The 57,317-nt window shown below is 60.3% G+C and carries 60 protein-coding genes (1 of these 60 only partly in view); 30 read left to right on the top strand and 30 right to left on the bottom strand.

Translation table 11 applies throughout. The annotated features are described in order from the left end of the window. Positions 1–471, bottom strand: the 5' portion of a protein-coding gene (locus HY067_19995) for a metalloregulator ArsR/SmtB family transcription factor (protein ID MBI3530236.1). The gene continues 183 nt to the left of window position 1, outside the view; the window shows 471 of its 654 coding nt (coding positions 1–471); its start codon is at positions 469–471; its stop codon lies off the left edge, out of view. A gap of 173 nt (positions 472–644) precedes the next feature. Between HY067_19995 and HY067_19990 the strand changes: the two genes are divergently transcribed. Further along, the gene (locus tag HY067_19990) at positions 645–1,103 is read left to right on the top strand and encodes a hypothetical protein (GenBank protein MBI3530235.1); all 459 of its coding nucleotides are present in this window, start codon (positions 645–647) and stop codon (positions 1,101–1,103) included. Between the two features lie 101 nt (positions 1,104–1,204). On the opposite strand, the gene HY067_19985 is transcribed toward HY067_19990, so the two are convergent. From HY067_19985 to HY067_19965, 5 genes are all read right to left on the bottom strand, one after another. Continuing rightward, the gene (locus HY067_19985) at positions 1,205–1,333 is read right to left on the bottom strand and encodes a 6-carboxytetrahydropterin synthase (GenBank protein ID MBI3530234.1); all 129 of its coding nucleotides are present in this window, start codon (positions 1,331–1,333) and stop codon (positions 1,205–1,207) included. A 37-nt stretch (positions 1,334–1,370) separates the two neighbouring features. Beyond that, a complete protein-coding gene (queE, locus tag HY067_19980; GenBank protein ID MBI3530233.1) occupies positions 1,371–2,006 on the bottom strand; it encodes a 7-carboxy-7-deazaguanine synthase in 636 nt (211 codons plus the stop codon). Then, on the bottom strand, positions 2,003–2,722 hold the full coding sequence (gene queC, locus HY067_19975) for a 7-cyano-7-deazaguanine synthase QueC (GenBank protein MBI3530232.1): 720 nt from the start codon (positions 2,720–2,722) through the stop codon (positions 2,003–2,005). Before queC ends, queE begins: the two co-directional genes overlap by 4 nt. Positions 2,723–3,147: 425 nt before the next feature. Continuing rightward, the gene (locus HY067_19970; protein MBI3530231.1) at positions 3,148–3,420 is read right to left on the bottom strand and encodes a cation transporter; all 273 of its coding nucleotides are present in this window, start codon (positions 3,418–3,420) and stop codon (positions 3,148–3,150) included. Between the two features lie 27 nt (positions 3,421–3,447). Further along, positions 3,448–3,798, bottom strand: coding sequence for a mercury transporter MerT (locus HY067_19965; GenBank protein ID MBI3530230.1), 351 nt, complete (start codon positions 3,796–3,798; stop codon positions 3,448–3,450). Positions 3,799–3,869: 71 nt separating this feature from the next. On the opposite strand from HY067_19965, the gene merR reads away from it, so the two are divergent. From merR to HY067_19890, 15 genes are all read left to right on the top strand, one after another. Further along, positions 3,870–4,280, top strand: a complete 411-nt coding sequence (gene merR, locus HY067_19960; GenBank protein ID MBI3530229.1) for an Hg(II)-responsive transcriptional regulator — start codon at positions 3,870–3,872, stop codon at positions 4,278–4,280. Between the two features lie 162 nt (positions 4,281–4,442). After that, positions 4,443–5,441, top strand: a complete 999-nt coding sequence (locus HY067_19955) for an EamA family transporter (GenBank protein MBI3530228.1) — start codon at positions 4,443–4,445, stop codon at positions 5,439–5,441. 203 nt (positions 5,442–5,644) lie between these two features. Beyond that, complete coding sequence (locus tag HY067_19950) at positions 5,645–6,790, top strand: porin (protein MBI3530227.1); 1,146 nt, start codon at positions 5,645–5,647, stop codon at positions 6,788–6,790. 50 nt (positions 6,791–6,840) lie between these two features. Continuing rightward, the gene (locus HY067_19945; protein ID MBI3530226.1) at positions 6,841–7,110 is read left to right on the top strand and encodes a DUF2282 domain-containing protein; all 270 of its coding nucleotides are present in this window, start codon (positions 6,841–6,843) and stop codon (positions 7,108–7,110) included. A 641-nt stretch (positions 7,111–7,751) separates the two neighbouring features. Beyond that, the gene (locus HY067_19940) at positions 7,752–7,964 is read left to right on the top strand and encodes a hypothetical protein (GenBank protein MBI3530225.1); all 213 of its coding nucleotides are present in this window, start codon (positions 7,752–7,754) and stop codon (positions 7,962–7,964) included. 273 nt (positions 7,965–8,237) lie between these two features. Next, positions 8,238–8,453 carry a hypothetical protein gene (locus tag HY067_19935; GenBank protein ID MBI3530224.1) on the top strand — a complete coding sequence of 72 codons (216 nt, stop codon included), beginning with the start codon at positions 8,238–8,240 and terminating at the stop codon, positions 8,451–8,453. Positions 8,454–8,739: 286 nt separating this feature from the next. Beyond that, on the top strand, positions 8,740–9,114 hold the full coding sequence (locus HY067_19930) for a hypothetical protein (GenBank protein ID MBI3530223.1): 375 nt from the start codon (positions 8,740–8,742) through the stop codon (positions 9,112–9,114). 61 nt (positions 9,115–9,175) lie between these two features. After that, positions 9,176–10,588 (top strand): TolC family protein, encoded by a 1,413-nt coding sequence (locus HY067_19925; GenBank protein ID MBI3530222.1) that lies wholly within the window; start codon positions 9,176–9,178, stop codon positions 10,586–10,588. Continuing rightward, positions 10,585–12,186 carry an efflux RND transporter periplasmic adaptor subunit gene (locus HY067_19920; GenBank protein ID MBI3530221.1) on the top strand — a complete coding sequence of 534 codons (1,602 nt, stop codon included), beginning with the start codon at positions 10,585–10,587 and terminating at the stop codon, positions 12,184–12,186. The genes HY067_19925 and HY067_19920 overlap by 4 nt, the downstream gene beginning before the upstream one ends. Further along, a complete protein-coding gene (locus HY067_19915; GenBank protein MBI3530220.1) occupies positions 12,183–15,386 on the top strand; it encodes an efflux RND transporter permease subunit in 3,204 nt (1,067 codons plus the stop codon). The genes HY067_19920 and HY067_19915 overlap by 4 nt, the downstream gene beginning before the upstream one ends. 136 nt (positions 15,387–15,522) lie before the next feature. Next, positions 15,523–15,777, top strand: coding sequence for a hypothetical protein (locus tag HY067_19910; GenBank protein ID MBI3530219.1), 255 nt, complete (start codon positions 15,523–15,525; stop codon positions 15,775–15,777). 107 nt (positions 15,778–15,884) lie between these two features. Continuing rightward, positions 15,885–16,595 (top strand): cytochrome c family protein, encoded by a 711-nt coding sequence (locus tag HY067_19905; GenBank protein ID MBI3530218.1) that lies wholly within the window; start codon positions 15,885–15,887, stop codon positions 16,593–16,595. Between the two features lie 149 nt (positions 16,596–16,744). Further along, the gene (locus HY067_19900; protein MBI3530217.1) at positions 16,745–17,158 is read left to right on the top strand and encodes a heavy metal-responsive transcriptional regulator; all 414 of its coding nucleotides are present in this window, start codon (positions 16,745–16,747) and stop codon (positions 17,156–17,158) included. Positions 17,159–17,162: 4 nt separating this feature from the next. Beyond that, positions 17,163–17,909: a MerC domain-containing protein gene (locus tag HY067_19895; protein MBI3530216.1), complete on the top strand. Its 747-nt coding sequence runs from the start codon at positions 17,163–17,165 to the stop codon at positions 17,907–17,909. Between the two features lie 13 nt (positions 17,910–17,922). Next, positions 17,923–18,186 (top strand): thioredoxin family protein, encoded by a 264-nt coding sequence (locus HY067_19890; protein ID MBI3530215.1) that lies wholly within the window; start codon positions 17,923–17,925, stop codon positions 18,184–18,186. A gap of 93 nt (positions 18,187–18,279) precedes the next feature. Here the strand turns inward: HY067_19890 and HY067_19885 are convergent, their stop codons facing one another. Together HY067_19885 and HY067_19880 are read right to left on the bottom strand one after the other, a co-directional pair. Beyond that, entirely contained in the window at positions 18,280–19,767 is a 1,488-nt protein-coding gene (locus tag HY067_19885; GenBank protein ID MBI3530214.1) for a heavy metal sensor histidine kinase, read from the bottom strand. Then, positions 19,760–20,440: a heavy metal response regulator transcription factor gene (locus HY067_19880; GenBank protein ID MBI3530213.1), complete on the bottom strand. Its 681-nt coding sequence runs from the start codon at positions 20,438–20,440 to the stop codon at positions 19,760–19,762. The genes HY067_19885 and HY067_19880 overlap by 8 nt, the downstream gene beginning before the upstream one ends. A 590-nt stretch (positions 20,441–21,030) precedes the next feature. Here HY067_19880 and HY067_19875 point away from each other — a divergent pair. From HY067_19875 to HY067_19830, 10 genes are all read left to right on the top strand, one after another. Further along, complete coding sequence (locus HY067_19875) at positions 21,031–22,194, top strand: porin (GenBank protein ID MBI3530212.1); 1,164 nt, start codon at positions 21,031–21,033, stop codon at positions 22,192–22,194. Between the two features lie 198 nt (positions 22,195–22,392). Continuing rightward, the gene (locus HY067_19870; GenBank protein ID MBI3530211.1) at positions 22,393–23,910 is read left to right on the top strand and encodes a sigma 54-interacting transcriptional regulator; all 1,518 of its coding nucleotides are present in this window, start codon (positions 22,393–22,395) and stop codon (positions 23,908–23,910) included. A gap of 69 nt (positions 23,911–23,979) precedes the next feature. Then, a complete protein-coding gene (locus HY067_19865) occupies positions 23,980–24,147 on the top strand; it encodes a hypothetical protein (GenBank protein MBI3530210.1) in 168 nt (55 codons plus the stop codon). A gap of 213 nt (positions 24,148–24,360) precedes the next feature. After that, positions 24,361–24,723: a hypothetical protein gene (locus tag HY067_19860; protein MBI3530209.1), complete on the top strand. Its 363-nt coding sequence runs from the start codon at positions 24,361–24,363 to the stop codon at positions 24,721–24,723. A gap of 80 nt (positions 24,724–24,803) precedes the next feature. Then, complete coding sequence (locus HY067_19855) at positions 24,804–26,120, top strand: TolC family protein (protein ID MBI3530208.1); 1,317 nt, start codon at positions 24,804–24,806, stop codon at positions 26,118–26,120. A gap of 54 nt (positions 26,121–26,174) precedes the next feature. Next, a complete protein-coding gene (locus HY067_19850) occupies positions 26,175–27,413 on the top strand; it encodes an efflux RND transporter periplasmic adaptor subunit (protein MBI3530207.1) in 1,239 nt (412 codons plus the stop codon). Positions 27,414–27,424: 11 nt separating this feature from the next. After that, a complete protein-coding gene (locus HY067_19845) occupies positions 27,425–30,541 on the top strand; it encodes an efflux RND transporter permease subunit (protein ID MBI3530206.1) in 3,117 nt (1,038 codons plus the stop codon). Between the two features lie 18 nt (positions 30,542–30,559). Further along, positions 30,560–30,901 (top strand): P-II family nitrogen regulator, encoded by a 342-nt coding sequence (locus HY067_19840; GenBank protein MBI3530205.1) that lies wholly within the window; start codon positions 30,560–30,562, stop codon positions 30,899–30,901. A gap of 79 nt (positions 30,902–30,980) precedes the next feature. Then, positions 30,981–31,889 (top strand): cation transporter, encoded by a 909-nt coding sequence (locus HY067_19835; GenBank protein ID MBI3530204.1) that lies wholly within the window; start codon positions 30,981–30,983, stop codon positions 31,887–31,889. Between the two features lie 123 nt (positions 31,890–32,012). Then, positions 32,013–32,645 (top strand): cation transporter, encoded by a 633-nt coding sequence (locus HY067_19830; protein MBI3530203.1) that lies wholly within the window; start codon positions 32,013–32,015, stop codon positions 32,643–32,645. 223 nt (positions 32,646–32,868) lie between these two features. Here the strand turns inward: HY067_19830 and dmeF are convergent, their stop codons facing one another. The 3 genes from dmeF to HY067_19815 form a co-directional block, all read right to left on the bottom strand. Beyond that, on the bottom strand, positions 32,869–33,816 hold the full coding sequence (gene dmeF / locus HY067_19825) for a CDF family Co(II)/Ni(II) efflux transporter DmeF (protein ID MBI3530202.1): 948 nt from the start codon (positions 33,814–33,816) through the stop codon (positions 32,869–32,871). A gap of 14 nt (positions 33,817–33,830) precedes the next feature. Beyond that, positions 33,831–34,841 (bottom strand): sodium:calcium antiporter, encoded by a 1,011-nt coding sequence (locus tag HY067_19820; GenBank protein ID MBI3530201.1) that lies wholly within the window; start codon positions 34,839–34,841, stop codon positions 33,831–33,833. A 432-nt stretch (positions 34,842–35,273) separates the two neighbouring features. After that, complete coding sequence (locus HY067_19815; GenBank protein ID MBI3530200.1) at positions 35,274–36,497, bottom strand: acetylornithine transaminase; 1,224 nt, start codon at positions 36,495–36,497, stop codon at positions 35,274–35,276. Positions 36,498–37,043: 546 nt separating this feature from the next. Here HY067_19815 and HY067_19810 point away from each other — a divergent pair. From HY067_19810 to HY067_19800, 3 genes are all read left to right on the top strand, one after another. Further along, positions 37,044–37,733: a YafY family transcriptional regulator gene (locus HY067_19810; GenBank protein ID MBI3530199.1), complete on the top strand. Its 690-nt coding sequence runs from the start codon at positions 37,044–37,046 to the stop codon at positions 37,731–37,733. 91 nt (positions 37,734–37,824) lie between these two features. Beyond that, positions 37,825–38,196 carry a VOC family protein gene (locus HY067_19805; GenBank protein ID MBI3530198.1) on the top strand — a complete coding sequence of 124 codons (372 nt, stop codon included), beginning with the start codon at positions 37,825–37,827 and terminating at the stop codon, positions 38,194–38,196. After that, on the top strand, positions 38,193–38,654 hold the full coding sequence (locus tag HY067_19800; GenBank protein MBI3530197.1) for an EVE domain-containing protein: 462 nt from the start codon (positions 38,193–38,195) through the stop codon (positions 38,652–38,654). The genes HY067_19805 and HY067_19800 overlap by 4 nt, the downstream gene beginning before the upstream one ends. A 266-nt stretch (positions 38,655–38,920) precedes the next feature. Here HY067_19800 and HY067_19795 read toward each other — a convergent pair whose 3' ends face one another. The 15 genes from HY067_19795 to HY067_19725 all read right to left on the bottom strand — a co-directional run bounded on the left by HY067_19795 (position 38,921) and on the right by HY067_19725 (position 52,525). Then, on the bottom strand, positions 38,921–39,337 hold the full coding sequence (locus HY067_19795; GenBank protein ID MBI3530196.1) for a hypothetical protein: 417 nt from the start codon (positions 39,335–39,337) through the stop codon (positions 38,921–38,923). 11 nt (positions 39,338–39,348) lie between these two features. Beyond that, complete coding sequence (locus HY067_19790; GenBank protein ID MBI3530195.1) at positions 39,349–39,642, bottom strand: hypothetical protein; 294 nt, start codon at positions 39,640–39,642, stop codon at positions 39,349–39,351. A 620-nt stretch (positions 39,643–40,262) separates the two neighbouring features. Further along, positions 40,263–40,724 (bottom strand): RidA family protein, encoded by a 462-nt coding sequence (locus HY067_19785; protein ID MBI3530194.1) that lies wholly within the window; start codon positions 40,722–40,724, stop codon positions 40,263–40,265. A 249-nt stretch (positions 40,725–40,973) separates the two neighbouring features. Then, positions 40,974–41,657, bottom strand: a complete 684-nt coding sequence (gene can, locus HY067_19780; protein MBI3530193.1) for a carbonate dehydratase — start codon at positions 41,655–41,657, stop codon at positions 40,974–40,976. 229 nt (positions 41,658–41,886) lie between these two features. Continuing rightward, positions 41,887–42,339 carry a YaiI/YqxD family protein gene (locus tag HY067_19775; GenBank protein MBI3530192.1) on the bottom strand — a complete coding sequence of 151 codons (453 nt, stop codon included), beginning with the start codon at positions 42,337–42,339 and terminating at the stop codon, positions 41,887–41,889. A gap of 15 nt (positions 42,340–42,354) precedes the next feature. Further along, positions 42,355–42,522, bottom strand: coding sequence for a hypothetical protein (locus HY067_19770; GenBank protein ID MBI3530191.1), 168 nt, complete (start codon positions 42,520–42,522; stop codon positions 42,355–42,357). A 110-nt stretch (positions 42,523–42,632) separates the two neighbouring features. Beyond that, positions 42,633–43,379, bottom strand: coding sequence for an SDR family oxidoreductase (locus tag HY067_19765; GenBank protein ID MBI3530190.1), 747 nt, complete (start codon positions 43,377–43,379; stop codon positions 42,633–42,635). A gap of 36 nt (positions 43,380–43,415) precedes the next feature. Then, entirely contained in the window at positions 43,416–44,726 is a 1,311-nt protein-coding gene (locus tag HY067_19760; protein MBI3530189.1) for an oxidoreductase, read from the bottom strand. Between the two features lie 12 nt (positions 44,727–44,738). Next, positions 44,739–45,785: a Gfo/Idh/MocA family oxidoreductase gene (locus HY067_19755; GenBank protein ID MBI3530188.1), complete on the bottom strand. Its 1,047-nt coding sequence runs from the start codon at positions 45,783–45,785 to the stop codon at positions 44,739–44,741. A 19-nt stretch (positions 45,786–45,804) separates the two neighbouring features. Then, complete coding sequence (locus HY067_19750; GenBank protein MBI3530187.1) at positions 45,805–46,800, bottom strand: hydroxyacid dehydrogenase; 996 nt, start codon at positions 46,798–46,800, stop codon at positions 45,805–45,807. Between the two features lie 89 nt (positions 46,801–46,889). Continuing rightward, entirely contained in the window at positions 46,890–47,780 is an 891-nt protein-coding gene (locus HY067_19745) for an NAD(P)-dependent oxidoreductase (GenBank protein MBI3530186.1), read from the bottom strand. Positions 47,781–47,850: 70 nt separating this feature from the next. Then, a complete protein-coding gene (locus tag HY067_19740) occupies positions 47,851–48,837 on the bottom strand; it encodes a substrate-binding domain-containing protein (protein ID MBI3530185.1) in 987 nt (328 codons plus the stop codon). 129 nt (positions 48,838–48,966) lie between these two features. Beyond that, the gene (locus HY067_19735; GenBank protein MBI3530184.1) at positions 48,967–49,962 is read right to left on the bottom strand and encodes an ABC transporter permease; all 996 of its coding nucleotides are present in this window, start codon (positions 49,960–49,962) and stop codon (positions 48,967–48,969) included. Next, on the bottom strand, positions 49,962–50,744 hold the full coding sequence (locus HY067_19730; GenBank protein MBI3530183.1) for a sugar ABC transporter ATP-binding protein: 783 nt from the start codon (positions 50,742–50,744) through the stop codon (positions 49,962–49,964). The genes HY067_19735 and HY067_19730 overlap by 1 nt, the downstream gene beginning before the upstream one ends. Before the next feature lie 146 nt (positions 50,745–50,890). Beyond that, positions 50,891–52,525, bottom strand: a complete 1,635-nt coding sequence (locus tag HY067_19725) for an OFA family MFS transporter (protein ID MBI3530182.1) — start codon at positions 52,523–52,525, stop codon at positions 50,891–50,893. Between the two features lie 292 nt (positions 52,526–52,817). On the opposite strand from HY067_19725, the gene mobA reads away from it, so the two are divergent. Further along, a complete protein-coding gene (mobA, locus tag HY067_19720) occupies positions 52,818–53,375 on the top strand; it encodes a molybdenum cofactor guanylyltransferase (protein MBI3530181.1) in 558 nt (185 codons plus the stop codon). A 10-nt stretch (positions 53,376–53,385) separates the two neighbouring features. On the opposite strand, the gene HY067_19715 is transcribed toward mobA, so the two are convergent. The 4 genes from HY067_19715 to HY067_19700 form a co-directional block, all read right to left on the bottom strand. Beyond that, positions 53,386–54,687, bottom strand: coding sequence for an MFS transporter (locus HY067_19715; protein ID MBI3530180.1), 1,302 nt, complete (start codon positions 54,685–54,687; stop codon positions 53,386–53,388). After that, complete coding sequence (gene ilvD / locus HY067_19710; GenBank protein ID MBI3530179.1) at positions 54,687–56,363, bottom strand: dihydroxy-acid dehydratase; 1,677 nt, start codon at positions 56,361–56,363, stop codon at positions 54,687–54,689. Before ilvD ends, HY067_19715 begins: the two co-directional genes overlap by 1 nt. Positions 56,364–56,543: 180 nt before the next feature. Beyond that, positions 56,544–57,062: a hypothetical protein gene (locus HY067_19705; protein ID MBI3530178.1), complete on the bottom strand. Its 519-nt coding sequence runs from the start codon at positions 57,060–57,062 to the stop codon at positions 56,544–56,546. A 3-nt stretch (positions 57,063–57,065) separates the two neighbouring features. Continuing rightward, the gene (locus tag HY067_19700; protein MBI3530177.1) at positions 57,066–57,299 is read right to left on the bottom strand and encodes a hypothetical protein; all 234 of its coding nucleotides are present in this window, start codon (positions 57,297–57,299) and stop codon (positions 57,066–57,068) included. Positions 57,300–57,317: the final 18 nt, after the last annotated feature.

Below are 57,317 nucleotides of genomic sequence, written 5' to 3'. Positions count from 1 at the left end.
GGTGAGCGGCAGTGACCGCGCGTAGGGAAGGTGTCCAGCCGCGAATTCGTCCTCGGGGCGCACGTCGATAACCACGATCTCACCGCTCTTTGTGCGTTTGAGGATCGTTTCCCGGTCTACACCCCGCAGATCATTGCCATGGGTGACAAGCGAGTTAAGCCCCATCCGCAGATCGACCAAGCGCTCTTCGGCCAAACCCCGGAGGCTCACCCAAAGGCCGGCGACCCCATGGTCCGCCAGCCGATAGAGCACGTACTTGCCTTCCTTCCGTGTTTCCACCAGCCGGGCACTACGCAGTTCCTTAAGATGGGCGCTAGCCAGCTTGACGCTGATATCCGCCTGCCGCGACAGCATTTCTACTGGTTTCTCGCCTTGGCACAGCAACTCGATGAGTTCCAGGCGCTTGGGGCTCGCCAGTGCCTTGCCGATTCGGCTAACCTGCTCGTACAGAAGATTCTTCAGTTCCCGCATACGATTTAACGATCTAACGATCGTTAGAATGTAATCCCGATCCTCCACATCTGTCAATCGGGGTTTAGGATCGTGAGACGGAAACCCGCCGGTAAGCAGGGACAGATTAAATTGTCCGGATAGCACGGCTGTTGCCCGAGAGGCCAGGGAATCTGCACTGAACCGACCACCAGATGAAATTTCAAGGATTGCTGAAAATACCCGAACTGAACGTGGTGATCTTCTCCTTCCTGCTCAACCTGGGGTGGGAGGTCTGGCAGGTGCCGTTCTTCCGGGGGATGGCCGATCAGCCGCACTGGCTGGGCGTGAAGGCCTGTACGCAGGCGACTTTCGGTGATGCGGGAATCGCGCTGGCCGCGTTCTGGGTCACAGCTTTCTTTGCCAGGACCAGAAGCTGGATCATACAACCGAGCAGACCGGATATCGCAATCTTTATCGGCGTCGGACTTGTAGCAACAATTATCTTTGAAACACTGGCCACCGGGGTACTCGAGCGCTGGGTCTACAGCGACGCGATGCCGCGCCTGCCGATCTTGGGGACTGGGCTTCTGCCTTTGATTCAGTGGCTCGTAATGCCACCACTCGTGGTTTGGTTCGTACGTCGCCAGATTGGCACAAGATTTACCGGGTGACTTAATCGGCTTGGGCGGTACTTGAGCGGACTTGGAAATGGCAGATTTCTGCTTGCCCGGATCTTGAAGGTGTAAAAGTCGCGACTTCTACAGCGAGGGGTCTAGATGACGTAACCATCCACGACCGGCCCCTCAAACCATACCTCAACCTTGTAGGAGTGGCCATGGAGTTCCGGCATGTCCGGAAGCCGATGCGCTGCATCGATGGTAAAGCGTTTGAAAACCTTCACATTGCCACCTTCCAATGTCTGTTCTATGGGACTGATGCTATGGAATGCCGATGAATTTGTGCGTCTGCGGGCTTAGCCGCCATTGGGGATGCTGCAGGCAGTACTGGACCGCCAGCGTAGTGTTCTCACCTATCTGCGGTCCATCCATGGGTTGCAGAAAAAAATGTTCGAAGTCCCAGTCTTCGAACTTGCCCGGTTCGGCGCCGGATTGCGGGAAAACAAGTTTCAGCTCATCGCCATTTCGTTGGACGACAGCGCTACCGGCTTTAGGACTCACGCAGATCCAATCCAAGCCAGCGGGTGCCGCGACCGTGCCATTCGTTTCCACGGCGATCACGAAGCCACGTGCGTGTAACGCCTCGGTCAACGCGGAGTCCATCTGCAGGAGGGGCTCTCCTCCCGTGCAGACTACGAACCGCCTGCTTTCGTCCTCGGCTAACCAAATTCGCTCGATCTGCGCCGCCAAATCCTCAGCCGAGCGGTACTTGCCACCATTGACTCCGTCCACACCGACGAACTCTGTATCGCAGAAATTACAGACTGCGGTTGCCCGGTCTTTCTCTTGCCCGCTCCAGAGATTACAGCCTGCAAACCGGCAGAAGACGGCCGCGCGCCCCATGTTTGCGCCCTCTCCCTGGAGGGTGAAGAAAATTTCCTTTACCGCATAAGTCATACGACGGAGGGGCCCTCCCTGCCACGAAAAGCCGCGTAGCCTCGTGCGCGTAATTCACAAGCCGGACAACTACCACACCCATAGCCCCAGTCCCACCGCCGCGAGCGATCACCGAGGTAGCAGGTGTGTGTGTCCTCGACGATGAGATCCACCAACTTGTCACCGCCAAGCTCGTGAGCAAGACACCAGGTTGCGGCCTTATCAATTCGCATAAGCGGAGTGTCGATTACAAAGCGTTTGTCCATACCGAGGTTGAGCGCCACCTGCACCGCCTTGATCGTGTCATCTCGGCAGTCCGGATAACCCGAAAAGTCGGTCTCGCACATCCCTCCTACGATGATTTTATGGCCACGCCGGTAGGCCACAGCCGCTGCCGCAGCGAGAAAAAGAATGTTACGCCCCGGAACAAAAGTGGTGGGCAGACCGCTTTCGTCGATCTCGATGGCCACGTCACGAGTAAGCGCCGTGTCGCTGATCGTCTTAAAAAGTCCCAATTCAAGCACCTTATCTTCACCGAGCCGCTGCCCCCAAACCGGGAATTGTGACCGTATACTCGCCAACACCTTGTTTCGGCATTCGAGTTCGATCGCATGCCGCTGGCCATAGTCAAATCCGACAGTCTCAACACGACCGAAGCGCGTCAGCGCTGAGGCGAGACAAGTCGTGGAGTCCTGCCCGCCGGAAAAAAGAACCAATGCGCTTGAATTTGCTGCCACTATGCTCGCCTTGGCTTCAGGTGACGCTCGAGGGTCGGGCGTTACACTTTCACTGCGCAAGACTTCGAAATCCGCCAGTCAAAAGTTTAGCCTGTATTTTTTGCTTTATGTGAATCAGTCGCTTGCGATGCTCGCCAGATGGCATTGACACTACGCTCGCAACATACCTTCGAAAGTCGTGACTGCACGGCAAAGTCGCATCGCGGAACGACTGAATTAACCACAGCAGCCATGCTCATACTGTTTCGGAGGACACTTTTCCGTGCCATAGCTGCAGAACACGCAGCAGTCGCCCGGTTCCGGGCGGAGAAGCGCCCTGCAATTCGTACACTCATAAAAGAACAAACATGCGTCGGTCGGCATGATTTCTTCCTTGTCAAAGCCGCATTTTGGGCAGGTGATCATGCTTTCCAGCACAAGCGTCATTAGTGCACCCCTCTGACGGACGTCGGGAATCCAACTGATGTTATCGCCTTCGCCAGTTCATCAGGACTGGTTTTCTTTGGGTCATAATTGACCTCGGCAATCCCGGTTTTGTAATCCACTTTGACGTCGGACACACCCGGAACTCTTTTCAACGCGGTTTTGACCGTGATGGGGCAAGCTGCACAAGTCATGCCCTGCACTCCCAGCGTCACTGTCTTGATTGCGTCAGCGGCAAAGATGCCCGGGGAGAGAGCCAGGAATATCACAAACATGAAGGACCGGAACATGATGGGTTCCTTTCAATAGAACCAGTGCGCGTAGAGGGGGAACAGGAGCATTGCGGCGGCAATGATCAGAAGAATCCAGAGCGCGATTTTCTGTCGAACGAGCGTCGCGGGCACCGCACAGGCTTCGCCGGGCGCACACCGCCGCGGGACGACGTAGAGCCGATGAAATGCCACGCCGAAGAACAGCGCCGAACCACCGATGAAGATCGGCCGGAACGGCTCCAGCGCGCTCAGGCCGCTTACCCAGACACCCCCGATTCCGAGCGTGACCAGCAGTAACGGACCGAGACAACAGGCGGTGGCGCCGAGCGCGGCGAGCGCGCCCGCAGCCAAAGACGTGCGGGCAGAGGGTGGCGATTGCATGGGAACTTCTCTCCTTCTGACACAATCTTAAACCCGTACACTGGTACGGATTCAAGCGCAAAGGGATGCACATGAAAGAACCCAAGGAGTCGACGATTGGCGGCGTCGCGCGCGCTGCAGGGGTTAATGTAGAAACCGTCAGGTACTATCAGCGGATGGGGCTGGTACCTGTGCCTAAGCGGGTCTATGGAAGTTTTCGCGATTACCCGCCGGAGATCGCAACACGGGTTCGCTTCATCAAGCGCGCACAGCAGCTCGGATTCACCTTGGCTGAAGTGAAGAATCTGCTTGCCCTCGAGGATGGTCGGAGTTGCAGCAAGGCCCAAAGTTTGGCCGCGAAGAAACTGGCCACCGTAGAGGCCCGGATTGCGGACCTCAACCGCATGCGCCGTACCTTAAAGAATCTGATAGCCCAGTGCGGCGCCGGCGGCGGAAGGATCAGATGCCCGATCATTGAAACGCTGGCTCATGACAACACCTGATGGATCTCCTCGTCAACGAATAAGGATTAAAGACTCGACACCATGGTGCGAAAGGTTCTGTCTATCTTAAAGAGGTGCGCAAGGGTCCGCCTTGCGTACGCAGCCGGGGCAAGTATTTGAACGCCTTGTGCAACCGGGGTGTACTCGCGGCGTTTGGTGCCGCTGTTCTGTTCGGCGCCGGCAACCCCCGCAGCGAAGTTGCTGCTCGGCCCGGTGAGCCCCTGGCTGCTCGCGGGACTACTTTACCTGGGATCGGGACTCGGACTTTTCGCACTGCGACTCTTGCGGCGGGCCGAGCCAGTCAGACTGACGAGGAGTGAGTTCGGCTGGTTGACCGGCGCGATTGCTTCGGGTGGCGTTGTCGGCCCGGTGCTGTTGATGTGGGGACTGGCAAACATGTCGGCGTCGGGCGCGTCGCTGTTACTGAATGCAGAAGGCGTCTTCACGGCGCTGCTGGCATGGTTCGTCTTCCGCGAGAACTTCGATCGCCGCATTGCACTCGGGATGGCGCTAATCGTGGCGGGGGCCGTCGTTCTGTCCTGGCCAGGCGAGGCCGGGTTCGGCGTTGCCCTCCCCGGGCTTGCCGTGTTGGGCGCGTGTCTCGCCTGGGCGATCGACAATAATCTCACCCGCAAGGTGTCGTTGGCCGACGCGACTTTTGTCGCAATGGTGAAGGGGCTGACGGCAGGCGCCATGAATACGGGATTCGCACTGGCCTCCGGCGGCACATTGCCCGGGACGAAGATCCTGATCGCCGCAGGCGGAATCGGCTTCCTCGGCTATGGCGTCAGCCTCGCGCTCTTCGTTGTCGCGCTGCGCCATCTTGGGACAGCGCGCACCGGTGCCTACTTCTCCACCGCTCCCTTCGCCGGCGCTTTGATCGCCCTTCCCTTGCTCGGCGAACCTGTGACGGTCCAGTTAACGCTCGCCGGCGCGCTGATGGGGGCCGGCGTGTGGCTGCATCTCACTGAGCGGCACGATCACCGACACTCTCACGAGCCACTCGACCATGAACACGGACACGAACATGACGTGCACCATCAACATCCACATACAGAGGGACAATCGGCAGACATTCCGCACCAACACCCGCATGTTCACGAGCCGTCGACGCATACACATCCGCATTTTCCCGATACGCACCACCGCCACCTGCACTGACATCTTCGGTAAACGCCATGACTGCGGGATGGAAACCGGGTGATTGACCTCGGCAATCCCGGAGCAGATCAACAAGCTTGCCGGCCAACGTCTTGCCGATGGAATTCGTGAAGCTTTCGTGACGGCGGCGTGACATCTTCGGACCAGACTTCCTCCCGTGCGCCAGGATTCTGTGCGCACGAACCATATCGAGGAGTCTGTCATTGGCATACAAACCCTGGGGCACGGCTTGGCGTGTTGCTGCATTAGTCGGCTGCGTTGCAGTGAGCCCGGTCACGTTCGCCCAAATGGCGTTTGAGCGTACGCCCTGGAGCCTGACCGCCGAGGGCTACGCCAATATTGTCGCCGGCCGCAGCTTTGACGAGGATGGCGAAGAGGCAAGAGGTGATTCGAGGGTAGACGCCGGTCTGCGCCTGCTCGCTTTGCGCCATTCGGCCTCGGGCACTGCGTTCGGCGTACGCGCCGAGGTGTTGTCCTCACCGGAAGACAACCTCCAGGCGGGCGAGCGCAGCGTGCTCGCGCTCGGTGAATGGGGGCGACTGGAACTGGGCAAACGTCAGGGATTGCCGGTGACCCTTACAGGTTATGCACCCAATAACTTCACGTTTACCGGAGCAGAATTCAGTGTGTCTTCCGGGCGGGGACTCGATCCCGGGGGTACGCTCGCCACCGCCTTTCTCTCACCGGCGCTGGCCGCACGCATCGACACGATCTCGACACTTGGCTTCGCCACCACGCTCTTCAACGACCAATCGGGAAAACTGATCTACATTGCACCCAAGACCAACGGATGGCAGTTCGGCGCGTCGTATTCTCCGGATGCAGAAGATCAGAAAAGCCGATTCAAGGATATCGCACAGGCAGGTGTTACCCGTGAGATTTATACCGGGCGAACCGTTTATAAATTTGGCGGCAGTTTCGCGTATGCACGAGGCGGTCGCGACTCGACCGGCAACCTCACCGTCAGCGATCTTCACTCGCTGAATGCTGGAATCAGTGCCACGTTCGTTGACGCGCTGACACTCGGCGCTGCGTTCACTTACGACGGCGACTCGGGACTCGTCCGTGGTCCGTACCTGACCGACGCTCATGGCGTGAGCGTCAGCGCGAACTACAACACGGGCCCCTGGACTATCGGCGGCTATGCGCAGCGAGCACGCAGCGAAGGCGATACGGGCCTCCCTGGAGCAGATGTGCTGAACGTGGCGCAATTTGGAATCTCATATCGCATCAGCACACGGATGCGTCTATTTGCCGCCGCCTATCGATATCGCTTCGACGACGAGGGCGGGTCAGCCGGCCGTTTCGATGGCACCGTCCTGCTCGGTGGGGTACGGCTGACGCTGTGAGCCGCACATCTGAAGACATTAATCTGGACAACTGAAAGGAGAAATGAATCATGAACAAATTCGAACACGCAACGATCGCCCCGGCAATTTCCATGTTGCTTGCGACCGCCGCCGGTGCGCAGGTGCACCCAGAGAAGCCGACCTGGAAGTATGAGAAGTGCTACGGGGTCGCCAAGGCAGGGAAAAACGACTGCTTTACTGCGAAGACGGCTTGCGGCGGCACGGTCAAGCGGGACCGTGTCGGGGACGCCTGGATCTACATCCCCGCGGGCACTTGCGAAAAGATTGTCGGCGGCAGTCTCAAGCCGATCGAGGGGTAGCGAGGATCAATGCGCGCTGATTGATTGCCCTCGGATGCCGTAAGCCGCACTGGAGATAACGAGCAAGCGGCCCGGCCAAAAAGTTCATGGTGGAGCCGAACTTTCTCGAAATCGCCGGACCTAACGAATATGCACACCGTCTACGGATTGACCAGATGATCCACTCCTTGCTGATCCGGGTACTTGTACTCGGAGTAGCCTTGTGGCTGCCATTCCAGGCGGTTGCCGCGGCCAGTTCCTCCCTTTGTCCGGCCGCGATCGGGGACGACGCGAAGAATATGTCCACACCTGCGGAGCAGATGGACTGCCAGCAAATGCCGGCAACCAATTACGGTAGTGCGGCATGCAAGCTCTGTTTTTCCTGCGTTTTTTGTCCCGCTTCTTTCGTTAAAGACGCCCACTCCTCGCTACCGCTAAAGCCAGCGCTCGCGCTTGGCCTGCGGATGCCCTGGAGCGTGGTGACTTTCGTAACGACGCCTCCCGAGCACCCCCCTCACACGGACTTCCTTCTGGTCTAGCTGTTTACGTTGCGGCAAGGCTCATCGCGAGCTGAGTCGTAACGGCTTCGATGGTCCATTGCGTGCGCGCATCAAGCGCGCGGCAACCCATCGCTACTAAACAAGACAAGATAGGAGTCCATCATGCGCATCGTCACGACGATCGTATTACTGACCCTGAGCGGATTTGCCGTACTGGCGGATGCCGCAAAGGAGCCAATGGATTTGCAGGAGAACAACCCTTCGATTACCGACAAACGCGGAAGCGACGTCTCCGCGAAGAAAGAGGCCAGCGTTGTTCGCACACATAGCGGATCTTCGTCCCGCTATCCGTCGAACGTCATGGGACGACGGTAGGTCTGGCATTGCGCTTTCCTACCGTTATTTAACCAATTCGTTTTTTCTCGATGGAGGTAGAACGCTTGAGGACGCATAAGACCAACTAGCACGCTGTCCAAGAGCGGGAGGGATATGAAATATGCCCCTCCCCTCTTGGGTTCTTTGGTGGGATTTGCGGCCGTGGGAATGAAGGCTGGAACGAAAAGGATCGCTTTTCATTTTCTGGCACTTATTGTCGGCAGCAGTAGATTGCGGCCGGCGTTCAATTGTGTTTATTAATGGAGATACGTCATGAACAAACTATTGTTTGGAACAATTGCTGGTATCGCGTTAACCCTGTCGGCCGTTGCGCACGCTGCAACTGACGCTTCGACGACATCAGAGCAAGCATTGCGCTCGAAGCAGATTGACGAATGCTTCCAGGCGCACGCAGTGCTAATGGAAAAACCGGCCATTAGAAACCGTGTCAATTGCTGGATGGCGCATCGTCATCTGATGCGAGGCTAAGGGCGATGTGCTGGCGACTCCGGGGCCACCTTGGAACCAGGTGGTCTCGGGGTTCGCAGCAATGAAAACTATGTCCCTCGGTGAACGACGGTGCAATCTAGCAGCCGGTTCCAGAGAAAGAGGGGGACAAAGCTACGATTTCCCCCTTCTTCGAGTTCTTGGATGTTGCTGCAATGTGATGCATCCATCCTGCCCACCGAGAACGTAGATAAGAGGATGGGCTCGACCGGCCTACGGAATATGCTCTACAATGAAGTGCCAATTTTCGAGGATTCAACCCGGCGCCATGAATAGCGGGTTTCGCCAACTGAGTGTTGCCTTGGGCCGTGTTCTGATCGGCGCGATGCTGTTCGCTCAATTGGTCAATGCGGGTCAGGCATGCATCATGCCGCCGCTTTCTCCGGTCATGGCATTCGCAAACGCGGATCATCACAGTCACTGCGCCAAACGGGTCAATCCCAATAGTTGCCTGCAACAGTCGACCGCAACCGATCAAAGCTTCAGCCAAGCCGAGCTTCCGGTGTCGGGAATGCCCGATGTGGTGGTTCTTACCCTTCCTCGTGAACTTGTCGCGACGACGTCATATATCGTTGCGACGGCCGTACCGCACCGATCTACTGATCCTCCGCTCTCGATTCGATACTGCAGTTTCCAGCTTTAGCCTTCGCTAGCATTGAATCCGCCGCGCAAGCGGCCGTTCGTGTTTTCTTTGCGGAGGCATCATGAATTCTCTGGTTTTCCTGGCAAGGGCAACCCTTGCCGCACCCATCAAGTCTGTTCGGATCAACTCCCGCCGCGCGCCCGATCGGGAACCGAAAGCGATTCGGGGGCTTCCCCGCGGAATCGTTCTGGTCGCGCTGGCAGGCGCACTCGGGTTCTGCGGCGTCGTTTCCGGCGCCGAAGCACCGCTCACGCTTGCGGAGGCGCAACGTCGCGCAATCGAGCGCTCCCTTCAGATACCGGCGCAGGACGCGGCCGTTACTGCCTCTCGCGAAATGGCGGTGGCGGCCGGGCAATTACCCGATCCCGTGCTCAGGCTCGGGGTCGACAATCTGCCGATCAATGGCCCCGATCAATTCAGCGTCGGACGCGACTTCATGACGATGCGCCGCATCGGCGTCATGCAAGAGTTCACGCGCTCCGAAAAACGCCAACTGCGTGCCCAGCGATTCGAGCGCCAGGCCGAAAAGTCCCGCGCCGAAAAAACCGCAACCATCGCGTCCATCCAGCGAGATACGGCGCTCGCCTGGCTTGACCGCTACTACGATGAGGCCATTGCCGCGGTGATTGCCGAGCAGGCGACGGAGGTCAAGCTCGAGATCGTGGCCGCTGAAAGTGCGTATCGCGCGGGGCGCGGCAGTCAGGCCGACGTATTTGCGGCGCACAGCACCCTTGCCGCATTGGATGATCGCGCGAGCGAATTCAACCGGCGCATCAGCTCAGCGAAAGCCGTCCTGGCGCGCTGGGTAGGCGAAAGCGCCGAGGCGCCGCTGGAGGGAACGCCCGCCTTCGATTCCATTCGTCTGGATACGGGTGCGCTCGAGGCCGATCTCGCCCATCACCCGCAACTCACCGTCCTCAGGAAGCAGGAAGAAATCGCTTCGACCGAAGCCAGGATCGCCCAGGCCGACAAGAAGGCGGACTGGAGCGTCGAAGTGACGTATAGCCAGCGCGGCTCCTCCTTCTCGAACATGGTGTCGGTCGGCGTTTCGATTCCATTGCAGTGGGACCAGAGAAACCGCCAGGATCGGGAGTTGGCGTCCAAGCTGGCGACGGCCGATCAAGCCAGGGCCGAGCGTGAAGAGGCGCTGCGCGCGCACATTGGCGAAGTACGTGCGATGGTCGCCGAATGGGAGAACGGCCGCGAACGTCTGACACGCTACGAGAGGCAGCTCATCCCGCTTGCCAAGGAGCGCACCAAAGCCGCGTTCGGCGCCTACCGGGGCGGCAAGACCAGCCTCACGGATCTCCTTCTCGCACGACGTAACGAGATCGACATGCGGATGCAGGCGCTGCAACTGGAAATGGAAACCGCGCGCCTGTGGGCGCAACTGAATTTCCTGTTCCCGGTGGAGGGGAATGCGCCGCATGCCGCCTCGCCGTCCACCGCCGCCTCGACGAAGGAATCGAAATGAAGACCAGGAATCTCCTCCTCGCGGTCGCCGCCGCCGGCCTTCTCGGCGCAATCGGTTATGGCCTCTATGAGGTCGGCATGAACCGGGGCATGCAGATGGGGGACCCGACTCCCAGCGCCGCCGCACCTGCCGACGCCAGCGCGCAAAAAACGGGCGCCATCGATCCTGCCACGGGCAAGACGGTTCTTTACTGGCACGACCCGATGGTACCGGGACAGAAGTTCGACAAGCCTGGCAAGTCACCCTTCATGGACATGCAGTTGGTCCCCGTTTATGCGGACGGCAACGGCGACGAAGGTAAGGTGACCATCAGCTCGCGCGTCCGGCAGAACCTGGGGGTACGGTCGGTCGAAGTCACCAAAGGCGCGTTGGCGCCGGCGGTGGTAGCGGTCGGCACCGTGCTCTACAACGAGCGGGAATTAGTGGTCGTTCAGGCACGCAATAACGGCTACGTGGAGAAACTTTACGTGCGGGCGGTGCTCGACCCTGTGCGCAAGGGAGAGCCGCTGGCCGAACTGTACCTTCCCGAGTGGGTGGCGGCGCAGGAAGAGTACCTGTCCGCGCGGCGCATCACCGATACCGGCCTGGAGGGCCTGATGGCGGGTCTGTTGGAAGGCGCCCGTCAACGCATGCGCCTCGTGGGCATGCCAGACGATCAGATCCGCCTGGTCGAATCCACCGGCAAGGTACATGCGCGATTGACTGTAACCGCGCCGATCAGCGGCGTGGTCGCGGAACTCGGCGCGCGCGAGGGCATGACCGTGATGGCGGGTGCGTCCCTGTTTCGGATCAACGGACTCGAACCCATCTGGGTAAACGCGGAGATCCCCGAGAGCCAGGCTGACATCGTACAGCCCGGCAATCCGGTGGAAGCGCGCACGCCCGCCCTTTCCGGAAAGGTGTTCAAGGGGCGCGTTGCTGCCATCCTGCCCGAGATCAACCCGGCCACGCGTACGATCAAGGCGCGCATTGAGCTTGCAAATCCCGGCGGGCAGCTCAAACCCGGCATGTTTGCGACGATCGACTTGACCCCGCGGGGCCGCCAGGAAGTCCTCATGGTGCCCACCGAGGCGGTCATCCAGACCGGCAAGCGCAACGTCGTTATTGTCGAGGAGGGTGCGGGCAAATTCGCTCCGGTCGATGTCGAAATCGGCATGGAGGCCGACGGCAAAACCGAAATCCGCGAAGGACTCGAGGCTGGCCAGAAAGTCGTTGTCTCGGGCCAATTCCTCATCGATTCCGAGGCAAGCTTGAAAGCTTCCACCATGCGCATGGAAGACGCGCCGGCAACGGTTGCCGGTGAGCGCATCGGCATGACGCATAAGGGCCAAGGCAAGGTCGAGAAAATCAGCGAAGGAGAGATCACGCTCTCGCACGGCCCCATCCCTTCGCTGCAGTGGGGTGCGATGACCATGGGCTTCAGGCCGCCTGCGTCCGGTCTCCCCGCCAATGTGGCCGTGGGTGACACGGTCGCTTTCGAGATTCGACAGACCAAAGACGGGATGTACGAAATTACGAGCATCACCCCGATCGCCCGGGCACCCGTTGCGCCGACCAGAGGCGAAGCGCAGGGCAGCATGAAGGGGCCGAAGAAATGATCGCCAGACTCATACGCTGGTCGATCGCGAACCGTTTCCTGGTGCTGCTCGCGACGCTGATGGTCACGGGCTGGGGGCTATGGTCGCTGTCGCGAACTCCGTTGGACGCGATTCCCGACCTGTCGGACGTGCAGGTGATCATCCGCACCATGTTCCCGGGACAGGCGCCGCAGATCGTCGAGAACCAGGTGACCTATCCGCTGGCCACCACCATGCTGTCGGTGCCGGGCGCGAAAACGGTGCGCGGTTACTCGATGTTCGGCGATTCGTTCGTCTACATCCTGTTCGAGGACGGCACCGATCCGTACTGGGCACGCTCGCGCGTGCTGGAATACCTGAATCAGGTGCAGTCGCGTCTTCCGCCGCAAGCGAGGACCTCGCTCGGACCCGATGCGACCGGCGTGGGCTGGGTATTCGAATACGCGCTCGTCGACAAGAGCGGCAAAATGGATCTGTCGCAGTTGCGGGCGCTGCAGGATTGGTTTCTCAAGTACGAATTAAAGACGGTGCCCAACGTTTCGGAGGTGGCAAGCGTGGGCGGCATGGTACGGCAGTACCAGATCGTGCTCGACCCGGACAAGCTGCGCAGCTACAACATCACCCACGGCAAGGTGATCGATGCGCTCCAAAAGGCGAACCAGGAAACCGGCGGTTCGGTGCTGGAGCTGGGCGAGGCGGAATACATGGTGCGCGCCTCCGGCTATCTGCAGTCGCTCGACGATTTCCGCAAGATTCCGCTGATGACCACCGAGGCAGGCATATCGGTACGGCTGGGTGACGTAGCGCGTCTTCAGGTCGGGCCGGAAATGCGCCGCGGTATCGCGGAACTCGATGGCGAGGGCGAAGTGGCCGGCGGCGTGATTGTGATGCGCTTCGGCAAGAACGCACTGGAGACGATCGACGCGGTCAAGGCGAAACTGGAAAAACTCAAGCCGAGTTTGCCGCCGGGCGTCGAAATCGTCCCCACCTACGACCGTTCCAGCCTCATCAAGCGTGCGACCGCAAACCTCGCGCAGAAGCTCGTCGAGGAATTCATCGTCGTTGCGCTGGTCTGTGTGGTGTTCCTTTTCCATCTGCGCTCCGCTTTCGTGGCCATTGTTTCCCTGCCTCTGGGTATATTGATGGCCTTCATCGTGATGTACTACCAAGGCGTAAACGCCAACATCATGTCCCTCGGCGGCATCGCCATCGCTATCGGTGCGATGGTGGATGCCGCGGTGGTGATGATCGAGAACGCGCACAAGCACATCGAAGCATGGCGCCACGCGCATCCCGGGCAACCATTGGCGGGTGCCGAGCATTGGCGGGTGATCGGCGACGCCGCCGCCCAGGTCGGGCCGGCGCTGTTCACCTCGCTGCTGATCATCACGTTCTCCTTCATCCCGGTGTTTACGCTTGAAGCCCAGGAAGGCCGGCTGTTCTCGCCGCTCGCCTACACCAAAACCTATGCGATGGCCGCCGCCGCGGGACTGGCAGTCACGCTGATTCCGATACTGATGGGCTACCTCATCCGCGGTCGGATTCCCGAGGAAAAGAAAAACCCGCTCAACCGCGCACTCATCGCGCTGTATCGGCCGCTACTCGAAGGCGTGCTGGCCTTTCCAAAGACCACGTTGCTCGCTGCGCTGCTGATCCTGCTGGCGAGCGCCTATCCCGCCACCCACATTGGTGGCGAGTTCATGCCGCCGCTGGATGAGGGTGACCTGCTGTACATGCCCTCCTCCTTGCCCGGTCTTTCCGCCGGAAAGGCATCTGAACTATTGCAACAGACTGACCGGTTGATCAAGACCGTGCCCGAGGTGGCGACCGTGTTCGGCAAAGCCGGCCGCGCCGAGACCGCCACCGATCCGGCGCCGCTGGAGATGTTCGAGACTACCATCCAGTTCAAGCCGCACGATCAATGGCGTCCGGGCATGACGCAGGACAAGCTGGTCGAGGAACTGGACCGCATAGTGAAGGTACCGGGTCTGTCGAACATCTGGGTGCCGCCGATCCGCAACCGGATCGACATGTTGGCGACCGGCATCAAGAGCCCGGTGGGTGTGAAGGTGGCTGGCACAAACCTGCAGGAAATCGACAAGATCGCCGCGCAGATCGAGCGCGCGGTCAAAACCGTGCCGGGAGTCAGTTCGGCGTTCGCCGAGCGTCTTTCCGGCGGGCGTTATATCGACGTCAATATCGACCGTGACAAGGCAGCGCGATTCGGACTGAATATCGCCGACGTGCAAAGCATCGTCTCGGCCGCGATCGGCGGTGACAATGTCGGCGAGACGGTCGAGGGGCTGCAACGCTTTCCGATCAACGTGCGCTATCCGCGCGAAATTCGCGACTCCGTCGAGAAGATCCGCGACCTTGCGGTGCTCACCGAGCGAGGTGCGCAGATTCGTCTCGGCGATGTGGCGACGATCCGCATCAGTGACGGGCCGCCGATGCTGAAAAGCGAGAACGCACGGCTGTCGGGCTGGGTGTACATCGACCTCCATGGGCGCGATCTCAGTTCCGCAGTGCGCGACATGCAGCAAGCGGTTGCCAAGGAGATCAAGCTTCCGGCCGGCTACTCCATTTCGTGGTCCGGCCAATTCGAATTCCTGGAACGCGCCACAGCCAAACTCAAGATCGTCGTACCAGCGACGCTGCTGATCATCTTCGTCTTGCTCTACCTCACGTTCCGACGTTTCGTCGAAGCGTTCCTGATCATGGCTACGCTGCCTTTCGCGCTGGTAGGCGGTTTTTGGCTGATTTACCTGCTGGGCTACAACATGTCGATCGCTTCCGCGGTGGGATTCATCGCACTGGGCGGCGTGGCGGCGGAGATCGGGGTGGTCATGCTGCTTTACATTAATCAGGCGGTAATTGCCCGTGAAGAAAAAGGACAGCTCACTAAAGAGCAGGATCTGGCGCAGGCGATCATCGAGGGCGCGGCACTTCGCGTGCGCCCAATCGCGATGACGGTCGCCGTGATCATTGCAGGCTTGCTGCCGGTGATGTGGGGCACTGGCACCGGCTCGGAGGTGATGCGTCGCATCGCTGCCCCGATGGTCGGGGGGATGATCACCGCACCGCTGCTGTCCATGGTGGTGCTGCCGGCCGCCTATTACCTGATCTATCGCCGTCGAGCAGATTTGAGACTTGTCCGACTCCACGACGACGAGCAAGTAGCAGAAAATCCGTCAAGCCGTGATGTTGTTACGCGGTCATGAAGGGGTGATTTCATGCACGAGAAGATTTTCGCGACTTTCCGCGAATTGGCGTTAGATGAGGCTGTGTTTCAGCAGTGTCGTGTCTTCAACCAAGCAACGTAAGGAGTGGAAAATGGACGAAAGGAAGAGAAATACGATGAGAGCCGTTTCGGGCGCCGCGCTTGCGGCCGCGGCAGCAGGCCTGTTCCTGGCCGGTACGGCTGGCGTAATCGCGGCGGACAAGACGGAAGCCAAGGTGCATTGCGCGGGTGTCAACGCCTGCAAAGGCAAGAGCGAGTGCGCATCCGCCAGCAACAGCTGCAGCGGTCAGAACGCCTGCAAGGGCAAAGGCTGGGTATCCGTCAGCGAAAAGCAGTGCTTGGAAAAAGGCGGCAAAGTGGAGAAAAGCTGAGACGCTTCGATCGCCGCCTGCTATCGGGGAGCATGCTTCGGCGTGCTCCCTCTATATTCTTGAGCAGTGCATAAGGATTGTCCCCCGTTTTTTCTTGAGAGCTAATCATGAAGAACACTGCCAATCCGCTTTTGCATTTCCTATTCTTTGTGCTCTCAATGCTGTTTGGTGGCATCACCTTTGCTGCCGGCGATCCAACTCATGGCATTGCCGTTTTCCGGGCATGCATTGCGTGTCATTCCGTCGAACCCGACGAGCACATGACAGGCCCGAGCCTCGCGCACCTCTGGGGCCGTAAGGCCGGGACTGCGGGAGGGTTTACCCGGTATTCGGATGCATTGAAGCATGCGAACGTAGTGTGGGATGAGCGCACCCTGGACCAATGGCTGCGCGATCCGGCGAAATTTATTCCCCACAACGACATGACGTTCCCCGGTATCGAAAGCAGCAAGGATCGCCGGGACGTCATCGCGTACCTGAAAGCGGTCTCCCAAGGTCATGCGCCCGCGCCATCCAAAAATGAAGGCGGCATGGGGATGATGATAGGTCGCAACAAACTGGATCTGAAAAACACCGACCCGAAGATGCAGGTCGTCTCTCTCGAATACTGCGGCGATACCTATATCGTCAAAACGGCAACGGAACAAACGTACAAATTCTGGGAGTTCAACCTCCGCTTACAAACGGACTCGAGCAAGTACGGCCCCCTCAAGGGAAAGCCGATCATCGTGGGGACCGGCATGATGGGTGACCGTGCAGCGGTCATATTTACTGCACCGCGCGAGATTAGTTCGTTCATCAAGGAATCGTGCCACTGACCAATCAGGTCGGCGGAAGCGGGGACCTTTACTCGACCGTGAGCTCGTAACGCTGGAGAAAGCTGCGACACCTCAGATTGAATCTAAACGAACTGGCTTGACTCTGTACGTACGTATAGGGTTTATAGTGCGTTCGTATAGAGGGACAGATGGCCAGCACAGAATTGACGATCGGAAAGCTCGCTCGACAGGGCGGAGTCAACATCCAGACTATTCGCTATTACGAGCGCCTAGGACTGATCCCGAAGCCTAACCGTTCTTCATCGGGCTACCGCCTTTACGACGAAGAGACCGTCAGGCGATTAGGCTTTGTCCGTAAGGCTCAGTTGCTTGGCTTTTCCCTGCACGAAATCGACGAGTTGCTGTCGCTCCGAATGCGGCCCGGGATTACTTGTGCCGACATACGGATGAGGGCTCGCCAGAAAATCGCGACTGTGGTAGAAAAAATCGCCGAGCTCACACGGATACGCGGCGCACTAGCAAAGCTTGCCACGGCGTGCCGGGGTGAAGGCCCAACCAGTGAGTGCCCCATCCTGGAAGCCTTTGACGCTCACCGGAGTTGAATGCATGAAAGTCGAACTGGTATACGACGCGGATTGTCCCAACGTGGCAGTCACACGCTCATTATTGATCGAAGCGTTCACCAAGACTGGGACTTCGGCACGCTGGCGGGAGTGGGAACGCAATACTTCAGGCACGCCGACACATGTAAAGAAGTACGGCTCTCCAACGATTCTGGTCGACGGCCGGGATGTTGTGGAGATGATTCCGGGAGCTGGCGAAGCGAGCTGCAGGGTCTATAGGGCTCAGGATGGCAGTTTGAGCCGCACACCGACGCTGGAAACGATCTCCGCGGTGCTGCTTCATGCCGCTGGTCATCCAGCCAATGAACAAGGCCGCTTGCGTACTCTTGTCGCGTCACTGCCCGCGATCGGGGCCGCGCTTATGCCGAAACTTACGTGTCCCCTTTGCTGGCCGGCTTATTCCGCCCTCCTCAGTGCGATCGGTTTGGGATTCGTCGACTACACACCCTACCTTTTGCCGGCGACCTTGGCATTTCTAGTCGTCGCCGTAGGCTCGCTCGCGATCGGAGTCCGTAGAACTGGCCGGCTGCTACCACTCGTCCTCGGCATCACTTCGTCAGCATTGGTTTTATTTGGCAGATTCGTTTTCGATTCCGACTGGACGACCAATGTCGGCGTCGCATTGCTCGTCGGAGCAATTTTCCTGGCTGCTCGAAGACGACCCGTTCACCCCACTTCCTGTCCTGCCTGCGCAGGGGCAGAGAGCGAGCCTAAAACACAGGCGCAGTAAGGAGATCGCAGATATGGCCGCTACTCGAAAGATCGAAGTGTTCAGTGCCGGTTGTTCGGTCTGCGAGGACACAATTGCACTGATCAACCGCTTGGTATGTCCATCGTGCGAAGTAGAAATCCTCGACATGCGCAATGCAGCTGTTGCAAAGAAGGCGAAGGCCCATGGCGTAGGTAGGGTTCCCGCCGTCGTTGTCGACGGCCGACTTGCCGATTGCTGCGTGGGGCGCGGGCCGAACGAGGCAAGCCTCAGGGCGGCGGGGATCGGGACACCTTAACCAAGAACGTTATGGGTGCTCATCAAACCAGTACCAGCGGCGACACTTGCGCCTGTTCCATTTTGGAGAAGCCGGGCATGAACGCGACCAGCGTCAACTTGGCGACGCGCCCAGCTCCCGGCGTTGCGGCAAGGAGCCGACGCTGACACCCATGGCTGCTGCTTGAACGCCAGCTTCGCTCGGAAAGCACAGGGTGAATACGGTCGGCCCTTCGGGCGTGCTGCGCACACTCGCGGACCCACCGTGCAACTGCATGATGGAGCGCACGATCGCTAGCCCCAGCCCCGAGCCGCGCTCCGACCCGCCCCGCGCTTCGTCCATCCGGAAGAAGCGATCGAACACTCGTGACAGGACGTTGGCGGGAATCCCCGAGCCGGGGTTGGAGACCTCGACGAGGACGCTCGCATCGGGCGCGAGGGCAAAGGACACCATGATGGCTTCGCCCCTATGCGTGTGGCCGATGGCGTTGATCACGAGGTTGGACAGTGCTTGCCGCAGCAGCTCGGGGTCGGCCCAGATCGCCGCGTTGCCTTCAATACACAGCTCCAGCCCGTGCTCGGCCAGCAGCCCCTCGTAGTACTCGGCCACGTGCAAGACTTCCTGTCTGCCGTCGAGGAGCTTGCGGTGCAGGGCAGTCTGCGCGTTGTCCGCGCGCGCGAGGAACAGCATGGCGTCGATCATGCGGCCGAACCACTCGCACTCCTCTACCGCGGAGGCCAGCACGGCCTGATACTCCGGCGCGGTGCGCACGCGGCGCAGCGCCACCTGGGCCTCGCCCATGAGATTGCCGATGGGCGTGCGCAGCTCGTGTGCCAGCTCCGAAGAGAACTGGGACAACCGCCGGAAGGAATCCTGCAAGCGCTCGAGGGCGTGGTTGAAGGCCATAGATAGTTCCTGCAGCTCGCGCGGCACGCCGTCCACAGGTAGCCTCTCGTCCAGCCGGCTCGCCGAGATCTCGCCCGCCCGACGCGCCATTGCGTCGAGTGGGACGAGCGCGCCCCGCACGAGCGGGAAACCCACCAGGCCCGCGATGACGGCCGCTACGACAGCCGCCACCACCAGCCTCGAACGATAGCGCCGGGCGAAGTTCTCGCGCTCGGTCACGTCCAGCGCGAGCATGATGGCGATGGGCGTGTGTTCGGCGTCCCCAAGAGCACCCGACGCGACCAGCGCCCGCCATATGCGACCCTCGTGCGTAAGCGTGCCCATCGGTTCGCCCGCGCGTTCAGAGGTGCGCGCGCGCGCCCAAACGCTGTCGGCCAGCGAGCGAGCCTCGTAGGAGGACTCGATGGTGTGGCCCCGCGAGTCGCTAAACACGAAACTCAGCCGCTGATGCAGCGTCTTGGCATCGAGCAGGCGCTGGGGGTTGGCGCGCAGCTCCTCGAAGGAACGTTGCTCCGCCAGGATCTGCCGTACAAAGGCCGCATTGCCCGCCAACTCGCGCCGATCCTCGGTCGAGAACTCCTCCTGGAAGGTGTAGTCGAGATAGAGGCAGATGCCGACGTGCGCGGTCACCAGCACGGTGACGAATCCGACGGTAAGCCTCGCCGTCAGCGAGACCGGTGCTCCGGCGCTAGCCATGTCTTTCCTGCTCCTCCAGGACGTAGCCCATGCCCCGCAGCGTATGGATGAGCTTGCGCTCGTAGGGGTCGTCGACCTTGGCGCGCAATCGGCGAATGGCAACGTCGACGACGTTGGTGTCGGTGTGGAAGTTGATGTCCCAGACCTGGGAGGCGATGTAAGCCCGGGACAGGACATCGCCGTGGCGCTGCATCAGCAGCGCGAGAAGGGCGAACTCCTTCTTGGTCAGATCTATCCTCTTCTGGCCTCTGCGCGCACGGCACCGACGCAGGTTCAGCTCCAGGTCCGCCATCTGGAGCACGTCGGGTTCGCGCCCGGCACCGCGGCGCATCACCGTGCGCATGCGCGCCACCAACTCGGCGAAGGCGAAAGGCTTGACCAGGTAGTCGTCGGCGCCGAGCTCCAGGCCGCGCACGCGGTCGGCCACCTCGTCGCGTGCGGTCAGGAACAGCACCGGCGTCTGCTTTTGCCGCCGCAGCGCCGCCAGGACCTGCCAGCCGCTGACGCCAGGCAGCATGATGTCCAGGATCACTAGCTCGTAGTCGCCGGTGGTCGCGAGGTGCAGTCCGTCGACCCCGGTTGCCGCGGTATCCACGATGAACCCCTCTTCCGTGAGGCCCTTGCGCAGGTACTCACGGGTCTTGATCTCATCCTCAACCACCAGCAACCGCATCGTCCCCCTCCCCGACGTCCCGCCAATTCTCGCGCAAACGGCACCCGGGACATCATTACAAAAATGTAATCCTGCTGTCAGGCGGGCGTTTGCCGCAGGCCGCTAGGATGGCTCCATCTGTCGTGACTGTGCAACAAGTTGTCTCCCACGCACTGGGCAGCAACAACCGACAAGGAGTCGATGTGCTTCAAAGGACACGGTCATCTGATTCCACGCGCCGAGCAGGAGGTCGCCTCCTATCGACACGCCGTACCTCTCGTCGGGCGCGCCGCCGTAGGAATGGCTGCGACCGTGTTGACTCCCGAACACGGCAAGCCGATGTCTCAGCACAACTTGAGCGGCTGGATCGGCCGCCAACAGGGAGATAAACACCTCTTGCTTCCACACACGGATGCGGGGAAGTGCGCGCGCTCAACCCGATATCCCGCCACCAACACAAGGCAGCAGCGCAGGGCTGGCCCAAGGTTTTGGGACACTTGGTACCGCGTCCTTTCTTGTGCTGCCCTCGTGTACCGGAAAGGACTAGATAAGCACCCACCCGGTCTAAGTAACCCTACCACAAGGAGATAGTGATGAAGAGGAGTATAGCTATGAAGAGGGGACTCATCGCGTTAGCGGTAGCTGGCGCCTTCGCCGCACCGGCCGCAATGGCGGAAGTCACGCTGAGCGGCGCCATCAACATGGGTATCCAACTTGGAAAGTCGAGCAGCGATACCGCAGGTAACCCCGGACTGACCACTAACCAGTTGCATCCGAGCTATTCGCACATGGATCTCGAATCTGTGGACGATATAGGGGGTGGCAACAAGGTGGTCATGCATTATCAAATGGATATTTCCGGCACATCGTCCGCGAATCCAGGACGCGCGGGCGGCGCCATTGGGAACCGTAACTCCTTTTTAGGACTCACCGGCCAATGGGGTGCGTTCAAGGTCGGGACGAACGAGAACGTGTACGAGAAATGGATGTATACGGCTGATCCGCTTGATGGCGCGGTAGGACCCGGCGGGAACCTTAATCTCCTGGGTACGCCCGGCGCAGCCACAGTGTTTGAAGTTGGTCAGGCCGGCTGCGGTCCTACAGCCACAACCGGCTGCGTCGGCTTCTATCGTCGTGCGGAGCAGGAGATTTGGTACGAGAGCCCGAACTGGAGTGGTTTCTCGTTCGAAGTCGATTACACGCTGAGCGCATTCAAGACCCAGACCACCGATCCGAAGATTGTGTCCATCGGCGGCAAATTCCAACCGGACGGCATGCCGTTCTATGTGGATCTGGCCTACGAAAAGCATGACGACATGTTCGGCGCTAACAAAATCGTGGGCTTTGCCGGCGGGACAAGTTCTAGCGACAATGCCGTGCAGATAGGTGGCGGCTACACGATTGGCGACCTTGGCCTGCACTTGCGTTACGAGCAACTGAAGTACAAGACAGACGGTTCCGCAAGCGCCGTCAACGAGTACAAACGCACTGCGTACTGGCTCGCGGCTAAGTACAATTTGCCTTCCGGCTACGTTGGCGGCGAGATCGGCGTTGCCCAGAAAGGTAAGACCAATGTCGGCACGGCTACCAACACCGGTGCGAAGATGTTAGGCGTCGGCTACTTCCACAATCTGTCAAAGCAGTCGCAACTGCAATTTATTTTCGCTCGTACCAACAACGAGGATGCCGCCACTTACGTTCAGATCGGGGCACCGCTTGCGGGGGCGGGAACTACCAACCAAGTATTCGATGTCCGCCTCAAACACGTCTACTGATATTCGCATCATCTGTCTACGGTGACGGGACGAGCGCCTCTTCGGGCGCTCGTCTTGGTTCCCGAACGCAATAAAAGCCGCATGGTTAGCGTTGTCGATGAAATAGAACGAGGGAAAGCCGCGCTAGAACGGGCTGCCCTCGACCAGCCTGAGCTCGTTTCACAGCCCGTTGCCGTCGTCCTCCCGCAGGAAGCGCGCATGACCTCACAGCGCATTCTGATCGTCGACGACGAGGCCGACATCCGCAGTCTCCTGCGCGAGGTCCTCTCCGACGAAGGCTACGAGATCGAGCTCGCAGCCGACGCGGCGCAGGCGTACGCCTCGTGCGCGCGGCGGAACCCCGATCTGGTGCTGCTGGACATCTGGATGCCGGATACCGATGGCATCACGCTGCTGCGTGAGTGGTCGCGTGGCCCGACCATGGCGGATTGTCCTGTCGTGATGATGTCCGGCCATGGCACCGTGGAGACCGCGGTGGAGGCGATCCGCCTCGGCGCGTTCGACTTCGTGGAAAAACCGCTGTCGCTCGCCAAGCTTCTGCGCACCGTGGAGCGGGCACTGGATGCCGGCCGTCAGAAGCGCCAGAGAGCACACGCGCTGTTGCCGCCGTCGGTCGCGTCGGTGGGGCGCAGCCGCGCGATGCAGTTGATCCGCCAGCAAGTGCAGCAGATCGCACCGCACGACGTGCCGATTCTGCTGTTGGGCGAATCGGGCACGGGCCGCGAGGCGTTCGCCCGCTACATTCACTCTCTCAGCCCGCGTAGTGCGCAGCCGTTCGTCGCAGTTGTCGCGGGCAGCCTTGCGGAAGAGACTGCCGCCGCGCTACTGCATGGACGCGAGACGGCCGCGGGTGTCGAGCCCGGGCAATATGACCAGGCCGACGGAGGCACGCTGTTCATCAAGGGCCTGGAGGATCTGTTGCCGGCCGCGCAGCGGCTGCTGCTCGCCGATATCGAGAACGGCCACTATACGCGGCTCGGGGCCGCGCAATCGCGGCCGCTCAACGTACGGTTCCTGAGTTCCGCGCAGCCCGGCTTCGAGGCGCGCGGGGTGCCGGAGCCGTTCCGCCGCGATCTGCTGTCGCAACTGAACGTGGTGACGCTGCGCGTCCCGCCGCTGCGCGATTACGTTGAGGATGTGCCGGATCTGCTGCGCTACTACGTCGATCGGCTGGCGGATGACACCGGGCTGCAGTTCCGGCGCTTCAGCGTGGCCGCGCAGAACCGGCTGCGCAACTATCCCTGGCCCGGCAACATCCACGAGCTCAAGAACCTCGTGCAGCGGCTGCTGATTCTGAAGGGCGGAGAAGAAATCGGTCTCGATGAAATCGAACGTGAGCTGTCCAGCCAGCTTCCGGTCGACGAACCGCGGGTGAAGCCGGACGTGCTGGCGCTGCCGTTGCGCGAGGCTCGCGAGCAGTTCGAACGCGCGTACATGCAGCAGCAGTTGCTGATCTGCAACGGCAGGGTCGAGCAGCTTGCCAAGCGCGTCGGCCTGGAAAGAACGCATGCGTATCGCAAGTTCCACTCACTCGGACTGGCGTTGCCGTTGCGCGAGGCTCGCGAGCAGTTCGAACGCGCGTACCTGCAGCAGCAACTGCTGATCTGCAACGGCAGGGTCGAGCAGCTTGCCAAGCGCGTCGGCTTGGAGAGAACGCACTTGTACCGCAAGCTCCACTCGCTCGGGGTTGATTTCCGGAACATAACACACGACTGAAAGACAGACGGTCGCCCGATATGGCAATCGCCAGGCGACACCGCCGTGCGCATCCTTGTGGATGCAGGCATGGACACCGCTGAAAAGAGGATTGCCGGCGACTGCTACTACATGCGGCTGTTAGCGCAGGCGGATGTTGGGATAGAGCGTCGCGGAGCGCGCGGGGTGATGCAAAGGAGACTTTTTCTGCGCCTGCAAGGGCAAGAGCGAGTGCTCGTCTGCCAAAAACGGATGTAGCGGGCAGAACGCCTGCAAGGGCCAGGGATGGTTATCCATGACCGAAAAGCAATGCCTCGCGAAAGGCGGCAAGGTGGAGAAAGGCTGAGGCGTTTTCGCCGCCGCCCGCGATCGGGGGAGTATGCCTCAGCATGCCCCTCTGGTCCCACTCGCCGGCTCTTTCGAATCGCGGAAGCCCATTTTTGAATTTCAGTCAAACGGGATAGTGGTATAGTGCGCGTCGTGCGCATCCCTGTTCAAAAACTCATTGTTTCAGTTCTCATCGTGTTCATGCTCAACACTCTAAGTTGGAGCGTGAGCGCGGTGGCTTTTGCCGATTGGGTGGCAAGCGAACAGGCATCAGTACAATCAGACGACACGGACAGCAACGCGCCAGATACCGGTTACCCGGAAAAGAGCGGTAAGCACTGCAATGAAGGCTGCCACGTTTTTAGCCATTTGCTGGGCCTCGTATATGTCACTCCCGTCAATCGTCCGACGCTCGACTCTTTCGCTATCCACGGTTCCCTGAAATTTCCGCGGGATCGCTCTCCGGATGGCCTCTTCCGCCCGCCCCGCTTCTCCGCTCTAGCCTAACCGTTACCACGTTCGATCTCGGTTGATGCCCGTCGTGCACGGCTGCATGACGGGTGTTGTTCATGCTAGACGGAGGTTCTATGCCGGGCCACTTTGCCCCAGGCGCACCTGCCCGTTCCATTCGTGCACTTGCGAATAGGGTGGCGCCGTTTTTTCTCATCGTCATTTCAAGTACGCTGTCCTTGGCTGCCGTTCGGGCGGAACCGCTAACGCTCGATCAGGCATGGGCACGTGCCGAACAGGCCAATCCAGAGCTGCGCACGGCTAACGCGGGGCTATCTGCCGCCAGGGGTCAACTCAAAGACACTCACGGGTGGTTCTGGAATAACCCGCAGATTTCCACCGATCTCACACGGAGAACGCTCGCGCAGTCCGGACTTCCCGGCCAGGCATTCGGGGAGTGGAACATCGGGCTTGCCCAGACCTTTGAGCTGGCTGGTCAGCACGGCTACCGGCGCCAGGCGGCTGAACTTGAACTCGATGCAACCAACGAAAGAATTGCGGAACTCCGACGCCGGATTCATGCAGCAGTCGAACAGCGATTTACGCGCGTGTTGGCGTTGCAGAAACGCATCGAGATCGAACGCGATTCGTCGAAGTTGATTCAGGATGCAGCGGCGGCGGTAAAGAAGCGGGTTGGAGCCGGAGAAGACAGCCGTCTCAACGGGAATCTAGCCTCCGTTGAGGCCGAGCGTGCTCAAAATCAAGTAACACTGTTGAGTGAACAACTCATTCAGGCGCGTGTGGACCTTGCGGCCTTAGTCCAGCTACCCCCGAACAATCTTCCCGAGGCAATCGGTGAGCTTAGCGCCGCCCGGCCCCGTTACATCCTGCAGGACCTGCTCGACAACGTCGCCAGTCGCCCTCTGTTTCGCGCCCTCAACCTTCGTGAACAGGCCGCAAGAAGCAAGCTGGCCTTGCAGCGCGCATCGACCTACCCCGACATCACGGTGGGAGTGACGACCGGCCGCGAGGGCCCCGGCGACGCAAGAGAAAATCTCACGATGCTGTCCATCTCCATGCCCTTGCCTTTGTTCAAGCGCAACGCTGGCGGAGTTGGTCAAGCATCCGCGGAGCTTACGCAGACACAGATTGAGAAACAGGCGGCGTCACGCGATGTCGAGGCACAAGTGCGCGCGACGTGGCAGCGGCTGGAAAGCCTTCATGCCCGCGTAGGTCGACTCACCGAATCGGTGTTGCCGAGTCTGGAGGAAAACCAGCGCTTGTCTACCGTTTCCTTTCGTAGCGGAGAGATCGGCCTGTTGCAACTCTTGCTGGTCAACCGGCAGCTTTTGGATGGGCGGCGCGATTATCTGGACGCCGTTACCGATTTCAGTCAAACGCGGATAGCGCTTGAAGAGGCCGCAGGTTTCGTCGTGAAAGACAACGCCCGCTGAGCGGCTCCTGACATCCCGTAGTCCGATGAATCCTACTTTGTCAATGCAAAGAACATGAATCCATCCTTATTTAAGAATGTCTATTTACTGTCCATTGGATTTGCCACCGCAGTCGGTCTCTCCGGTTGCGGCAAACCCGAAGAAACAGCAGCCAAACCTGTTGCCCAGAATCGCGTCAGTACAAATGCGTCGCACGCCGGAGACAACTCAAGCGAAAAGTCGTTGGCCGGGGCTACCAAGGACCATGGCGACGAACAGCGATTGACACTGTCTGCCGAAGAACTTGAAATCGCGGGGATCAAGGTTGCGGAACTCGGGACGCAATCTCTCCTTGATCAGGTGGTTCTCACCGCCACCATTCGCGCCAACCAGGATCGCATCGCCCACGTGGCACCGCGAGTCTCGGCTCGTATCACCGAAGTCAGAGCCAAACTCGGCGACAACGTAGTCAAAGGACAAACGCTCGCGCTTCTGGACAGTATCGAATTGGGTGAAGCGCACTCCGCTTACCAGCAGGCGCAAAGCCAGTTCTCTCTGGCGAAGTCCGACTTTGAACGGGCACAGAAACTCAAGGCTGACGACATCATTCCCGAGAAGGACTACCTGCGCGCGCGCAGCGAGTACGAGAAGGCCAAGGCCAGCCTGCGTGCGGCCGACGACAAACTGCGGCTGCTGGACGTGGAGCATCGCGAATCGGAGACAGGACCCGGGTCCGTTTTCCCGCTCAATGCGCCATTTCGCGGCACGGTAATCGAGAAGGACGCGGTGCTCGGCGAGCTCGCCCAACCGGACAAAAGCCTTTTCACCGTCGCGGATCTTTCGACTCTGTGGATCGAAGCCAACCTGTTCGAGAAGGACCTCGGCAGGGTGCGCGTGGGGGCATCTGCGACGGTTACGGTGAACGCCTACCCCGGCGAATTATTCAAGGGCAAGCTGACCTATATCAGCAGCACGGTGGACAAAAACACCCGAGCCGTCGGGGCGCGTGTGGAAGTGCCGAACCCGGGCGGGCAGCTCAAACCGGAGATGTTCGCCAATGCGTCGATCGACACGGCGTCCACGAGCCAGGCGCTCACTCTTCCTCAGGAGGCGGTGCTGCTCATCAATGGCCAGACGATGGTATTCGTACGGGAAGCCGGCGGGTTCGAGCCGCGCGCCGTCGAACCCGGCGACAAGGTCGGCGGGCGGGTCGTCGTGCGCGGCGGGGTCAAGGAAGGCGAGCAGGTGGTAATCGCGGGAGCCTATGCGCTCAAGGCGCGCATGCTCAAGTCGCAAATCGGTGACGCGCACTAAAGGCCCCCATCATGTTGAATTCAATTGTCGACATATCCCTGCGCTACAAGGTGCTGGTGCTGGTCGGATTCCTGCTCATCGTGGTGTTCGGCGTGCAGGCGTTTCGCGCCGTGCCGGTGGACGCGTTTCCGGACGTGACGCCGGTACAGGTCAACGTGTATACCGAGTCGCCGGGGCTCGCCGCCGAGGACGTGGAGAAACTGCTGACGTTCCCGGTGGAAACCGCCATGGCGGGGTTGCCTGGAGTCGAGGAAATTCGCTCCGTGTCGCTGTTCGGATTGTCCTATGTGAGCGTCTATTTCAAGGACAACGTGGATATCTACTTTGCCCGCCGGCTCGCCGGGGAGAAACTGCTGGAAGCGAAGGCCCGCATTCCCGAAGGCTACGGCGAGCCGTCACTGGGGCCGAACAGTTCCGGATTGGGGCAGGTGTTCTGGTACACCGTCGAGTCAGCCGACCAGAAGCTGTCCACCATGGATTTGCGCACGCTGCAGGACTGGAACGTACGCCTGCTGCTGCGCACCGCGCCGGGAGTCGACGACGTGACTTCCTGGGGTGGCGACGAGAAGCAATATCAGGTGTTGATCCAACCGCAGAAGCTGATCAAGTACGGCCTCACCTTCAAGGCGGTAATGGAAGCACTCGCCGCCAACAACCGCCAGGTGGGCGGCCAGTACGTGAACCTGGGCCAGGAGCAGTATCTGGTGCGTGGACTGGGGCTGGTCACCGGTACACGCGATATCGGCAACGTCGTGATTACGCAGCGCGAGGGTGCGCCCGTCTATGTACGCGACGTGGCCGAGGTGAAGGAGGCGCCCAGTCTTCGCTTTGGCGCGGTGACCAGGGATGGCCGGGAAGTGTCGCTGGGCATCGTACTGGCGCGCATCAACGAGAACGCCAAGAATGTCACCGATGCGGTAAAGGCAAAGCTGCTGACGGCGAAGCAGGCACTGCCGAAAGGGGTTTCCATCAACCCGGTGTACGACCGTACCGAACTCGTGGATAAGGCGCTGAAGACCGCGGAAAGTGCGCTGATCGAAGGTTCTATCCTGGTGGCCATAGTGCTGTTCCTGTTTCTCGGCGAAATCCGTTCAGCCATCGTCGTGGTCGTCACCCTGCCGCTCGCGATGCTCATCGCCTTCATCCTGATGCAGTACGCCGGCATGTCGGCCAACCTGATGTCGCTTGCCGGCCTCGCCATCGGCATCGGCATGATGGTGGACGGCGCCGTGGTCATGGTGGAGAACGGCTTTCGGCTGCTCTCTCACCACGCCGGCAAAGAGGTGAACCGGACAAACGTGATGCTCGCGGCGGCAAAAGAAGTCATCAACCCCATCGCCTTTGCGATCCTGATCATCATCGTGGTCTTCCTGCCACTGTTCTCGCTCACCGGACTGGAGGGCAAGCTGTTCAAGCCCATGGCGCTCACCATCACCTTCGCCATGGTCGGCTCGCTCATTCTGACGCTGACGCTCGTGCCAGTACTGGCAGCGCTGATCCTGAAGGCGAAGGAGGAGAAGGACACCTTCATCGTGCGCCAGGCCAAGCGCTTCTATCTGCCGCTGCTGGACTGGGCGCTCGACAACAAACGCAAAGTCATCGGCGCGGCCGCCGTGCTGCTGGCCGCATCGCTGGCGGTGTTTCCGTTTCTCGGCAAGGAATTCATGCCCACCCTGCAGGAAGGCACGATCATGTTCCGGGTGACGGGTATCCCGTCCACCTCGCTGGAGGAGAGCATAGGCGTTGCGAAGAGGTTCGACGCCGCGTTGAAGCAGAACTTCCCCCAGGTAAAGTCCACGCTTGCGACCATCGGCCGCGCCGAGAAGGGCGAGACGGCGGATGTCAACTATATGGAAGTGCTGGTCGATGTGAAGCCGGAGAAAGAGTGGCCCGGGAAAATGAGCATGACCGAGCTTTCCGGGGAGATGCAGGAAGTCCTGGAAATATCCATTCCCACGGTGGTATTCGGGGCCACCCAGCCGATCCAGATGCGAGTCGAAGAACTCATTTCCGGCGTGCGCGCGACTCTGGCCCTGAAAATCTATGGCGAAGACCTGGCCACGCTCGACAGACTGGCGGGCGAAATGAAGATGGTGCTCGACAAAGTGCCCGGGGCCGCGGACCTGGCGCTGGAGGCGAACAAGGGCAAGCCGCAGATGGTGATCAAGGTCAACCGCGACGAGGCGGCCCGCTATGGCATCAATGCCGACGAGGTCCTCGAAGTCGTTCAGGCGGGAATAGGCGGCAAGAGTGTCAGCACGGTTATCGATGGCGTGAAGCGCTTCGATATCCAGGTGCGGCTGGATGCCGCTTTCCGCGACAGTCAGCAGGCCATCAGCGATATTCCCATCCGCACGCAGTCAGGGGCACTCGTGCCGCTGTCCCGGGTAGCCTCGATAGAAACAGACGAAGGCTATTCGTTCGTCCGCCGCGAGCAGTTGCAGCGCTACGCGGTGATTCAGATGGACGTGAAGGGGCGCGATGTGGACGGCTTCGTGAAGGAGGCGGAAGCGAGGATCCGCGACAAGGTGAAACTCCCGACCGGTTACTGGATGGAATGGGGTGGCGCCTTCGAAAACCAGCAGCGGGCGCTGGCGCGGCTCGCGGTGATCGTACCGCTCACCATCGGCCTCATCTTCATCCTGCTGTACACCGCCTTCAATTCGGTGCGGTACGCGGCCATGATCATCGCCAACGTGCCCTTTGCCGTCATCGGTGGTGTCTTCGGTCTGGCCATCACGGGGCAATACGTATCGGTGCCCTCCGCCATCGGCTTCATCGCCGTATTCGGCGTGGCGATGCTGAACGGCATCGTGCTGCTCACCTTCCTGAACGATCTGCGCAGCCAGGGGCGCTCGGTGCGCGAGGCGGTGCGGGAAGGCGCGGCATTGCGCCTGCGGCCGGTTCTGATGACGGCCTCAGTAGCGATTCTCGGGCTGGTTCCCATGCTGCTCTCCAGCGGCGTGGGCGCCGAGACGCAGCGGCCATTGGCGACAGTGGTGGTCGGTGGCTTGTTCACCTCGACGGCCCTGACGCTGCTTCTGCTACCGCTCATATACGAATGGGTGGAAACACGCATTGAACGCCAACAGAAATCCGCCCCGGTGACCGCAGCATCCCGAGCATAGAGTATGAAAGGAAAATCCATGAAGGAGATCAAGGCATTCATTCACAAGCACCGCATCGCAGCGGTGATCGAGGCCCTCAAATTGGCCGACTTAGCGGCGACGGGTCATCCGGGTGGCATGCGTAACATCAACGTCGCCGCAGTGCAAAGTCTTCTGACGGCCGTCGATACGAAAGAGCAGCGCTACTCCATGGATCTCGCCGAGCCGGTGATCGAAGAATACAAGCTGGAACTTCTGTGCGTGGACACCGACGCAGAGCGGTTGGCGAACGTAGTAGCAATGTCCGGACGAACGGGACAAGGCGAAGCAGGATGGGTCTACATAACCACAGTCGAATCGGCCATGCAAATTGGTAGCTGATGAACTCGCAAACAACCGACTGTCAGGTCCGACGAAAAGTAAATTTACAAATCGCTGATCGACGTAAGGAGACAAAAACTTGAGCGGCAATCACGCAGGACACGATCACGGGCACGTCCACGAACCCGGGAATTACAACCGCGCGTTCGCCATCGGCATCGCACTGAACGTCGCTTTCGTCATCGTCGAGGCAGTCTATGGTGTGCTCGCCAGTTCGCTGGCGCTGCTTGCCGATGCCGGCCACAACCTGTCGGATGTGTTGGGCCTGCTGCTGGCATGGGGTGCACTGGCGCTGGCGCGCCGCCGGCCCACAACGCGGTTTACCTATGGACTGCGCAGCTCGTCGATTCTCGCCGCGCTTGCTAACGCGATGTTGTTGCTGCTCGCGTGTGGAGCGATCATGTGGGAAGCGGTGCAGCGCTTCGGCACTCCGGCGCCAGTCCAGGGCACGACGGTAATGATCGTCGCTGCCATCGGGATTGGGGTCAACGGTATTACCGCCTGGATGTTCATGTCTGGTCGGAGGACCGACCTCAACATCCGCGGCGCGTTTCTGCACATGGCTGCGGATGCGGCAGTATCGTTGGGCGTAGTCCTGGGCGGGCTCGCCATTCTCCTGAGCGGCTGGCATTGGATCGACTCGATGATCGGCCTGGTGATCGTGGCGGTGATTCTGGTGGGGACGTGGGGACTCTTGCGCGATGCGATCAACCTAGCGCTCAATGCCGTACCCACGGGCATCGACATGGCATCCGTGCAGACTTACCTGTGTGACCTGCCAGGCGTAACGGAAGTGCATGATTTGCACGTCTGGGGGATGAGCACCACCGAAGCTGCGCTGACGGCGCATCTGGTCATGCCTGGCGGGCATCCCGGAGACCGCTTCATGGCGGACGCTGCCGAGGAGCTGGAGCACCATTTCCGCATTCATCACGCCACACTTCAAATTGAACTGGGTGAGGTACCGCACGATTGCGCGCTCGTGTAAAGGTCGGCAAAGTATCCAAATTCTAGGCACTGGCTCCGAAGGAGCGGCCTGTCTGACGGCAATTCCGAGCGTCCACGGCACGGTGCGCCACCTCTGACGTGTTCCCAGGTTAAAATCGGCTATATGGCGAGTTGCTGCGAAGACAAGAGTTGTGAGATCACCGCAATGCGTGAAAGTCATCAACGCGTTCTGTGGGTTGTGCTCGCCATCAATGCGCTGATGTTCTTCGGTGAAGGCGTGGCCGGTCTTCTGGCTCATTCGACTTCGTTAATGGCGGATGCGCTAGATATGCTCGGTGACGCACTCGTATACGGCTTCAGCTTATTTGTACTGGCACGTTCGGTACGCTGGCAGGCGAGCGCAGCGGCAGCCAAAGGTTCGTTCATGCTCATATTCGGATTCGGTGTGCTTGGAGAGGCCGCGTACAAGGCGCTCAATCCCATCATGCCGAGCGTCGAGACCATGGGCATTGTCGGTGGGATCGCCCTGGTCGCTAATCTCGTGTGCTTTTTCCTGTTGTACCGTCACCGTAGCGACAATCTCAATATGAGTTCGACCTGGCTTTGCTCGCGCAACGACCTGATCGCGAACGTAGGCGTATTGGCTGCTGCGGGATTCAGTTACATGTTGGTATCGCGTTGGCCGGACATCATTGTCGGTGTCGTTATCGCTAGCTTGTTTCTGACTTCCGCAATTCGTGTCCTGAGACAGGCATTCCAGGCTCTGCGATTCTCACCGGCTAGTGCAATCGGGTAGATAGCGGCGAAGCGGTTAATTTTGGCCCTTCTCTGCGGGCGAATCCTGCACCGGCGGAGTGCGCTCTGCATGCATGCCCCTCTGATCCAGCAGCAAGGAATCTTTGCCCCACTCACGCGGCCGTTCCGAGCAGAGCCCCGACGGCAGCAGCCGGTACCATGGTCAAGTGCACCCCAGAATATGACGCGCACATTGCACCCGTGGTCATGCCTGCGCCGCCGGTCTAATGGCAGCGTTGGATTTCGACCGTTGCATGGACGATTTCCTCATGTTGAGCAAGTTGTTCCCTGACGCGCTGAGGCGTCAGCGCCTCGGCGTGGGTGACGAGACTTATCGCGCACGCGTAGGACTGCTTGCCGACGCGCCAGACGTGCAAATCGGCAATGCGAGTCTCCCCAGCATCCGGCCCGGTCTCCACCGCTTCGCGAATTTCCTCGACAACAGGGTGGTCCATCTCCCGGTCCAGTAGCACTTTGCCGGTTTCCGCGAGGAGATTTTTCGCCCAGACGGCTACCAGCACGGCTCCGACAATTCCCATGACCGGATCAAGCCATGACCACCCGTAGAACCATCCACCGGCCAGCGCCACGATCGCGAGAACCGATGTCGCAGCATCCGCGATGACATGCATATGGGCCGATTTCAGATTCAGATCGTGATGATGTTCCTGGTGCCGGTGTCCGGCATGATCATGCGCACCCGGGGCATGATGATCGTGCGCCCTGCCCAGAATGATCGCGCAGACGATATTCACGAGAAGTCCAACCGTCGCGACGATCATCGCCTCCTGGTAGTGAATTGGTTGCGGCGAGAAAATACGCTCGACTGAACCGAATACCATGAGGGCGGCGACACCCAGCAGAAAAATGGCGCTGGCGAATCCGCCGAGCACTTCAATCTTCCATGTACCGAAGGCGAATCGAGAATCGCGGGCGTAGCGCCGCGCTGCGGCGTACGCAAACGCACTCAGGCCAATGGCTACAGCGTGAGAGCTCATGTGCCAACCATCGGCCAACAACGCCATCGAGTTGAACCTCCAGCCAGCAACAATTTCGATCACCATCATCGCGGCGGTGATCCACATGACAATTCGCGTACCCCGCTCGGCAGCATGGCTTCCTTCGTCGAATACGTGGTCGTGGGTCCAAGCGGACCAATTTTCACTATGCATGGTATTTGTCCCTCTCATCGCTTAAGCGTTATTACAAGATAGGCTACGTACAAGGCACCGTTAATCGATAGCGCCCAGATCGGCAGCCCTGGGCTTCGCGAGTTGATACGAAGCCATGCGGCAGCGATCAGTGTGACCAGAACACCACTCAGAACTTCGATACGGGGTTGCCACGGCGTCAGCATGATGCCAATGGCCGGGAGCAACGTGCCCTGAAACACCATCGCGCCGGTGATATTGCCGAAGGCAAGCGTGTCCTTGCCTCGTCGAATCCAGAGAATACTGTTCACCTTCTCGGGAAGTTCGGTTGCTATGGGAATAATCAGCAGCGACAGCAAGAGTGCGGAAATACCAAGCAAATGCGACACACCCTCAACCCCTGAAATGAAACCCTTGGCACCAAATACAAGCAGGACAAGTCCAATACCCAGCTGAAGTAAAATCGTGAGCAAGTTTGTCGGCAGGCCAATCCGGGCTAAGAACATCCTTTGCTCCGCCTCAGTGCCGTGACCATCCCCAACTAACCGCTCCGACGCACGAAGGGTCAGCATGATGTAAATAAAGTAGGTCAGCACAAGCGCGAAGCTCAGTGCGCCTCGGACGTAACGTGCTTCTTGCGGAGCGTACATCGCCGCTGCGGCAAGCGTGAATGCAAACAGGAAGAAGTTGAGGTCGCGCACGAAGCCGCTTCGTTCCGGGCTGACATGACCCACCGCTCCCCGTCGCGGCAGTACGGCCAGAGCCATGAGGCAGGTCGATAACGTCGACAGCATCAAAGGGGCGCCGAGGATAGCCCCGACGCCGATCTCCTCGTTTACACTGACATTGGCGGTGCCGGCGAACAGCGCAAGGAGCGGAACCATCGTTTCCGGAAGCGCCGTGCCGACTGCGGCGAACAAAGAGCCGGTCACCCCCTCGGAAATCTTGAGCCTCTCCCCCAGATGCTCCAATGCATTGGTGAACAGTTCCGATGCCGCGAGAATGACAAAGAGCATCACGATCAATTCGAAGACGAAGCCAGTCATAGATCCACCTTCGGGATTCCTTCGCACCGGCAGATGACAGGTTCGCCAGCACTGCGACCAGAATGGCGATCTCGATCAGAAGGAGGATTGCGAAACTCCGCAGCGGCGGTGAACGCGAGACGTCGAGTCTTATTGCCGATATCGGCGAGGGAAACGATGTCCGTTGATATGAGGAAAGCTTCCATGGGTACCCCTTGGCCGGACTAAAGACGAATGACCAGATCGCTTCTCCGGCCAGTCCGAAGACGATATGGTCAAAGGTCTCGCCAAGCTAAGGAACCGCTTGCGCCATGACCAAACGGTCAAGTGTGTTGACGCAAGCCTCTTCGTGCGAAGAGCGACTACTCCCCAATGACCGGATAATGGTAACGCATTCAAGCTAACCGGTCGATGGCCATTTTCATCACAGGTCTTGGTTCACGGATGCAAACCTCACGACCTGATGAAGGCGAAACCGCCGGCACTGCGTGGCCAGGATTCCTTCACCTGGCGCAAGACGTCCTCCAGCATCGCCAGCATGGTGTCGGTCTCTTCCAGCGACAGATTCAGCGCAGGCATGAAGCGCAACAGGTTCGGTCGCGGTGCGTTGAGTAGCAGCCCGTCGTCGCGCGCCAGTTCCACCACCCTGGCTGCGATGTCCTTTTTCAAGTCGAGCGCCACCAGCAGCCCGCGACCGCGTACCTCGCCCAGATCGCGGCGGACTGATAGCGCTGACAGGCTTTTCATAAGATAAGCACCCCGCTCCTCGACGCTTTCGAGAAACCCGCGTGCGAGTATGACGTCCATGATCGCGCAACCGACCGCAGCCATGAGCGGGTTGCCATTGAATGTGCCGCCCTGATCACCGGACTCGAAGCAGGACACATTCTCCTTCGCAACCAGTGCGGCAAGCGGGACGCCGCCACCCAATCCTTTGCCAAGCGTCATGATGTCGGGCTCGATGCCGGAATGCTCATAGCCCCACAGCTTGCCGGTGCGGCCTACCCCGGTCTGGATTTCATCGACGATGAGCAGCAGGCCACGCTGCCGCGTCAGTTCGCGAAGTTCGCGCATGAAGGCGTCTGTTGCGATGATGACGCCGGTCTCGCCCTGGATGGGTTCCAGCATGATCGCAACCGTCCTGTCGGTGATCAGGCGCTCAACCGATGCGAGATCGTTGAGCTTCGCCTTCGGAAAGCCCGGCACCTTCGGTTCGAACAGCTCGCGGAACTGCGGCTTGCCCGACGCCGACATGGTGGCCAGCGTACGCCCGTGGAACGAGTCCTCGAAAGTGATGATCTCGTAGGCGCCGCCTTTGTTACGGGCGCCCCACTTGCGCGCGAGCTTGATCGCGCCTTCGTTGGCCTCCGCCCCGCTGTTGGTGAAGAACACTCGCTGAAAGCAACTGTGCTCGACGATGCGCCGGGCGAACTGCATGGACGGCTCGTTGTAGAACGCGGGACTCGGCGTGATCAGTTTGCGCGACTGCTCGACCAGCGCATTTGTAATCACCGCCGGACAGTGGCCTAAGCAGTTGACCGCCCAGCCCTGCACGAAGTCGAGATAACGCTTACCCTCGTGATCCCACAGCCAGGATCCTTCTCCGCGAACGAACACGAGCGGCGGCCTGGTCGTGATCTCCATCAACGTCTTCGCGGGAAAGTCGTCGAATTTCATGTTCCGATCCCCTGGTGGTCAGTTCAAAAACAAAAGGCCGCAGAGATGTGCGGCCTATCGATAACATTCGCTATTCGAGAATTCAGGGTTGTCGTCGGCCGCACGAACGCATCCCGCTGGTCGTAATGCGGCGTCGAAGCGCGTCATTGAATTTCGTATTCATGGGCAGGATTGTGCTGCCTGCCCGGCAGTCGGTCAATCCCCGCATCGAGAGTCAGTTTCAGCAATCATGCTGATTTGAAACCTGATGCCGCCCATTCATGAGGGGCTTATTGCAGCAGATCATCCACCATCGAGATGCCACCCATGCAAAGTACGATGAAATACTAATCTGTGCTGCGTACCATGCGCTAAGAGAACACCCTGCAAAAGAAATTCCTTCTGTTTCCTTTTCCTCTGCGACCTTTGCGTCCTCTGCGCCTAAAAGGGTACTCCGACGTGCTACGCACGTAGGGTATCTGCGTTGGGTGTAATCCATACAGTTTGAGACCGCTAGCGTGGGAAAGTCGGTATTGTATTGCCCTCTTCCGTTGAAAGGGTCGGCACTTGTCGCGGGCTCAACGTCTGCTCGATTTGATCCAGCTCCTGCGCGGCTACCGGTACCCGGTGCGCGGTGGGAAGCTTGCGTCCGCACTCGGCATCAGCCTGCGCACGCTGTATCGCGACATCGCAACGCTGCAGGCGCAAGGCGCCACCATCGACGGTGCGCCGGGACTCGGTTATATCCTGCGACCCGGCTTTATGCTGCCGCCCTTGATGTTCTCGCAGGACGAAATCGAGGCGCTGGCGCTCGGTTCCCGTTGGGTGGCCGACCGGGGCGATGCCCGGCTCGGGCAAGCCGCGCGCGAAGCCATTTCCAAGATAGCCGCCGTACTGCCGGCGGATCTGCGCAACGACCTCGACGATTCCGCGCTGCTCATCGGTCCCGGTGGGCCGATCGCCGCAGGCGACGCGGAACTCGAAGCCATCCGCAGGGCGATACGACTGGAGCGCAAACTCGCCATCACCTATCTCGACCTCAAGGAAACCGAAACCAGGCGCACGGTCTGGCCCTTTGCCGTCGGCTTCTTCGATCGCGCGCGTGTCGTGGTGGCCTGGTGCGAACTGCGCCAGGGGTTCAGGCATTTCCGTACGGACCGGATCACGGCCCTGACGCTGGAAGAAACGCGCTATCCGCGCCGGCGCCAGGCGCTTTTCAAGGAATGGCGGGCGGCCGAGGGCATTCCTCCGCAGTAACCGCACGTTCACTGCTGACAGAAACTGACAGCAGCCTCGCTTAATCTGGGTTGGCCCGAGCGAAGCCCGCTCGCAACCCAGGAGAATCGTCATGCCCCAACCGAACCTCGTCATCCTCTACGTCGACAGCCCGCCGGCCAGCGCCGCATTCTATTCCGATCTGCTTGGCATCAAGCCCGTGGAATCTTCGCCGACCTTCGCGATGTTCGCCCTAGAAACCGGCACCATGCTCGGACTATGGGCGCGGCACACAGTACAACCCGTCACTTCCGTAGCGGGTGGCGGCGGCGAACTCGCCTTCACCGTTGCCGATGCCAGCGCGGTGCGCACTCTGCATGCCGATTGGAGCAAGCGCGGTCTGAAGATCGCGCAGGCACCGGTCGAGATGGAATTCGGCCACACCTTCGTCGCCCTCGATCCGGACGGGCACCGCCTGCGTGTGTTTGCTCCGACCGCGCCATGAGCCGGAACTGGATAGCCATAGCATCGGCCGAGCACGTGCGCCATGGCCGACAGGCGGGATTCATGCAGGTCTGTCACGGCAAAGCCGCGCCATTGCGCCGCGTCCAGCCCGAGGACAGAGTCATCTACTACTCGCCGACACTCGCGTTCAGGGGCAAGGAAAAACTCCGGGCCTTCACGGCCATCGGCATTGCGAAGGACAGAGAGCCTTACCAGTTCGACATGAGCGAAGGCTTCTGCCCCTTCCGCCGCGACGTGAAATGGTTGAAGGCGCACGACGCGCCGATCCTTCCGCTGCTGGACGAACTCGACTTCTCGGCCGGGAAACGTAACTGGGGATACCAGCTTCGCTTTGGCCTGTTCGAGATCAGCGAGCACGATCTACAGATCATTGCCGGGGCGATGGGGGCGAAGGCGCCTGGGTATGGAGCTCTGCGGGAACCGGCAGCTCTGCGGTAAAAGCCGACGGCAATGCAATGAGCAGACACACACCAACAAGATCCCCGGGCGATACAAAACGTCTGGATCGTCAATAACGAAAGCATTGGGAAAGCCATGTGATCGGGTAGGCGGAACTGCTATTTATGCAATTATGCAGGCCAGACCCCGTCGTCCCTCTAGATGCCGGATATACGACTGCAACCGATTCCCGCGTTGACCAACTATCTACCGTGTTTCTCTTGTTTCCTGGGAGGAGTCCATATATGTATTGTTAGAGGGCATATTCATTGACCTCTTAAGCGCAGATAGCGTGCCTGAGGCTGAACCCTTTCGTCCGTGAAGCACCGACCAGTAGGAGCATATTCGACTACCTTCCCATCCTTGATGTAGAAGATGTTATTGCAAACGATTCGCCCGCTTGAGCAGGTGGTGAACGCATTTGCATTTACAAAGTTGCCCGTATTGGTGGCTCCGGCCGTCCCAAAGCAGTTCGCAACATCCCTCCCGTTCGCATAGTTTCGGATTTCAATACCGCTTGCCGTCACGGTGCGATACATAGGTACCGTGATGAATAGCGAATGCGTGTCCAAAGCTTCGACGGGCATCCCAACCCATGCGTCAAGATCCTGCTGTCGGACGGTTGCGCAAGCTGCGGCAAACGCCACGAGGGTCACAGCAAATGCGGCTAGAAGTAATTTCATATTGGCTCCTTCTAAGTGCCCTCTAACGCGTCTTTGGGATATGCAATCGTTCCGGCTCCTAGAGCTTTCAGCTTACCTTGCTTGGTCGCTGCGTGAAAATTGCCGTCGCTCGTCACGAATACGCCGCCACCGTGCTTGATGTGACACCAAAGCCCTAGCACGTCACATTTTGCATTTCGCCAATTCTTGTCTATTGAATCGACAGGCAGACCGCGTGCGTTTGCATATTCGACCCACAAGAACTCAATGTTTGGGAACAGCACGCTGTGGATATCGCGCTCCAGTGTGTCCGCTTCGTCCGCCATGACGCAATGGTCCAAAAAGCAGACGTCCATGTACGCCAGCGGGAGGAGAATCTCTAGACCACCAAACCCAATGGCGTTGAGCTTCTGTTGAAATTCGGAGAAGCTCCGAGCGTACCCCCCGTTCCGTTGCCGTTCAGATGCACCTATAGCGGATACGGCAACGGTAATCCCGTTTCCTAGGCGTGAGACGAGTTCGCGTATGTATGGCCCATCTGCCCGTGCTTCCTCGACGTCAATGAGGCAGTTTGTGTCTAGGGTAAAGCGCACCACGGCTGTTGCCCTCTAACATGTAATCAAAGGAATATTTCCGTGTTATTCCACGGCAAGGTTCCGTCTATCACGCAGTCTCTGGAACCGTGCCGTGCCAGGGGAGACCGCCTTTTGCGCAAGCAGGCTACTACCGAATCATAGACATGCCAACAATGCTTGCCGCGTGCGGCCTAGGTGACGGCGCCCGGCGCAGGTGATAGGCGGACAAGTTCCGTACTTGGCTTGATCCGGGCAACGCACCTTTATCTTTGACAGCACATCATTCATGTCAAGGTGGCGCCAGTGCAACCACCCGCAAGTTTCTTGGACATTCTGCGAATCTCTTCGTAAAGCACCTAAGCACACCGCTATCACTTGTCCAGAGCAGCAACGCACTCCACTTCCACTCTGGCACCGAGAGCCAGGCCGCTGGCGCCGAAAGCGCTTCGGGCGGGATAGGGCTTCGAGAAAAAGGTCTTGTAGACTTCGTTAAATGCTCCCCACTCGGCTATGTCCGCCAGCATGACCGTGCATTTCACGACATTGGCCAGCGAGTAACCATGTGCCTCGAGCGAAGTCTTGATATTCTCCAGTGTCTGCGCAGCTTCTTCCTTGATACCTCCGGACGCGAGCTTCATGGTTCCGGGAACAATGCCGATCTGCCCGGACAGATAAAGCGTATTGCCGACGCGAACGGCCTCCGAAAACGGCAGCGTCGTGGGCAGCACCTTGCCCGAGTTCAGGAATTCGACCGACCCTCCCTCCCCGGCAAATAGCGACCCTGCGAGCACGAGATTGAAACAGGCAGCAACAAGCAAGAAGATCTTCTTCATTTTTTAGCCTTCCATTGACGACAAAAAGATCAGGGGACCAACGATGTAAAGTCGAGAGAATATTCCAAAATAAAATCCTGCATCCCGTTGCTCGGTATAACCCACCAGCCAAAACTCCAAGCCACGGCAGCCCGCCTCAATGACCCAAAGTCAGCTTGCGATCAAGTCATCTTTTCCTCTGCGTCCTCTGCGCCTAAAAGGGTACTCCGACGTGCTACGCACGTAGGGTATCTGCGTTGGGTGTAGTCCTTAGAGCTTGAGGCCCTTTCCGCCAAGCGCTGCCGTTACGGCATCGGCAGGAGCCAGCGCCGCGGCATAGCAGTCTTCCAATTCTCCCGGTCCTTCCATGGACATCTTCAGATCGCGTATCACGCCGTCGTTCAGGTCGTAAGCCCAGCCATGCACGGCCAGCTCCTGCCCGCGCGCCCAGGCGTCCTGGACCACGGTGGTCTGGGCGACGTTGACCGCCTGTTCGATCACATTGAGTTCGCACAGACGGGCAATCCGCCCTTCCCGGCTCGGGATCGCGCCGAGCGCATCGCGATGCTTTTGGCCTACGTCCTGCACATGGCGCAGCCAGTTGTCGATCAATCCCAGCTTGAGGTTGTCGTGCGCCGCCGTCACGCCGCCGCAGCCGTAGTGTCCGCAGACGATGACGTGCTTCACCTTCAGCACATCGACGGCGTACTGCAGCACCGAAAGGCAGTTCAGGTCGGCATGAACGACAATGTTGGCGACGTTGCGATGGACAAAGACTTCACCAGGCGCCAGGCCGGTGATCTGGTTCGCCGGAACGCGGCTGTCGGAGCAGCCGATCCATAAAAACTCCGGTACCTGGATCTGGGAGAGCTTGGTGAAATAATCCGGCTCCCGACTGCGCACGCCCGCGGCCCAGAGCCGATTGTTCGAGAGCAGCCTGTCGAGTCGTTTCATCCTAAATCCGGTAGTTCATTCACCGCAAAGGATTCTTTTCAATACCCCCTTGAGGGGTGCGCCAAGGACGCAAAGGAGAGCGATAGGCGTGCCTGACCGAACTCACCCAAAGGGTGAAAGTGTCGACAGATCCATGCATTTGTTTTCCTTGCGTCCATGGCGTCCCTGGCGGTGCAACTGCTTTTTCCAAGTTCATGTGTCAATCATTTCACAACTACGGGTCGGGCGCCTACCGCCCGCTGCTTCCCACCAGAAAGCGGTCGAGCTTGTTGGCAAAGGCCTGGCGGTCGGCATTGCTGAAAGTCGATGGGCCGCCGGTCTCCACGCCGCTGCTGCGCAACTCGTCCATGAGCTTGCGCATCGCCAGGCGTTCCTTGATGTTGTCTTTGGTATAAAACTCGCCGCGTGGATCAAGGGCGTGGCCGCCCTTCTCTATGACGCCGGCGGCGAGGGGAATGTCGGCGGTGATGACCAGGTCACCGGCTTCGACCAGTTCGACGATCTTGTCGTCGGCGACGTCGAATCCAGCCGGAACCTGGAGCGCCTTGATGAACTGCGAAGGCGGAGTTCTGATCGGCTGGTTGGCAACCAGCGTCAGCGTGACTTGCGCCCGCTCGGCGGCGCGGAACAGGATGTCCTTGATGACATTCGGACAGGCATCGGCATCGACCCATATCCGCATGCACCGGTCCCCTGTTCAGCCTTGGGAGGGAGTTTCTCCTCCAGCCGGCGGCGGCGGGGTGCCATCGCCCTCAGCAGGTGTTTCAGCTTTGTCCGTTGCTTTGCGCAGGCGCTTTTCTTCCTGCTTTTTCTTCTTTGCGATTTCTTTTTGCCGTTTTTCGAATGCGTAGTTTGGTTTGGCCAATCTGTCACCTCTCAAAAATAGTTGAAAATGAACCGCCGACCAATGCAAAGGCAATTATCGCCTTTCTTTGAACACTTTGCGCCTTTTTTGCGCCCCTGTTTCGAGGTTTTTTATCGGCCGCCGGATACCTCGATGAAGGCGCCGGTGGTATAGGACGCCTCCTCTGACAGCAGCCAGAGAATGGCGCTGGCGACCTCCTCCGCCTTGCCGCCGCGCTTCATCGGCGCGAAGGTCTTGACGCGGTCGACCCGGTTCGGCTCGCCGCCGCTGGCATGCATTCCGGTATAGATGAACCCCGGCCGCACGGCATTGACGCGGATGCCCTCTTCCGCGACCTCTTTCGCCAGGCCGATGGTCAGGGAATCGACCGCCCCCTTGGACGCCGCGTAATCGACGTATTCCCCGGGAGAGCCGATCTGCGACGCGCGGGATGAGACATTGACGATGCCGCCGCCCGCGCCGCCATGTCGGGTCGACATGCGCCGCACCGCCTCGCGCGAGCAGATGAATGTTCCGGTGACATTGGTCGCAAATATGCGCTGCAGGCGCGCGGCGTCGATCCCGTCCAGCCGCGTCTGCTGTTCGACGATACCGGCGTTATTGACCAGCGCGGTCACGCGCCCGAGTTCCCTGTCGACCGTCTCGAACAGGCGCACCACATCCTGCTCCGACGCCACATCGGCGGCAACGGCAACGGCGTGCCTGCCGATCTGCTCGATATTGCGCACGATCTCCTCGGCGGCCTTGCGGTTATGCAGATAGTTCACGCAGACCGCGTAGCCGCGCTGCGCGGCCAGCAGCGCTGTTGCCGCGCCGATGCCACGGCTGCCGCCGGTCACGATCATGATCTTGTTCATCCGGGTCCAGTTATTCGCAGCCGCAACCTCGTCCGATTATCCACGAAGTTCCACGCGGGGCGCGGCCGCAGCCGAGCGATGGGACAGGTCCAGGGCCTGCGCCAGCAGCGTGTACTTGGTATCGAGATCCGAACCGAGGTTGCCGGGCCACCTGCCCTCATCGATATAGGCCAGGAACGTCTGCAGCACGGCGGCGAAGTACTGCTCGTGCGTGGTGCGCAGCGCCTTCGGGATCGTGATGCGGAACTCCGCGCCGGCGGGCTCGACGCCGAGCCCGGGGAACTCGGTTTGCATCTTGGCGACGGCGTCGGTCAGCGCTTCGGCAAAAACCTTGCCGCCTTCGGCCGGGCTGATGGTAAGCATGGTCAGGAATCCCGTCTCCGGCCCCTGATCGACGATCAGATCGGACTTGGTCCCCCGTAGAATGGCACGGTGAAGGTCGCCGCTGCCCTCCGGTTCTTCCAACGCCCAGAGCGTTTCGATTTCCACCGGAATGCCGCGCAGTCGATACGACAGCGCGGCGTTGCATAGATACTGTAGCGCGCCGTCGGCCACGCGGTCACGCAACGCTGCCGGAAAATCTTCGAGACCGGTGATACGCGAGAAGAGGTCGCGCGGAATGGCCGTCGGCCACTGTCGCGCCGACAGTCGCTCGACATGCCAGTCGAAGTCGAAGCGCACGCCGTCGCCGGTCATCCATTGCACCAGGTCGACCAGATGCGTGGTGACATCGGTGATGCCCTCGCCTTGCACCGCGGGATCGAAGTACCAGGCTGGCCGCTGCAGCGGCCGGTTGTTGACCCTCTTGTAGAGGTGATGCACGCTGCGGACGGCAATCGCGGGTTGGTCGCCGTCGATGCGGAAGTCGCCGAATACCGCGGACTGCTGTACGAGCGCCTTCTGCACCCGGTTCGCCACCTCATGGCGCTCGGTCATGATATCCATCGCCAGCGGCGCACTCGCGGTGACCTCTCTCAGCAGTCCGATCTGCTCGCTCTCGATCAACCAGGGCTTGTCGCCCAGCACGCGAAAACCCTGCGCGTGCAGGATATGGATTAGCGGTATTTTCTCGTTGTTCCTGCCGGCGACGATGACGACCTCTCCCGGACGCTGCGCGATCAGCTTCTCCATATAATCGGCACCGCGATGGACGTAGAGCATCCAGTCCGTCGGGTCGACTTCGCGATCGTTGAAGGAGTGAACGAGGCGCACGAAATGGTCCACGTCCGGTCCATCTTCGGCGAAGACATGAACGTCGTCGTCGATCAGCGGATGGCGCTCGCGCAGCGTGAGTGCGGCGTGAAAGTGGCCGGGATTGAGAATGACGATAGTGTGCTTCTTCTGCACGGCGCGTGTTCCCTACCGGGTTCCCATACTTGCGGCACTGAAATGAACCGGAGCGCCTTTCGCAGCGCTGTCGAGCAGCGCATCGATCAGCCGGTGCACACGCAGCGCTTCTTCGCCGTTGACCCGTGGCTCGCCGCCGCGCTGGATCGCATCCAGGAAATCCCGCCAGACGCTGCGGTGATAATCGTGTGGGAAGGCCATCGGATCGGCGCCGGTGCCTCCCGATGAACCATCCGCTGCCAGGATTTGCGTATGCCCGTCGTGCCGGCGCACTTCCAGTGCCGTACCGAGCAGCGTCGCCGTGCCGCGCGTGCCGGTGAGTTCGATGCGCTCCGCCGCACCCGGATAAGCCGCGGTGGTGGCCTCGATGACGCCGAGGGCGCCATTGCGCCAGCGCACCGCCGCGCAGACCATGTCCTCGCTCTCCATGCGATGAACCGGGGTCGTACCCGCGAGGCTCATCACTTCCGCGGGTTGGCCGGCGAGCGACAGCAGCACATCGAGCGTATGGATTGCCTGCGTGATCAGCACCCCGCCGCCGTCGCGCGCGCGTGTGCCGCGCCCGGGATCGTCGTAATAACTCTGCGGCCGCCACAACCGGATGATGGCTGAGGCGCCAACCAGGGCGCCAATCTCTCCACTGCGCAGCAGTTCGGCCAGCCGCTCCACGGCAGGCTTGTGGCGATGCTGCAGAACCACGCCGAGCGTAACCCCGCCCGCGCGGCATTCGGCAACCATTTCTTCGGCGCGGGCCGTGGTGATTTCAAGCGGCTTCTCCAGCAGTACGTGCTTTCCGGCGACGGCGCAGCGCTTGACGATTCCCAGATGCGTATTCGGCGGCGTCAGCACCGCAATGGCGTCGATCGAGGGATCGTCGAGAATGGTTTCCAGCTTGTCGCACTGGGAAAACGGAAATTTCTCCGCGAACTTCGCGCGCCGCTCTGCACTCGGACTATAGGCGTAAGCGACCTCGACCCGGCCGGCAAGGTCGAGTGCGCTCTTTGCGTGCGGCTCGACGGCCATGCCAAGCCCGACGATGGCAATGCGTGTCTTCTTCATTTATTTCGGAAACCTCTGTTCAGTCACGCCGCGGCCTCGTCAGCCGCGTGGCTTGCTCCGCATTGACGGCCCCCTTCGGTGCGCGGCCCTCGAGAATTTCGGCAACCTGCGCCACCGTCTCCAACGCCTGATGCTCGGTCGCCTGTGGCGTGAGTCCGCCGATGTGCGGCGTGGCGATCACCTGTGGATGGCGCGCGAGCGCGGGCGACGGCGTCTGATCCGCGGCACGGCCGACATCCATTGCGCAGCCGGCGATGCGTCCGCCGTCGAGCGCACGCAGCAGCGCCGCTTCGTCCACCAGATTGCCGCGCGAAGCATTGACGAAGAAGGCGCCCGGTTTCATTTGTGCGAAAGCCTGTTCGTTCATCAGATTTTCAGTCTCTTCGGTTGCGACCGCAAGGCAGGCGACGAAATCCGATTCCGCCAGCAGTTGCGGCAACTCGACGTGAGCCAGTGCGGCGTTCACGACTTTCGCGTAGGGATCGCTGACGAGTACGCGCATTCCCAGCGCGATCCCCAGATCGCACAGGTAACGCCCGATTTGACCGTAGCCGATGACGCCGAGCGTCGCGCCTTGCAACTGCCGTCCCATGACCGACACCGGCACTTTGCCGGCATGGTAGTCCTCGGTCGCGAGGCTGATCCTGCGTCCCAGGTCGATCATGGCCCCCAGCACCCATTCGGCCGTAGCGGGGATGAAGCCCGCGCTCGCCTGCGTCACCAGCACACCGTGCACGGAGGCTGCTGCGACATCGACGTTACGGATATCGATTGCACAGCGGCAGAACGCCACCAGCCCCGGCAGGCCGGCGAACAGTTCCGCATCGCCGGGAACATGGCGATGGGTCACGATGATCTCGCAGCCGCGTGCCGCCTCGATCAGTTCGGCGGTGCTCAGTTCCCGTTCCAGCGGATTGCGGCGCACTTCGCCCAATGCCTTGAGCGCGGCGAGGGCCTTATCGCTGTAATAGTTTTCCCGGACTTGCGGCGGATGCGTGAGCAGGATGGTAGCCACGATGACTTGCTACGCTTTCGGAAATCCGAACAAATGCATGTGCGTGTCGCACGTGCCCGTTGGCGCGATCAGCTTCGGACGATGCCGGTTCATTTCTTCTTCGGTTTCGGCGCTTTCTTCAGCTTGGGGGCCTTCTTTGACTTTCGCGCCTTACCAAGTTTAGGGGCCTTCCCCAAATCAGGAGCCCTGCGACTCGGGTCGCCGCCGATCTCGGCGAACACGAAGTTGCCGCCCTGATACCTCTCGGCACGCGGATCGCCCGGCTTCTCCCTGGCCAGCACTTCGTCGGCATAACGCTCGGCATCGTCCTGCGGTTGATAACCGAGCCGATGCGCGTTCGCATTGTCGTACCAGCTGCGCTTGTTGTCGGAGACGCCGTAGACGATTTCGAAACGGATATTCGGATTGTCGATGCCCACCGAGACCAGCCGGGCGAAATCGCGCGGGCTGATCCAGTTCGACAGCCGCCGCTTGTCCGGCGGCGCAATCGTGACGTTGCCGATGCGCATGCAGAATACTTCCATGCCGTACTTGTCGGCATAGAGACTGCCAATCTGCTCGCCGAAGGCCTTCGAAACGCCGTAGCGGCTATCCGGTTTCGGATAGACACGGTGATCGATCTTCTCGTCGCGCTTGTAGAAGCCGGTGGCGTGATTGCTGGACGCGAACAACACGCGCTTGACGCCGTTCCTGAGCGCGGCCTCGAACAGGTTGTAGCAGCCGATGATGTTGGCACGCAGGATCATCTCCCACGGCCCTTCGACCGAAAATCCACCGAGATGCACGATCGCATCCACATCCTGGGTGACGCGCAGCATGTCGGACATCTTTGCGACGTCGCCGGGCGCCGATTTTTCTCCGGCGGCGAGCGCATTGATCGGCCGCACGTCGGATAAACGGAGATGGTACTTGCCGGCCAGCTCGCGGCGCAGATGCGTACCGACGTCGCCCGCGGCGCCAGTGATTAAAATTGTTTTCATAGACCGACCGACGTATCCTGTTTCTGTTGAGGCGAGTCCGGGCGCGCCGCAGCGCACCCGGAAGAACACATCAGCGAATGCCCTTCTCGATCAACGGAACCAGTGTCTTGATGGTTTTCGGCGTGACCACGTCGGCACCGGTATTGATGGAGAGACCGGCAAACCCGTACTTCTTCGACAGCACGCACTGCATCACCGGCAGGAAGCCCTGCAGGTAGAGTTGCTGATCGAGCGTAACGGTGATCCAGCCTTTCTGCAGGCCGTCGATGGTCGCGGGAGCAAGATCGATCCCGCCGACGATGACGTCGCCCGGCTTCTTGCCTGCCGCTTGCAGCGCCTTGGGGATTACCGACGTAACGCCGCCGTGCTGCGTGCCGATCCCCTTCACGCCCGGATTCTTGGCAAGATAGGCCGTCAGCACCGGTACCGCCAGCGAGCTGTCGGAGTTCACTTCAGCGGAAATCTCGAGGTAGTCGACTTTTACGCCGGCCTTCTCCAGCGTGTCCTTCAAGCCTTTGTCGGATTGACCGCGCTCGGCCTCGCTCAGGAGGCCGTAGACCAGGGCCTTGTCGCCGGACTTGAGTCCTGCCTCGAGCATCTTGGACGCCGTGATGGCACCGCCCGCATACAGTTCGACGCCGGCATAGCCGGTACCCTTCGATCCGTACATCTGCTGGATCTTGGTCAGCGGCGAATTCCCGACCGTGATCAGAATGCCCTTGTCTTCCGCCTGCTTGACCAGCGGTTCGAAAGCATTGTTGCCCGGATGGCCCATGATGCCGATGCAGTCCGGCCTGGCGGCAAGCGCCTGACGAAAGTGTTCGAGCATCTTTTCCGGTTGCCAGGCCGAATACTGCTCGATCACCTTGATACCGAACGCATCGGCCGCCGCCAGGGCACCGTTAGTCCGCGCCCAGGTTGCGCCGTCTCCGGCATTGCCACCCATCTGCATGTACATCGTCATGCCCTTGCCGAGCGGCTCCGCCGCTTGCGAGGGCACGTAACCCGCCGCGAAAATGACCGCGGCCGCGGTCGCTGCCAGAAGTTTGCCTTTCATGTTGGTTCCTCCATGTCGCGTAACATCTTTTGATATCGGGGCATCGCTCTCGAACACCCCGCATTCAGAGCGCTGTTATGCAGCGCTCCACCGCCGAACGGTTTTGTGCCGTCCATGGTTTTGCCGGATTCAACTTCCCGGTTTTATCCCGAAGGCGCGCGCGAGCCATGTCCTGCGCTGCGGTTGTTCCATCGTCAGATGGAAGATGACGGCGGCCAGGAACACCAGTCCGACCACCGCCCGCACCCAGAAACCCTGAATCCCGGTCGCCGTCAGCCCCGCCTCGATCATCGAGATGATGAAAGCACCGATAAACGTACCGACGATCGTCGCCTGGCCGCCGAAGATGGACGTGCCGCCGATGAACACCGAGGCGAGCGCAATCAGCAGATAACCCTGGCCTTGCGTATTGAAGAAGTTGCGGTTCTCCAGCGTCAGCAGGATCGCGGCAAATCCCGCGAGCGTTCCCATCAGGGTAAACAGTTTCACCCGTTCGCGGGCAACGTTGACGCCGACCACGCGCGCGACACCGGCGTTGTCGCCGATGAACAGGACATGCTCGCCGAAGCGATGCCGGTTCATGATGAACCACAACAACACCGCGAGGCCGGCGGCCCACAGCGCCTGCGCCGGGAAATCGCCGATCTTGCCGACGAACACGAGCCACATCGACGTCTCATCGACGGTTCTCAGGCTATAAGAGGTGCCCCCCGAAATGACGGTGGTGATGCCGCCCCAGAAGAACTGGGTCGCCAGCGTCGTGATGATCGACGGCACGCCGATGTAAGCGACGATCAAGCCATTGATCAGCCCGATCAGGGCGCCGCCGGCGATGGCGGCCAACACCGCCAGCCAGATCATGTCGTGGTCCCGGTAAAGCATCGCCAAGAGGTAACCGGAAAAGGCGATGATCGACGGAAAGGAGAGGTCTATCTCGCCCGCGGCGATCACGAAGGTAAGGCCCAGCGCCAGCACCAGCACCGGCGGGACCGTGGTCAGGAACGAAAGGTAGATGGGGAGGCTGAGAAATACTTCCGGCGTGGCGACAATGAAGCAGCCGATCAGCGCAACAAAGACCACGATGATCGGCAGGCCTTCGACCCGGGACATCGATATGCGCGGCATCAGGCGGCGTCCTCGGTGGTGTCTTTCTGCAGATCGAGGAGAAAACGGGTGAGCTCGGTCAGCGTGACTTCGCCTTTGCGGAAGATTTTGGCTATCTCGCCCCGATCCAGAATCACGAGTTTATCGGCGAGTTCATGGACATGCGCCAGATTGTGCTCGATGTAGACGCAAGCGCGTCCGCGCTGTTTGATGGAACGCACGAAGTCGAGCACCTTCTGCACTTCCTTGATCGCGAGCGCAACGGTGGGCTCGTCGAGGACGACCAGGTCGGCATCGAAGTACATGGCGCGCCCGATCGCGATACCCTGGCGTTCGCCCCCGGAGAGCTTCTGCACCGGGCTGTCGGCATCGACACCGACGCCGCGAAACCCGATCTGGTTCTTCAGCACGTCATTGGTGATTGCCTTCTGCTTTTTAATGTCGATGAAACCGAAGCGGTTGGTGATCTGCCGCCCGACGAAGAAGTTGCGCCACAGCGGCTGCTTCTCGCCGAGACTTTTTTCCTGGTAAACCGTTTCTATGCGCCAGTCGTGAGCCTGGCGCACCGAATAATGCGAAAGGTCGATCCGTTCGTCGCGGATGTAGAGTTCGCCGCCGGTCGGCCTGACTACGCCGGTCATGATCTTGATCAGCGTGGACTTGCCGGCGCCGTTGTCGCCGATCAACCCGACGATCTCGTCGCGGCCCACGGTAAGGCTCACGTCGTTCAGCGCGATCACATTGCCGTAGGCCATGCGGATCTTCTCCATCCGCACCATGTACTCGTATGTCCGCTCGCCCATTGCAGGTTATAGACGTTAGCCGGTCTGGTCCCTTGCACATCGACAACAGAAATCCACGGAGCGCCTTACTCCCGTGATGCAAATTCCCGGCAAGGCGCCCCTGCGCGCGGCGGTAACAGCGTACGCCCCCCGCGCAGATCGTTCACTCACTTAAACAGCACGAGCGCCTTGGTGACCGTCGTCCACACGCCCCAGGCCAGCGGGATGCCGACGAACAGCCAGAAGGCCAACACCAGACCGCGGTGACTTCCCCGCCCGCTCACTGCCGCCGCATCCCCGCCGACCGCGATCTTCGCCGCGGCGTCGTGCGCGAGCTTGCGTTCCGCTTCAAGTTCAGCGTCAGTCATGAACCATTTCGGATTCACCGGACGCACCAGCAGGTTGCAGATGAAACCGCCGACCAGCAGCGCCGCGAGAATGTACATCGTGGTGTCGTAAGCGGCGCTCTTGGGTACGCCGTGCTTGATCTGATAATCGTTGATGTAGTTCACGATCACCGGACCGAGCACGCCGGCAGTCGACCACGCAGTCAGCAGGCGGCCATGGATGGCGCCTACCATTTGCGTGCCGAACATGTCGGCGAGATAGGCGGGTATGGTCGCGAAGCCGCCGCCATACATGGTGAGGATGATGCAGAAAAAGCCAACGAAAAGCGCCATGTTGCCGGCATGCCCCGCCCACGGCGCAGACGCGTACAAAATGAAACCAAGCGTGAAGAACGCGAAGTACGTTGCCTTGCGCCCGATGTAATCGGACAACGAGGCCCAAATGAAACGCCCCGCTATGTTGAACAGGCTCAGCAGGCCGGTAAAACCGGCGGCGATCGCCGCGATCTGGCCGAGCTGTTCCTTGCTGAGTTCGTCGAATTTCAGATCCATGGCAATCAGCCGGCCGCCGAATATTTCCTGCAGCATCGGCGAAGCCATGCCGATGACGCCGATGCCCGCCGACACGTTCAACATCAGAATGCCCCACAGCAGCCAGAACTGCGGCGTCTTGTGCGCGTTCTTCAGATGCACGTGCCGCATGGTGATCATCGCATTGGCCGCCGCATTCGCCGGCGGTGTCCAACCGACCGGTTTCCAGCCGGTCGGCGGTATCCGGTAGGACAGCGCGCCGATCATCATGAACACGAAGTAGATCGCTGACATGGCGACAAAGGTTTCCCAGACACCGACGGAAGTCGGTGTGGCGAAAATTTTCATCAGCTTGTCGGCCAGCGGCGAGCCGATCATCGCACCGCCGCCGAAGCCCATGATCGCCATGCCGGTGGCCATGCCGCGCCGGTCGGGGAACCACTTGATCAGCGTCGACACCGGGGAGATGTAGCCCAGACCCAGCCCGATGCCGCCGATGACACCGGAACCCAGCCACATCAGCCACAACTGATGGGTATAGACCCCGATCGCCGACAGCAGCAGTCCGCCGCACCAGCACAAGGCGGATACCACACCCGCCTTGCGCGGGCCTGCATGCTCGAGCCACCCGCCCCAGATTGCCGCGCTGGAGCCGAGGAAGACGAAGAACAGCGTGAACATCCAACCCAGGATCGGCTTGTCCCAATCGCAGGTCGTGGTGAACAGCATGCTGATCCAGCTCATATCGGCCGGACAGGCGACCGACTTGGTGATGCCAAGCGACTTGGTCAGTGGCAACCAGAACACGGAAAAACCGTAAGCCATGCCGATGCAGAGGTGAATGCACAACGCGGCGGGCGGCACCAGCCATCGATTGAACGTCGGTCCCGCGATACTGCGTTCCTTATCCAGAAATCCGGCCATGCTACGGTTCCTCCTTGTTATTTTTCAGTCCGGGGCTCTAGCTCAGGCCCGGTTAGGTCTCTACGGTGCTGGCGAATAATACCGTAAACCTTTCGCAGTCCAATACCCGGCCGCCATCGTTGTAAACGATGATAACCTTCCGATTTGTAATAAATTTATTCAGTAGAGGCATAGGCACTTTCGTTCATAACCAATCGCAATCCTCGTGTCCCCTCGCCCCTCGCCCCACTCCCCTCTCCCCTCCGTGACCTCGGTCACGGTCGTCGTTCTCGCCGGCGGCCTGGGCCGCCGCATGGGCAACATCGACAAGGGGTTGCAGTTGCTCGAAGGCAGTCCGCTCATAGCCTGGGTACTGCAACGCCTGGCCCCGCAGGTCGGCGAAGTCCTGATCAATGCCAACCGAAATCGCGACGTGTATGCCACGTTCGGTCATCGCGTCGTCGAAGACCGGGTCGGCGGCTTCGCCGGACCGCTGGCGGGAATCCACGCCGGGTTGTCGGAAGCAGGGTACGAACGGGTCGCCTTCGTACCCTGCGATACACCGTTTCTGCCGGAAGACCTGGTTTCGCGATTGCTGGTACCGCTCGCGAACGAGAACATGGACCTGAGCGTGGCGAAGACCGGCACGCAGCCGCATCCGGTCATCTGTCTCATGCGCAAACGCCTGCTGCCGCACCTGACGGCCTATCTCGACGGCGGCGGGCGCAAGGTCGACGGCTGGTATTCGACGCTGAACGTCACCGAAGTGGCGTTCGACGATCAGGCACGGGCATTCAGCAACATCAATACGCCTGAAGAATTGAAGTCGATTGAGTCCGCTGCTCATCGGCGCGATGCCAAAGAGTCCTAGCAAGCAAAGCTTATGGCCGGCGCATACGAGCCAGCGCCAACGTACCGATAGCCATCAACACCGCTGCCAGCGCAAAACCGAACACCGGCGACACGACCGTCCACAATACACCAACGGCGGTACTGGAAATGAGCTTGGCGGTTCCGTTGACCGTGCCGAGTGCGCCGTAGCTGATGGTCAGCGTATCCGCGCTCACCATGTCAGCGGTCACCGTGGACTCCAGCGCTTCCTGCACGGCGACATACAGACCAGCGATGAAAAAGACCACGCCGAGCAATGCCACGCTATCAATGCGTAACCAGAAGGCGAGTGCGGCCAGAGTAGCCGTCAGCGCTCCCAGCACGTAGCCGACGACCAGCACAGACAGGGAACCAAAGCGGTCTGCCAGCACGCCCACCGGGTAGGACATGACGACCTGCACCGCATTGCGCCAGACATAAAGCAAGCCGGCCACTTGCGCTGCCTGCACGATGCCCATCGACGCAGCGAGCAACTGAGTGGCCGCAAGGATCAGCAGGCTATGGGAAAAATCACCGATGCCGAACAGGCCAACGGCACCCAGGTAACGCTTGAACCGCGCAGGCAATCCACGCAGCGCGCTGAAAAACTTTAGCGCGGGATTGGGAGAGTGCTCGGGGTCTTTTACCAGCGTCAGAAAAGCCAGCACCGCCAGCGCGCCGGGAATGACGCTCAGCCACAGCACAAAGCGAAACGGGCCGGCAGAATCTTGCCAATGCCATGTTCGCGCCCATCCCAGCAAAGCCACACCAAGCAAGGGACCGACGACGGCTCCCACCGTATCCATCGCACGGTGGAAACCAAATGCGCGCCCGCGCGTGTCGGGGCTGATGGACTGGACCACGATGGCATCGCGCAACGGGCCGCGCAATCCCTTGCCGAACCACGAGACGAGTCGGCCCAGTAACAACAGTGGCCAACCCACTGCCATCGCGATCACTACCTGGCCCACCGGAGTCAGCCCGTAGCCTACAAGCACCAGCAATTTGCGGTGGCCAAGTTTGTCGGCCAGGTAACCCGACATCATCTTGGTGAAACTGGCCACTGCGTCGGCGATGCCCTCGATGGTACCGAGCACGGCGGCCGGGATGCCGAGTACCACAAGGAGACCAGGCAGGATTACGGTGGTAGTCTCATAGCAGAAATCGCCCAGTGCGCTGGTCAATCCAGCACCGAACACGGTGCGATTCAGCCAGCGCCTGGCCGCTGGGTATGGGATGGAGCCGTCGACCGGCGGCGCAACGCCGGACTCGTCAGATGTATTCACGGCGGCACGACGTGCGTGGGGGCGCATCAACCGTCGGTAATCGCGCCCTTGCTGGCGGTGGACACAAGTTTTATGTATTTCGCCATCACGCCGCGAGTATAGCGTGGCGCCGGCTGTTTCCATTTCTGGCGGCGGCTTGCCAGCACATCTTCGGGGACGTTGAGCTGGATCAGCCGCTTATCCGAGTCGATGGTGATCGAATCGCCTTCCTCTACCAGCGCAATCGTGCCCCCGGCATAGGCTTCGGGTGCGACGTGCCCGACCACCATCCCCCAAGTGCCCCCGGAAAATCGCCCGTCGGTGATCAAACCGACCGATTCACCCAGTCCCTGCCCGATGATCGCCGAAGTCGGAGCGAGCATTTCCTGCATCCCCGGCCCGCCCTTCGGGCCTTCGTAACGGATCACAATGACGTCTCCAGGCTTGATCTTCTTCGCCAGAATGGCCTCGAGCGACTCGGGCTCGGAGTTGAAAACCCGGGCCGGACCCGTGATCGCATGCTGTTTCAGTCCGGTGATTTTGGCAACGCAGCCTTCGGGGGAGAGATTGCCCTTGAGGATCGCGAGATGGCCGTGCGGGTACACCGGATTGTTCCAGGGCCGGATCACGTCCTGATCCTTCCTTGGCTCGTTCGGGACATCGGCCAGTTCCTCCGCAATGGGTCGGCCGGTGATCGTGAGGCAATCGCCGTTGAGCACGCCGTTGTTCAAGAGCAGCTTGAGCACTTGCGGCACGCCACCTGCACGATGGAAGTCGGTCGCGACGTAAGGGCCGGAGGGCTTCAAATTGCATAGTACCGGCACTTTCTGGCGCACGCGCTCGAAATCGTCGATGGTCCATTCCACCTCGGCCGCGGAGGCAATAGCGAGGTAATGCACCACGGCGTTTGTCGATCCGCCCGTCGCCATCACCAGGCTGACCGCGTTCTCGATCGACTTGCGCGTGATGATTTGTCGCGGCTGGATTTTCTGTTTTATTGCGTTGACCAGGACCTTGGCGGACTCCGCCGCAGAGTCGGCTTTTTCCGGATCCGGCGACGCCATCTGGGACGATCCGAGCAGGCTGATGCCCAGCGCCTCGAACGAAGATGACATGGTGTTGGCGGTGTACATGCCACCGCAGGCCCCCACGGATGGGCAGGCATTTTTCTCGATGCCGATGAAATCCTCGTCGTTCATTTTGCCGGCCGAGTAGGCACCGACCGCCTCGAAAGCGCTGACGATGGTGAGGGCCTGACCCTTCCAGTTGCCGGGCTTGATGGTGCCCGCGTAGACAAAAATCCCCGGTACGTTCATACGCGCCATCGCCATCACGCTTCCGGGCATGTTCTTGTCGCAGCCGCCGACACACATTACCCCGTCCATGACCTGGCCGTTCACCGCGGTTTCTATCGCATCCGCAATCACCTCGCGCGAGACAAGCGAATACTTCATACCCTCGGTGCCCATGCCGATGCCGTCCGTGACGGTGGGAAAACCAAACATCTGCGGCATCGCGCCGGCCGTCCTTAGCGCCGCCATTGCGCGATCGACCAGCGGCTGGATGCCGGCATTGCACGGATTCATGTTGGAATGACCATTGGCCACGCCGACAATCGCTTTGTCGAAATCGCCGTCGCCGAAACCGACTGCCCGCAGCATCGCGCGGTTAGGCGCGCGCGCCGGGCCCTGCGTGATGAGTCTGGATCGCCAATTGTCTGCCATGTCAGGACTCCGTCAGGTTGGTTGAAAACGCAGGCCATCTTTGCCCGCAGGTCGTGTTACTTCGCGCTACCGTCCCGCCGGCTTCGCGGTCGTTATCGATCAAAGCCGAGCCCTCTTTCAGCGAGCCTGGCCGCAGTTGTCTGCACTTTCGCGCCCTGAAAAGATACTCGTCTCCGGAACTTACGGCAGGTAGCCCCGATATGGAATCATGGAAACCTCCGACCATCGGACCCTTGCATCGCGTGGTGCCCTACGCGCACGCAAGACCTGCTCGGGGAGAGGCTCATCCTCCATCAGCCCAACGACCACTTCACGCCGGCAGTTCGCCACGCGGAAAAATTGGTCCGGATCGCTTTCCAGAAGAAGCTTCTGAGCCAGCATCAGGTCCGCTATCGGAACGCCGGTTGCCGGAACCGCGCAATAGCAATCTCCCGTCGCCATCTCCAGGACATTGAACATGGCGTCCGGCAGAATCACGAACCTCCCTCGTCCGACGACCTCCACGGCGAAGTAGCCGCTGCGCGCGAACTCCTCCCGTTGCCTCGGCGTAAGCACGCGAAGTAACAAACTCTTTGCACGCGCCTCTGCCACAGCGCTCGGACCGCTGCACGCCCGGGAGGCCCGGTCGCCTTTTCCCATGAGGCGCGCAATCGGCCGCAACAAGCCGTGACCCAGCGTTGCCAGGAGCCTGATCTGCACAACTCAGCCGCCAACGATGCGCGGCACCAGGATGGTCTCGTTCTCGATCGCGCCGAAGTCGGTCACCTTATCATCCGCTCGGCCCTCGCCACGGTTAACCTTGAACGCCGTGGCACCTCTTGCAAGCATGCGCTCGAACAACGCCTGCGCGTCGGCGCGGGCCAACGCGCATGCTTCGCCGTCGTCGAAAGCGATCGGCCGATCGCCGGAACTGTCCAGGACTCGAATAGTCTTCATCGTTCTCCTCCTTGTTTA

The organism is Betaproteobacteria bacterium, assembly GCA_016194905.1.
Taxonomy (GTDB): domain Bacteria; phylum Pseudomonadota; class Gammaproteobacteria; order Burkholderiales; family JACQAP01; genus JACQAP01.
The sequence above is the reverse complement of the archived record's forward strand: the minus strand, read 5'-3'. Positions and strand labels throughout refer to the sequence as shown.

Coding starts and splice junctions, on each gene's coding strand:
- HY067_19890 (MBI3530215.1), top strand. CDS start 17,923: ATGGCCGCTACTCGAAAGATCGAAGTGTTCAGTGCCGGTTGTTCGGTC.
- HY067_19805 (MBI3530198.1), top strand. CDS start 37,825: ATGCCCCAACCGAACCTCGTCATCCTCTACGTCGACAGCCCGCCGGCC.
- HY067_19920 (MBI3530221.1), top strand. CDS start 10,585: ATGAAGACCAGGAATCTCCTCCTCGCGGTCGCCGCCGCCGGCCTTCTC.
- HY067_19830 (MBI3530203.1), top strand. CDS start 32,013: ATGGCGAGTTGCTGCGAAGACAAGAGTTGTGAGATCACCGCAATGCGT.
- HY067_19785 (MBI3530194.1), bottom strand. CDS start 40,724: ATGAAGAAGATCTTCTTGCTTGTTGCTGCCTGTTTCAATCTCGTGCTC.
- HY067_19935 (MBI3530224.1), top strand. CDS start 8,238: ATGAACAAACTATTGTTTGGAACAATTGCTGGTATCGCGTTAACCCTG.
- HY067_19925 (MBI3530222.1), top strand. CDS start 9,176: ATGAATTCTCTGGTTTTCCTGGCAAGGGCAACCCTTGCCGCACCCATC.
- dmeF (MBI3530202.1), bottom strand. CDS start 33,816: ATGCATAGTGAAAATTGGTCCGCTTGGACCCACGACCACGTATTCGAC.
- HY067_19965 (MBI3530230.1), bottom strand. CDS start 3,798: ATGCAATCGCCACCCTCTGCCCGCACGTCTTTGGCTGCGGGCGCGCTC.
- HY067_19880 (MBI3530213.1), bottom strand. CDS start 20,440: ATGCGGTTGCTGGTGGTTGAGGATGAGATCAAGACCCGTGAGTACCTG.
- HY067_19865 (MBI3530210.1), top strand. CDS start 23,980: ATGGACACCGCTGAAAAGAGGATTGCCGGCGACTGCTACTACATGCGG.
- HY067_19815 (MBI3530200.1), bottom strand. CDS start 36,497: ATGAAATTCGACGACTTTCCCGCGAAGACGTTGATGGAGATCACGACC.
- queE (MBI3530233.1), bottom strand. CDS start 2,006: ATGACTTATGCGGTAAAGGAAATTTTCTTCACCCTCCAGGGAGAGGGC.
- HY067_19775 (MBI3530192.1), bottom strand. CDS start 42,339: ATGCGGATATGGGTCGATGCCGATGCCTGTCCGAATGTCATCAAGGAC.
- HY067_19800 (MBI3530197.1), top strand. CDS start 38,193: ATGAGCCGGAACTGGATAGCCATAGCATCGGCCGAGCACGTGCGCCAT.
- HY067_19790 (MBI3530195.1), bottom strand. CDS start 39,642: ATGGCGGACGAAGCGGACACACTGGAGCGCGATATCCACAGCGTGCTG.
- mobA (MBI3530181.1), top strand. CDS start 52,818: ATGGGCAACATCGACAAGGGGTTGCAGTTGCTCGAAGGCAGTCCGCTC.
- HY067_19840 (MBI3530205.1), top strand. CDS start 30,560: ATGAAGGAGATCAAGGCATTCATTCACAAGCACCGCATCGCAGCGGTG.
- HY067_19970 (MBI3530231.1), bottom strand. CDS start 3,420: ATGTTTGTGATATTCCTGGCTCTCTCCCCGGGCATCTTTGCCGCTGAC.
- HY067_19945 (MBI3530226.1), top strand. CDS start 6,841: ATGAACAAATTCGAACACGCAACGATCGCCCCGGCAATTTCCATGTTG.
- HY067_19730 (MBI3530183.1), bottom strand. CDS start 50,744: ATGGGCGAGCGGACATACGAGTACATGGTGCGGATGGAGAAGATCCGC.
- HY067_19875 (MBI3530212.1), top strand. CDS start 21,031: ATGAAGAGGGGACTCATCGCGTTAGCGGTAGCTGGCGCCTTCGCCGCA.
- HY067_19765 (MBI3530190.1), bottom strand. CDS start 43,379: ATGAACAAGATCATGATCGTGACCGGCGGCAGCCGTGGCATCGGCGCG.
- HY067_19855 (MBI3530208.1), top strand. CDS start 24,804: ATGCCGGGCCACTTTGCCCCAGGCGCACCTGCCCGTTCCATTCGTGCA.
- HY067_19930 (MBI3530223.1), top strand. CDS start 8,740: ATGAATAGCGGGTTTCGCCAACTGAGTGTTGCCTTGGGCCGTGTTCTG.
- HY067_19905 (MBI3530218.1), top strand. CDS start 15,885: ATGAAGAACACTGCCAATCCGCTTTTGCATTTCCTATTCTTTGTGCTC.
- HY067_19725 (MBI3530182.1), bottom strand. CDS start 52,525: ATGGCCGGATTTCTGGATAAGGAACGCAGTATCGCGGGACCGACGTTC.
- HY067_19870 (MBI3530211.1), top strand. CDS start 22,393: ATGACCTCACAGCGCATTCTGATCGTCGACGACGAGGCCGACATCCGC.
- HY067_19900 (MBI3530217.1), top strand. CDS start 16,745: ATGGCCAGCACAGAATTGACGATCGGAAAGCTCGCTCGACAGGGCGGA.
- HY067_19845 (MBI3530206.1), top strand. CDS start 27,425: ATGTTGAATTCAATTGTCGACATATCCCTGCGCTACAAGGTGCTGGTG.
- HY067_19940 (MBI3530225.1), top strand. CDS start 7,752: ATGCGCATCGTCACGACGATCGTATTACTGACCCTGAGCGGATTTGCC.
- HY067_19735 (MBI3530184.1), bottom strand. CDS start 49,962: ATGCCGCGCATATCGATGTCCCGGGTCGAAGGCCTGCCGATCATCGTG.
- HY067_19715 (MBI3530180.1), bottom strand. CDS start 54,687: ATGCGCCCCCACGCACGTCGTGCCGCCGTGAATACATCTGACGAGTCC.
- HY067_19885 (MBI3530214.1), bottom strand. CDS start 19,767: ATGGCTAGCGCCGGAGCACCGGTCTCGCTGACGGCGAGGCTTACCGTC.
- HY067_19910 (MBI3530219.1), top strand. CDS start 15,523: ATGAGAGCCGTTTCGGGCGCCGCGCTTGCGGCCGCGGCAGCAGGCCTG.
- HY067_19915 (MBI3530220.1), top strand. CDS start 12,183: ATGATCGCCAGACTCATACGCTGGTCGATCGCGAACCGTTTCCTGGTG.
- HY067_19755 (MBI3530188.1), bottom strand. CDS start 45,785: ATGAAGAAGACACGCATTGCCATCGTCGGGCTTGGCATGGCCGTCGAG.
- HY067_19990 (MBI3530235.1), top strand. CDS start 645: ATGAAATTTCAAGGATTGCTGAAAATACCCGAACTGAACGTGGTGATC.
- HY067_19700 (MBI3530177.1), bottom strand. CDS start 57,299: ATGAAGACTATTCGAGTCCTGGACAGTTCCGGCGATCGGCCGATCGCT.
- HY067_19745 (MBI3530186.1), bottom strand. CDS start 47,780: ATGAAAACAATTTTAATCACTGGCGCCGCGGGCGACGTCGGTACGCAT.
- HY067_19795 (MBI3530196.1), bottom strand. CDS start 39,337: ATGAAATTACTTCTAGCCGCATTTGCTGTGACCCTCGTGGCGTTTGCC.
- HY067_19895 (MBI3530216.1), top strand. CDS start 17,163: ATGAAAGTCGAACTGGTATACGACGCGGATTGTCCCAACGTGGCAGTC.
- ilvD (MBI3530179.1), bottom strand. CDS start 56,363: ATGGCAGACAATTGGCGATCCAGACTCATCACGCAGGGCCCGGCGCGC.
- HY067_19740 (MBI3530185.1), bottom strand. CDS start 48,837: ATGAAAGGCAAACTTCTGGCAGCGACCGCGGCCGCGGTCATTTTCGCG.
- HY067_19820 (MBI3530201.1), bottom strand. CDS start 34,841: ATGACTGGCTTCGTCTTCGAATTGATCGTGATGCTCTTTGTCATTCTC.
- HY067_19850 (MBI3530207.1), top strand. CDS start 26,175: ATGAATCCATCCTTATTTAAGAATGTCTATTTACTGTCCATTGGATTT.
- can (MBI3530193.1), bottom strand. CDS start 41,657: ATGAAACGACTCGACAGGCTGCTCTCGAACAATCGGCTCTGGGCCGCG.
- merR (MBI3530229.1), top strand. CDS start 3,870: ATGAAAGAACCCAAGGAGTCGACGATTGGCGGCGTCGCGCGCGCTGCA.